Here is a 57671-nt window from a genome sequence, read left to right on the forward strand (position 1 = left end):
AAGACTCATAAGACTCATAAGACTCATAAGACTCATAAGACTCATAAGACTCATAAGACTCATAAGACTCATAAGACTCATAAGACTCATAAGACCCATAAGACCCATAAGACCCATAAGACCCATAAGACCCATTTCTTCCCCATCACTCCGGCAACGGCGGCGGTCCCTGCTGGAAAATCCCGGCCAGTTCCGGCACCTGTCCGGCGGCCACCCAACTGGCCATGCCCTGGGCCCAGACCAGCGTTTCCGCCGTTAGTGCGCCCTGCTGGGCCTGTTGCTTCAGCAGCGCGACGGCGAAAGGACCCGTCTGCTGGCCATTCACGGCCACAAAATAATTGGTCTGGCCCGGAATCGGCGGCGGTCCCGCGGGTGCGCCCTGTGGCTGCTGCTGTCCAAAGCTGTTCGCCATCTGGTTGGCCATGGCGAAGCCCATGCCCATCCCCATGCCACCGCTTGCGTCGCCTCCCGGATTCTTCGCTGCGGCTTCCATCGCGTTGGCCGCCTGGAATTGGGTGTATTGCTGCAAGTTGCCGATGACGCCCATGCTCGTGCGCTTGTCCAGCGCCGCTTCCACTTCCGGCGGTAGCGAGACATTTTCCACCAGCAAATTGGTCACGTCGAGGCCGTAGGCTTCAAAGTCGTCGTGGAGCCGCTCCGAGGCGAACTTGCCGAGTTCGTCGTAGTTCGACGCCAGGTCCAGCGCGGGGATCTTGCTCTCCGCCACCAAATCCGAAAAGCGCGCCACGATAATGTTGCGAAGCTGCTCGGTGATTTCTTCCTTGGTAAACTGGCCATCCGTGCCCACGATCTCTTTAACGAAGGCCACCGGATTGATGACGCGCATGCAATAGGTGCCAAACATCCGCAGGCGCATGGGTCCAAATTCGGCGTCGCGCAGCATGATGGGGTTCTTCGTGCCCCACTTCAGATCGGTGAAACGGCGCGTGCTGATGAAGTAAACCTCGGCCTTGAAGGGGCTCTCAAAGCCATGACGCCAGCTCTGGAGCGTGGAGATGATGGGGAGGTTCTGGGTGTTCAGCGTGTACATGCCGGGATTGAACACGTCCGCTATCTTGCCCTCGTTGATAAAGACCGCCACCTGGCCCTCGCGCACCGTCAGCTTTGCACCGTGCTTGATCTCGTTGCCGTGCCGCTCGAAGCGGTGGACCATGGTGTCGCTCGTCGGGTCCAGCCATTCGATGATGTCCACCAGCTCGCCGGTGATTTTATCCCAGATACCCATGGCAGCGTTCTCCCCAGGGTTTATACATGATAGGTCAATGCGCCCAGTCTACAAAAGTGTCCGGGGCGAAGTACAACGATAGGCCCGAGGTTATTCGGCGACAATCGGCGCACCCTCGGAATCGTGCCGACCGCCCCGCGCGGCATGACTGCGGGCGCTTACTCCGCGCTTCCGCCTCGCCGCAGGAGACCATAGCCTATCATCACGACTTGGACCAGCAGAATACCCAGAACGGTCGCGATCAAACCGTGATAAGTGGTCCGATCAAAGGTCCACGCCAGCGAAATCGCCGCGCCATAGCAGCCCAGCCGGATCAGCGCCCACTTGAAGGCGTACAACTCCAGCTTCTCCGCGCCCGGCGTCGTAAGCACGCTCATGTTCCGCGCCGTGATCCAGAAGCCGACCACGCCCGCGAAGCCCCCCAGCAGGAGGCCCTTGGCGATGTTCGGATCAACCGGCCATGCCGCCGCCGCCCCGGCAAAGGCCAGCAACAGGGTATAACGCGCCACCGCGGCGCGAAAGGCATTCAACGATTCCACGTTCGTCTCCCAGGCTCGATCTAAAGGCGAACTCTATCATCCAGCATGATTTTTCTGCAATAATAACGGCCCGATCCGCCACTTGATTCGTAATTCCCAATTCCCAATGCCTAATTCATAATTCTCCCCAGGAGCCAGCCTTGTCGAAAATAAACGTCCTTTTTGTCTGTCTCGGCAATATCTGCCGCTCGCCTACCGCCGAGGGTGTATTCCGCCAACTTGTCGAGCGGGAAGGGCTCGCCGACACCTTCTTCATCGACTCCGCGGGCACCAGCGGCTGGCACCAGGGCGAGCTGCCCGATGCCCGATCCATGAAGGAGGCCCTGCGCCATGGCGTCGACCTGAGCAACCAGCGCTCCCGCGCCGTGGTCGACGCCGACTTCACCCGCTTTCACTACATTCTCGCCATGGACTACGCCAACCTGAAAGAGTTGAAGAAGCGCTGCCCCGAAAAGCTTCAGGGCCGCCTCGCCCTCTTCACTTCCTTCGCGCCCCAGCTCGGCATCGCCGAAGTGCCCGATCCCTACTACGGCGGTGCCCAGGGCTTCGAAAACGTCTTTCGCATCGCCGAGGCCAGCGCGAAGGGACTCCTCCAGGCCATCCTCCGCGATCGGGCCCTCGCCTGAGCCATGGCCGACTTCCTCCACGAGATCGTCGTCCGTGAACTCGGTTCGGCCATCACCGCCGCGCGACCCCTCAGCGGCGGCTGCATCGGTGAAGTCTCCCGGCTCGAACTGGCCGACGGCAGGCGCGTCGTGGCCAAGGTGGATCGCGGCAAGGCGCCTCGGCTCGATATCGAAGGCTACATGCTGCGCTACCTCCGCGAACACAGCGCCCTGCCCGTGCCCGAGGTGCTCTGGAGCGAGCCCAAAGCCCTCGTCATGACCTTCGAGCCCGGCGACAGCCACTTCAGCGCACGGGGGCAGGTCCACGCCGCGGAATTGCTCGCCGCCCTCCACAGCGTTGCCGCGCCCGACTGCGGCCTGGAGCGCGACACCCTCATCGGCGGACTCCACCAGCCCAACCCCCTCACGTCGTCGTGGATTGAGTTCTTCCGCGAGCACCGCCTCCTCCACATGGCCCGCCTCGCCCACCGTGAAGGCCACCTGCCCGCACCGCTCCTTGCCCGCATCGAGCGCTTCGCCGCCGACCTCGAAAAGTTCATCGCCGAGCCGCCCCATCCGTCCTTGCTCCATGGCGACGTGTGGACCACCAACGTCCTCGCGGAAAATCATCGCATTACCGCATTTCTCGACCCCGCCGTGTACTATGGGCACCCCGAAGTAGAGCTCGCCTTCACCACCCTCTTCGGCACCTTCGGCCCCGCCTTCTTCGAGGCCTACAACGCCCTTCGACCCACAGAGCCCGGCTTCTTCGAAGTCCGGCGCGACCTCTACAATCTCTATCCCCTCCTTGTCCACGTGCGCCTCTTCGGCCCGAGCTATCTGAGCGGCGTCGCCGCCGCCATCGCCCGCCACGGCTACTGAGGCCCCGCCCACGGGTTTTGCGCGCCCTCGCGTCCCGTTTGGGTCTGGGCCGTCCCGCTGTGTACAATTGCGTCAGGGCGGGTCTCACCCAAGCTGCGCCCGAGGAAACCGCGACATGGTGAAAAGCGAACAACTGTCGTATCTGCTTCAACTGCTGGATGATCGATCCCCGGTTGTGCAGGAAGCCCTCGCCCGGGAATTTTCGGCCTACGGCCCCGCCCTCATGCACGACCTCGCCCGGCTCGCCGCCCCCCCGAATGAGGCCGCCCTCGACCAGATCCGTATGCTTATCGCCAGCCACGGCCGCCAGGTTCTCCGCGCCTCCTGGGACGCCTGGCTCGCCCAGACCGAAGGCGATCCCCTTGATCGCCTTGAGGCCGCCCTCGCCCTCATCGCCGAGTTTCAAAACGGGATCGGCTACGAACCCGCGCTGGGCCCCCTGCTCGACAGCCTCGCCGATGAATTCCGTCGCCGGGGCGGAACCATGGACGAAGAAACCCTCGCCCGCTTCCTCTTCAAGGAAAAGGGCCTGGAGGGGGATCGCTCCAATTACTACCACCCCCACAACAGCAACCTGATCTACGTCGTCGAGGCCCGGCGCGGTCTGCCCATCAGCCTTGCCTGCGTCTACATGCTCGTCGGGCGCCGCCTGGGCTTCCAGATCGGCGGCTGCAACTGGCCCACCCATTTCTACGCCCGTGTCATGCTCCGGCACCGCCTCATGCTTGTAGACTGCTTCAACGGCGGTCGCATGATGGACCGCGAGTCCTTCTTGAAAATGCAGGGCCCGTCGAAAGACGCCGCCGAGTCCATCGTGGACGAGACCGCCTCCGTCGAGGCCATCGTTATCCGCGTACTCGGCAACCTCGTCCGCGCCTACCAGCAAATCTCCCACGAGGCCAATTCCCGCCTCATGATGGAGCTACTCCGGGACATGGAGGGGCACTTCGGGGCCCGGCGTTGAAAAAGCACGCCCCGAAACACACACCGCCCGTTCTGGCAGGGCCACCCGACCCCCAAAGACCCGCTACCGGCCATCCAGCCCCGGTAATTGCTGGAGATCCAGGTCAGTATTCGCAGATTTATTGTAATATACCCTATGCGTCGAAGGTTTTCCTTGACTTATCGTATCGTATTGGTGTAGAAGGGTTAAGGTAAAAAATAGTACGATGGAAAATATTCTGTGTTAACCGGTATCTCTTGTCAGATGGCGAGACGATTCGGTGTCGATGCGTGGAGCGCGGGGAGACCACCCTGCCGGCCGGGCCGGGAGAGCCGACGGTTGCGGCAAGTGGCACGAAATGATGACCCGTTGCCGGGTGCAATGATTACAGGACCACCCCTGTATTCTGGAAGCTTTTAAAGGAGATTGTAGATATGCGAGGACTTAGGGCTGGAGCATTGACGGGATGTGCTGCTCCTGAGCCGAGTGGGCGGCGGCCTGCTTTGCGCGGTGTGGTTGCGGGGTGCTGTTCCCTCCTTTGGGTGGTGCTATCCGGCATGGGAACGGCGCAGGCCGAGCCGCTGGTCGTCGAAGAGGGCGCTGTTGGCGGCGTGCTCGAAGTTCTCGACGCGCCCAACGCCACCGAAGCACCGGTGGTCCACGAAACCGAGGAAGGCTTTATCCGATTCCTCGGCGCCCCTCCCGGAGGTCGCTTCATCGCGCGCGAAGACGGCAAAGCCGCCGGCGCGAAAGGTCTCGCCGAAACCTTCCTGCAGGACCATGGCAAGGCCTTCGGCGTTCTCAGCACCGCCACCACCTTCAAGTCCCGCACCGAACTCGGCCGGAGCACCTCCAGCTTCGTTCGGCTCGACCAGTTCTACGGCGACCTCCCCGTCTTCGGCGGCCAGGTGGTCGTCCAGGTCGGCCAGGACAACGGTATCCGCAATATAATGAGCGATATCATGCGCGACACCCGCGCGCTGGATGATGGCAGCATCAGCCTCGCGCCCACCGTTTCCAGCGGCCAGGCCCTCGCCAACGCGGCCAAGTATTTCTCCGATCAGACCACGGCCTTCAGCGCGGCCGATTTTCAGGGCCTGGGCGAAGCCACCCTGCAGATCTTCCGCCCCTCCGTACTCGGACTTGACGGCCAGACCCGCCTCGTCTGGAATCTACGCATCGTGGCCTCCGGCCCCGAAGCAGTGGACAATGTCGTCCTCGTCGATGCCCACACCGGCCAGGTCGCCTTCTACTACTCCAAGCTTGAGCATGCGCTCGACCGCCGTATCTTTGATGCCGATGGCTCCTTCATTCTGCCCGCCACGCCCGCGCGCGTCGAGGGCGACGGCGACACCGGAGTTCCCGCCGTCGACGATACCTACGACTACCTCGGCGACACCCACGAGTTCTACTTCGGCGAGCACAGCTACGACAGCTTCGACGGCAACGGTTCCCCCATTGTCGCCACCGTCAACGTGCCTTTCCTGAACGCGTGCTGGGGGTGCTCCCTGGCTCCCGGCAGCCTCGATGAAGGCACCGGCGATATCAACGAAATGCTCTTCGGCACCGGCTTCACCCTGGACGACGTGGTGGCCCACGAGCTCACCCACGGCGTGACCCAGTCCACCTCCGACCTGATTTACGCCGGCTACTCCGGCGCCATCAACGAGTCCTTCTCCGACATGTGGGGCGAGTGGGTCGACATCACCAACAACAGTCTCAATGACACCCCGGCCAACCGTTGGATCGTCGGCGAGGAACTCGACCCCTATATCCTTCTCCTCTTCGGGCTCGACCCCGTTATTCCCGGTCTTCGGAATATGAAAGACCCCACCATCAAAGGCCACCCGGACCGCCTCGGCAGCCCGCTGCTGGTGAACCCCAACAGCTTCTTCGACAACGGCGGCGTCCACATCAACAGCGGTATCGGCAACAAACTCTGCTACCTGCTCACGGATGGCGACACGTTCAACGGATACACGGTCGAGGGGCTGGGCGTTTCCCTCGCCGCCGACCTCTTCTTCGGCACACAGTTTCTCCTCACCCCGGCCGCGGACTACGACGACCTCTTCCTGGCCCTCGGCGCCTCCGCCGTGGAGCTCGGCCTGTCCTTCGAGGAGCGTCTCAATATCTCCAACGCGGGATACGCCGTAGAAATTGTTCCCGCCTTCCTCCAGGAAAGCGGCCTGCGCAACCTTCGCGCACAGTCCACCGAGGACACCTCCGGTAACCCCGTGATCGCCCTCAGTTGGAGCAACCCGGATTCCAGCCTGTTTACCGAAGTGGTCCTGGTGCGCAACCCCACCCACTTCCCCACGGACCTCAACGACGGCGAAGAATTGGCCCGCGGCACGCTCAGCCAGTATCTTGACCGCGCCGTCGTCGCCGGGGATACCTACTACTACAGCGTCATTGCCGACCTCTCCAGCGGCCTTCCACAGGTGGTCTCCACCCTCGCAACCGCCGGGGTTGCCGCGAGCGACGCCCTCACCGAGTCCTTCGGCAGCGACCTCGATTTCACCGGCCGCAACGCCGTTGATCTCTCATTCAGCCAGATCATCTTTACCCCCGTCGGGCGCCCGACCAACGGCCAGGGCAACTTCAACAACTACGAAGCCACCTACGTCCCCAACGCCTTCGCACTGCCCGTGGCGCGCGAAGACAGCGAGGGCCGCGCCCGCGACATCACGACCCCCCAGGACTCCGGCGTCCTCATCGGGCTCGGCGCACACCGGGTACCCTTCTTCGGACAGCCCTACTCCCAGATCTTTGCGGCGTCCAACGGTTATATCGCCTTCCAGGGCATCGGCCTCGACGATACCCTGAACTACCCGAGTCTCGAATCCCACTTCGCCATTCCGCGCCTGTCCTACTTCTTTGCCGGTTCGGGCATCTTCGGCGACCGCATCGCGTCCTACGCGGGCGGTTCCATGTGGTATCGACTCCTCGACGACCGCTTCGTACTGACCTACGAAAACGTGCCCCAGTTCAATTTCCTCTCCCCGAACTCCATCGGCTCCACCAGCACCGTCCAGGTGGAAATGTACTTCAGCGGTCTTATCCGCATCACGTACCTCGACGCCGTCGCCACCCGCGCAATCATCGGTCTCTCCGATGGCCGAGGCGTCCCCGTCGACCCGGCGGAGCTCTTCCCCGACATTATCAGTGTCGGCGGGCTCACCGACTTCACCGAGCTCCCCGCTGAAAACGAACTGCTCAGCATTGACCCCGTTCCCGCGGTCGTCGTCGACGCTGGCGAACTGGCCGTCTTCGATGTCGCCACCTCGGGGCCGGTCGGCGCCGCGACTCCGGCCCTCCTCTCCGCCACCTGGGACGGTCCCGGCGGCGTGCCCTTCGCGGACAACGGCGACGGCACCGGAAAGTTCTACTGGCAGACCGCGGTCGCCGACGAGGGAACCTACCTCGTCCGCGTGATTGCCGCCAACGGCGATCAGACCGCCTATCAGGATATCGTCGTGCAGGTGGGTTCCGTGGTCCTGCTGCCCCAGGCCGTCAATCTCCAGGTGATCACCGGCGAGCCCGGCGAAGATCCCGGTGAAGACCGCGCCGTGGCCGATGAAAGTTCGCTCCTCGCGGCCTATGAGTATACCCACGCCCAGCAGACCGACGTGGTCAGCCTCTTCGATGAAGGCAACTCCGTGATCTACTGGTACCGCAACGACCAGGTCGTGACCAGCCTGACCAACCGCATTCAGGTTTCTCCCCAGGCAACCCGCGGCGGCGACGTCTGGTACTTCGGCGTGGTCCCCGTGACCCTCTCCGGCATCTCCGGCAATATCACCTACTCGCCCCGCATGACGATCTCCGGCATCCCCGAGATTGTCTCCGTCACGCCTCCCGTGGGCGGCGTTTCCGGCGGTGAGCTCGTGCGTATTTCGGGTTCCCGGTTGTCCGCGCCTATCTCCGTCACCTTCGGCGGCGTACCCGCCACCAGTGTGCGGGCCCTCAGCGCGGGCGAGTTGGAAGTCACCACGCCGCTGCACGCGTCCGGTGCCGTCGACGTGGTGGTGAACACCATCGCGGGCCCCGGCATCCTGCACAACGGCTACACCTACCTCGGCGCCGATCAGTTGATCCAGGTGACCGATGTGAACGGCGACGGCAAGATCAACGCCCTCGACGTACAGATCGTGGTGAATGCCGTCTTGCGCATCCAGGAAAAAGCGGTCTCCGTCAACCCCGATGCCAACCGCGACGGCCAGGTGAACGCCTCCGACATCCAGGTGGTGGTAAACAAGGCGTTGCACCGATAGACCGCCGCTAAGTACACTATCCACGCAATCGCCGTGTGACTCAGGTCACACGGCGATTGCTTTTCAAGGCTCCGGCCGCACACCCCAAAGCCCCAACAAGGAACACGAGCTTGCCCCAGGTGGCCCCATGCAGTTAGTCGCCCTCTTCTGTGCCCTCGCGGGTACCCTGACCCAGACCCCTGAAGTCGCTTATGTCGATTGCGCCGCGGGAGAGGGCGGGGCCGTGTTTGTTGTGGCCGCCGATGGGGGAGAAGCACGCCAGGTCGGCCCCGGCACGCAGGATGGCCCCCCCCACTGGTCGCCCGATGGCGAGTGGCTCGCCTTTGAAACCGCCATCCCAGAAGGACGGGGCATTCACGTCGTGCGGGCCGACGGCTCCGGCGGACGCCTCGCAGGTTCCGGAGCCTGGCGTACTTCGCCCGCCTGGGCCACCGACAGCGCCCGACTGATCTACGGCAGCGCGCCGGCCCCCGGAACCCCGGGCCAGGTCCGCGTCCTCGATCTGAACAGCGGCGAAGACACCCCCTGGGGCAATGGCGCCGTCGGCATCGTCGCGCAGGTCTGGATGCCCTTCAATGACCTCATGCTCTTCCTGAGCCCCGAAACGCCCCTCAAAGTCGACGGCGTGGACGTTCCGCGCTTTCGCTCCGAGGCCCGCATGGAGGTGGAGCAGATCGAGGCCGAGATAACCCCGGAGGCCTTCCTGGCCATTCGCCTCCTGCCCGACAGCGCGGGCGATCGACCCGTTATCCGCACCGACCTCGTACTCGTGTCCCGAAGCGAAGTGCTGCCCTGGCTCGCCGTCGCGGACAAGGATCGCGCGGCCCGCGGCGCGACTGTCTGGGGGGTCACCCCCAACTGGCGCAAACAGACCCATGGCCCGGCGTCGGCCGACGCCCCGGAGTTCGGCGCCTTCCCCCTGGAGGAAGTCGGCCAGACCACCCGCATCGCTTTCGAATCCAACGAAGGCGGCGACCGCGAAATCATGGTACTCGTCGGCAAGCGAGGCATCGTAAACGTCTCCAACCATCGCGCCGCCGACTGGAACCCCGTTTGGTCCCCCGATGGAGACAATCTCGCCTTTGAGTCCTTTCGCGGCGGGACCCGGGGCATCTACAACGTCTATACCGATACCGCACACGTCACGCCCCTCGCGGTCGATCCCGTGGCCAACTGCTGGTCGCCCGCCTGGTCGACCGACAGTCGGGCCATCGCTTTTGTCTCGGATCGCGGCGGCCAGGCCGAGATCTATCGCGCGGGCGTCGCGGGAAATGAATGGAAACCGATTACAACGACAGGCGGGCCCAAAGCCGCGCCCGCATGGCGACCGGAACGCAAATGAAAGACAGATTCTCCACAATCGCGGTCTTTGCCATCGCGCTCCTCGCGGCCGCGGCAGGCGCGTCCGAGGCCATCGAGTGGCCCCGCCTCGGAAGGCCCGCCGTCACCGCACCCAAGGGCCTGCTAGAAGTCGGTGCGCGCGAAGAGGGCGCACTCAGCCTCGAACGGGAAGGCCGCCTCATACCACTCAATGCCAACTGGTTCAAGGCCCCCGGAGCCATCCATCGGGGCCGCGCCGCAATCCCCGAGGCGATCGCCCCCGGTCGCTATGGCCTCCAACTCGTCAGCCCCGGCGGAACCAGCATCCGAAAAGGCGCGGTGCACATCCTGGCCGATACGCCGGAAGAATACGACATCGCCGTTGTCCGGGGCGCATTGCCCGCTGAAGGCGCCGCCGGAGAATCTCCATTGCCCGGCGACCTGCCCGCGCGCCTGGCGGAAGCCCAGGTGGCGGCGGCCCTTATAATCGGGCCCCTGACCCCGCGGGGCGCCGGAGAAGACTACCAGGCGTTGGAGGCCCTGCTCGCCGGTATCGAAGCCCCGGTTTATCTCTGCCCCCATCAAAGCGATCTTCGCGGCGGGGCGTTCCGCGCGCAATTCGGCAGTCCGATCTACGGCGCACCCTTCGGGCGCGACGGATTTCTCTTTCTCGGCGCCGGACTGCCCGCGGAAGATCCACGGGCCGCGGAATTCCTGGGCGAGGCCCATCTACTGCGGCGCGCCCTGCGCGCGGCCCGCTGGAGTATCGGGGTTGCGGCTGAATTCGGGCTCGGTTGGGATCTCCATGCCCAGATGGCCCTCTTCGTGGACGATCCCCTCAACGCGCTCATCGCCGGCTCGGTCGCCCCGGGGCTGGGGGCCACCGTGCCCTGGGGGGGGACCGCCTTCGTGCTCCCCGCCGAAGGCCCGCGCGAAGCCATCACCGTCGTCAGCGTCACCCCCACCGGGATACGGCTGCGAAAAGAAGCGGCAACGGAACAGACGCCCCCGGCCCCTCAGGATGAAGCGCCCGTGGAGTGAAGGTGCTTGTTCAGCCGCTCTTGAAGGCTCGCCTTCGTTACCGGCTTGCACAGGATATCACTCGCCCCCGCCTTGATCGCCAGCGCAAGATGCTTCCGCTCCTGATCCGCCGTACAGACGATCACCGGAATATGGGCCGTCGCGGGATTGGACCGGATCCACTCGCACACTTCGAAACCCGACATCTGGGGCATCAGCAAATCGAGAACCACAAGGCTCGGCGGATCCTGCTTCATCGTCTTGATCGCGTTCGCGCCGTCCGGCGCATCCAGCACGTCATAGCCCAACGCGCGAACGATACCGGCGATCATCCGGCGCATGAACGCCGCATCGTCAACCACCAGTATGTAGCCGCTGTTTGCTGGCGCCATGGCCCGTAATCCTCCCGACCCATAGTGGACCTACCGGGGCCGCCCCGACAGGCAGGCCTGGCGCATCGGTCTCGCGTCAGGCTCCGGTCGAAGGACCGGATCACTCCAAGTATACCAGAGGTCCAGACCAAATGCAGGGGCCTCCCGCGATCGGCGGAGGCCACCCTGCGACGTTGTTCCAAGTCCCTGAGACTAAAGCTTTTCCCCGGAACTCGGGTGAACGTCCGATCCCTGTTAATGGCGGGCGCTCACGGCCCGGTAACCAGGAAGGATGGGAGGCCAGTCAATATGGGTCGATGGAATCAATGGTTTGGAATTCACCGGCGGCGCGTCGAGAAGCCCGCTCCGCAAGCACCAGCGGGTCTCTTTAAGACCGTCAGCCGATCGGCGGATCCGGGTGGATTGGGTGCGCACCTCGGCGGCTATCTCGGCTTGCCCGGCGAAACCCCCTTCGCCATGTTGCAAGTCTATCGATTTCTCCGCGACGCCATCCCCGATATTTCCGATGCGATCTGGACCTGGAAGCGCCTTTGCCAGACCGGATGGGACGTGGACTATCTTCACACCAGTTCGGAGGCCGCGCGCACCCGCGCGCAGCGACTCATCGCGGAACTCGACGCCCGCGTAAACAGCGGCGATCGCGGCATGGAGGGCCTGCTCGACATCTTCTACACCTCCCTCTTCACCTATGGTGCCGCCGCCGTGGAGATTGTACTCTCCCAGAGCCGCGAGTCCGTGTTCGACGTCGTACCCGTCGACGTCTGGACCCTCCGCTTCACCCGCGAAGGCGGAAGGCTTCAGGCATGGCAAGTCCTCGACGGGAAAGCCGTCAAGCTGCCCATGGACCGTTTCATCTATGTGGGCATGGACCGCGAAGGCACCAACCCCTATGGCCGCTCCATGCTGCGCTCCATTCCCTTCGTCGTTAAGATTCAGCAGCGCCTGATCGAGGATATGGCCAAGGCCACCCACAACGCGGGCTGGAGCAAGCTCCACGTGCAGTATGCCGGTGAAGACCGCGCGCGCGGCGAAAGCGTTGAAGCCTTCCAGGAACGCATGCGCGCCAACCTGAATTCCCTCCGCGACAAGCTCGCGGGCATCGAAGCCGACCAGAATCTCGTCACCTACGACAACGTGAAGATTTCCATGCTGCGCGGCGATCAGCATGCCCAGGTTTTCTATGACAACCACAAGGCCATCGAAGAACAGGTCATCACCGGCATGCATCTCATGCCCATCCTGCTGGGGCGCAACTACGGCACCACCGAAACCTACGGCACCGCCCAGTTCGAGATCATCAACAGGCAGGTCGAAGGCGTCAATCGCAGCGTCCAGAAACTTCTCGAGCGACTCTACAACTTCGAGCTCGCCCTCATGTGGGGCGAAGCCACCGCCAAAGTCAACATGCGCACCAACCGCACCGTGGACGTACTCAAAGAAGCCCAGGCCCGCGAAAAGGAAATCGGCAACGTGCTCCGCTTGAAAGAAGCAGGCCTGCTGGACGACGAGCAAGTAAGAGCGGCGTTGAGCAGGTAATCCGCCGAAGGCGGAACAGTTGACAGTTGACAGCTGCGCGCACCTCGCTAGTTCTCTCCGTCTATATTTTCGTTTACCTCCGATTCCATACGACCCATACGACCCATACGACCCATACGACCCATACGACCCATAAGACCCATAAGACCCATAAGACCCATCCGTCCCACAAGACCCACAACCCATCGCCACCAACCTGGAGCACCCCCATGTCCTCTTCCCCGCTGTCAACTGTCAACTGTTCCGCCTTCGGCGGATCAACTGCCCTCGAGCCCTTCATCTTCCGCCAGGCGGGCCGTCTAGTCGCCATCCGCGCGGCGCAGGCCGTCGAAAACTCCGACGACCGCGACGCCGCCGTCAACCGCTATGCGCTCCGCGCCCTCGCGCCGGAAGAATACGCGGCTTTCACCCTCGATCTCTGCAACAACCAGATCGACCGCCACTTCAGCCGCTTCCCCGAAGAAGAGCTGGAGCGCATCAATGAACTCGTGCCGGGACGACCCCTCATGGAGCGCCACGACCTCCGCGGCACCCTCCCGCGCGGGCGCTTCTTCCGCTCCTCGTTGCATCGTGAGGGCGAGGTCGTTTCCGTGCGCCCCGAGGTCTACGTGCTCCGCACCGCGGACAATCAGGACTTCATTCTGAACATCGAAGGCGGCGTCTACCGCGAGACTTCCATCGGCTTTTCTTTCCGCATGCCCGAGTGCTCGGTCTGCGGCAAAGACTTGCGCACCTGCGATCACGTGCCCGGTAGAACCTACGGCGACCAAGCCTGTCACTTCATCATGCACGGTGTGCTCGAAGTCGCCGAAGGCTCCGTCGTGTCCTCCGGTTCCCAGGGCACCGGCTTCGTCCGCGAAGGCCGCGATGCCCCGCTGGTCGAAGCGCTCGAAGCGGCGCGGGAAAGCTTTCACCAGCCCATCGAACTCGAAAGCAAAAAGCTTTGGGCGCAAGAGTAGCGCCGTCCCTTCGTAGCGCGCACGCTCTCGACTCGCCTCGGCGCATTTACTCCATCCACCCTGTCCACTACGTACATTCGCTGCGGCGAATCTATAAGGATCTTTCCCATGGAAAAACCAATCTGCGGATGCCCCTATGAGCCGCTGCACGCCGTACAAATGAGCAACGTGCGGGAAGACATCCGCGAAGTCAAAGAGCGCGTCGGCAGTCTGGAGACGACCCTCGCGCGGGGTGTGCTCCTGCTCGTGGCCAATCTCATCGGCGTAAGCATTACCCTCGCGCAACAATTGCTCGCGCGATAACAACAGAAAGGACCGCCATGCTGTATCGATTGACGAGTGAAACCATCGTGGAGAATCCCCTGCCGCCGGGAGAAGACGCGCGGCGCTTCGTGCTTCATCGACACCGCGACGGCGAAGGGGCCCACCTCGATCTGCGCCTGGAGCAGGAGGGTTACCTGATGGGCTTTCGCGTCGATGGCGTCACCCTCGGCCCCGAAAGCTGGGCCACCGTGAAAGCGCCCCACCCGCTCCACTGGCTCACGCAAAACGGCGAGGCCGTGCGCGAAGACGGCGGCACCTATTACTGGGAGCGGGGCGATGCTTCCAGCGGTGGCGTCCTCGTGCTCAGCGGCCAGCGCAAGTCGTTGCGCGTAACCGTAGAGCCCGTGGGTGGCGCAAGCGCCGGGGCCCTTGGGGCACTGCGGGCTGCGGCGGAAAAACTGAACGTGGCCCTGGGGGAACTGGCGGGCCTCGCCGAAGACGGGCGCGCCGCGCGGGATCGCGCCATCGCGCGCTACTGCGGTCTCGGCCGCGAGCTTGACGGCGGCAGCTTTGACGATGCCTGGTGGCGCGCCATGCTCGCGGGCCAGCGACTGCACGTGATCCAGCAGCACCTCCACGGACTGGAAGTGCGCTTCGACAAAAAATATCCGCCCTTGCCCGTTTCAGTGCCGGTGGCGCTCGAAGACGAAGGCGAACTCGCCGGGGTGGGCGGCGCCGAGCGCGCTATGGGGATTCTCTGGGGCTGAGATTCACCGAAATAGGACGGATAAGACCGATAGGACGGATTTGATCAAATCGGTCCTATCCGCCCCATCCGTCCTATCGGTCACACATTCCGGGGCAACTGCCCCAACCAAAACACACAACCCAAAAAGGAGGCAACATCATGGCATTTGGCGATACCGGCGGAGCCGTAACCGAACTCATCATCACCTGTCGCACCCCCGCGGTCGGCGGCGTGGCGATCGCAAAGGGCGACGCGGTGAAACTCACGGGGGCCTACACCATCACCAACGCGACCGACGCCGAAGACGCGGTCTTCGGCCAGGCGATGCAGGCGGCCACAGCGAACGACGTGGGCATCCCCATCAAGGTGCGGGGCATCTGCATCTTCAAGTACACCGGCACCGCGCCCACCGTGGACGGCGTCAAAGGCGTCACCGCTTCGGCCACCGACGGCTCCGTGAAAACGCCCGCCTCGGGCAACGGCAAAGGCATCAACGTGAAGGTGGACGCCACCGCGACGCAGGTCCACGTGCTGCTCTAGCAGGAATGGCGAACAGTGAATTGTGAAATGTGAATTGAAACCAGGGAGAAAATACACATGGCCTATCAGGACACCCAGATGAAAGAGCAGATCCGTTTCCTCGCCCAGGCGCCCGACGCGCTGCGCCAGGTGCGGGGTCAGGGGCTCTACGAAACCCTCAACAACCTGGGGCTCACGCACCAGCATTATTTCCGCGCGCTCGACACCAACGTGCAGGACTACTGCGCGCAGGAGTTCGGCATTGACGTCAATCGGATCACGGTGGACCGCTTCTTTCAGTCCGACCCGAACGCGAAGTGGCTCTTCCCCGATATCGTGCGCGAAGCGGTGATGACGGGCCTGCGCCGCAAGCCGGTGTACCCCGATCTCATCATGCACGACGAGCACATCGAAGGCACGGCCTACGACGTGCCCTATGTCACCGAAAGCGCGGAGAATGAAGAACTCCGCAGCGTGGCGGAGGGCGCGGTAATCCCGGAATCGTCGCTCACCTACGGCGATCGCATCGTGAAGCTCGACAAGAAAGGCCGGGGCGTCCTTGCGTCCTACGAGGCGGTGCGCCGCATGAGCGTGGACATGCTCCGCGTGCATCTCCAGCGCATCGGCGAGCGCCTGGGCCGCAGCCTCGACGCGCGCCTGGCCCACGTGCTGGCCAATGGCGACTCATCCGGCTCGGGCACGGCGCCCGTGTCCATGAACACGGCCACCGCCGACACGTGGACCTATGGCGATCTGATCGCCCTCTACATGAAGCTGAGCCAGGAGCATTACTTCACGCCGACCCACGTGCTCGCGGACACCGCCACGGCCCAGGCGATCCTGAAGTTCGCGGAGATTGCCGACAGCAATCTCTTCGACTTCGCCAAGACCGGCAAGCTGCCCACGCCCCTCGGTGTGCGCCTCGTGCCCCTGGCGGATCAGCCCGCGAACAAGATCACCATGCTCGACGCGGGCTTCGCCGTGCAGAAGCTCACCGAACAGGATCTCCTCGTGGAGTCAGACAAGCTTACCAGCCAGCAGTGGGACCGCACCTATCTCACCGTGGTGACGGACTTCGCCATCACCTATGAGAAGGCCCGCGTGGTGATGACCAGCGACTGGTAAGTCGCGAGCCGCGGGGAGGCAAGGTGCCTCTCCGCGGCGCAACTGAAAATCGGTCCTATCCGTCCTATCGGTCCCACCACAAGGAGCAAACAACCATGGCAAATTTCACAACCGAAGCAAAGGTGCGGCTTGCCGCACAAATCGACGACACGGCCATCGCCAGTACGGCCCTGATCGAAGCGAGCATCACCGAAGCCCACGAAGCGGTTCTGAGCGATTTGGACGATACCATCGATCCGGAGGGTCCGCCCGACGCCCTTGTGCAGGGCGAGACCCTTCTTGCCGTATCAATCCTCCTGCGCGCCCTCGCTTCGCGCGATGCGGTGGAGCAGGTCGAGCTGCAAATCGGAGGCCAGCGCATCGGCGCGGGGCAACGCTTCGCATCGCTGATGACGGTGGCGCGGCAATTCGAGAAAGAAGGAGCCCGTACTTTGGGCCCGTTCGCCGGGAAGCCCGCTGTCCTGCCGCCGGCCGACCTCACGGCAACCACGCCCGTGCTCGGCGTTTAGCGATAAATTCAAACGAAAGGGAGCAAGTCCTATGGCGATCAGCGTAGGAAGCCAGGTCTTCGACGCCGCGACGACCGTGGCGCGGGAGGAATACGAGATAGTCGGCGGAAAGCAGTCTCGGGCCATACGGATCACCGGGGTGGTGCGCGGTAGCTCCAGTCTGGCGGAGCTGATCGAGACCCTGGACTCGATAGCCCGGTCCGCCTCGGAAACGGTGCCAGCCGAGGTATCTCTGCGCGAAGGCCGACGGCTCTTCGCGCGACGGGAGGCGTTTTCCCGGGAGCTGAGTCTCCGTTCACGCGTGGGCTGCTTCGTGCTCGATCTCCGCGCGGACGATGCGTGGGAGGAGTCCGCGGTCCTCCACGAGTCATCTTGGGAAATCGGCTTCTCGGGCGCCACGGTCGATCTATCCAACAGCGGCAACGTCGCGACCATGCCGGTGGTCACGTTGACGGCGGAAAGTGATCTGGAGCTGCCGACGCTTGGCGATGGCACGCGAGCGCTGACCTATCAGGGCACGGTGCCCGGCGGCGCGAGCCTCCTGTTCGACGCCGCAACACGCCGCGTCCTGCTGGACGGTACGGACGTGACGCCCTACACCACCGGGGACTTTCCCCAGTTGGCGCCTGGAAACAACACGCTGGAATACACGGGCGATCCGAGTGGCGGCCACTTCGCCAGTGCGGTCGTTGCCTTTCGTGATCGGTGGTGGTGACGATGCGGTACAGCGTAGAGATTTTCGATCGCGCCGGGCTGCGCGTGGGTAGTTTTGACCAAGTCCCGCTCCTCGAAATCGAGCGCAACGGGCCGGACGGCGTGGACCGTATCGAAGGGCTGCTGCCCCTTTCCCTCGACCGCTTCGGCGTGGGCTACACGGTTCAGGTTTCACTGGATGGCGTGCTTGGGGTTTCGGCACGGGTCGTGGAGTCGCGCCCGGCCTGGGGCGACACCCGGCGGCTCATCCTGGATCGGTATGTGGATTTTCAGGAATTGCTGGCCTTCGTGGCCGAGCGGGATCGAAGCGAGGAAAACCGGCGCGTCGCCCGGAGTTACAAGAATCAGCGCGTGGACGTCATGGTGCGCGACGTGCTCAACAGCACACTGGGTCCAGTGCGCTATTCGGTGGCCCACGAGGGTTACCCCGATGGCGCGGAGCGTGAATATGGCAAGTTCGCCGCGCGCCGTGCCTGGACCGATGCGCTGGAGGTCGGCGGGATCACCACGGGTCAGTGGGTGGATGCCGGCCGCATCGATCTGACCGGTGCGGAAGCTAAGGATGGCGATACCATCTCCGGGCTGGTGGTCGACGGCGTGGCCTGGCCCGATCTCCGCCTGATGATGATCGACTGTGAAGAAACGAGCCTGAACAGTCACGCGATAAAGCGCCACCCGGAGATCGCGGCGTGGACCTCGGACCAGTACGACCGGAGCGCCTACAAGCGCCGTGCCGACGATGCGAAGGCGCGCCTGCAGAACCTGCTGGACACGCGAGGCATCGACTATATCGAACTCAATCCCCATCAGGATGCGAGCGGGGCCTTCGACGACCGCGTGGACGCTTACGGGCGCTACCTCGGGCTGGTTTATGGCGACGGACAGTGCTTCAACGCCGCGATGGTGGAAGAGGGCCATGCGGACGTGTATCTCTATGACGACGGCCGCTACCACGTTCCGGAAATGGCGCTGAAAGACTTCTACGCCTATGTCGGCCCCCATCAGGAATCGGTGGAGCCCTGCTCCACACTCGTGGGCGCCTTTGAGGCGCGGGGCGGCGCGCTCGAAGTATTGACGGCCCTCGCGGCGCTCGGTGGCGGTTATGTTTTTCGCCTGGATACGTTGGGCGTGGTCCACTTCCGGCGCGGCGATCGTGTGGACCAGGTGGTCACCCTCGATCCCGTGCGCACCGGCGTGGAGCTGGGTCATGATTTGCGCGGGCTGGTCAACCTCCTGCGCATTCAGGGCGACCCCATGCATGGCGGCGTGGATGGATACCACGCTGAGGACGACAGCATCGATGCGTTCGGTACGCATTTTCGTTACTTCGCTTACTTCGCTCTGAGCCAGGCGGATGACGCGGAACGACTGGCCGATGGGCTGCTGCGCGATCTCGCCTGGCCGGCGCGCGCGGGCAGGGCCGTCTTCCACCGGGGTGTGGCCGCGATTGATGTGGGTGCCTTGCTGGAATTTCGCGGTCCGGCCCTTGTGGAGCGGGACGCGCCCCTGACCGGTGTGTGGGGTGAAGCGCTGGGCGAGCGCCTCGTGGGCCGGGTGAACCGCGTGGTGCACCGGATTGCCGGAGAAAGCGTGGAGACCCGTCTCGATTTAACCTCACCCTTCCGCTCGGTGGCGAACCCGCTGAGCTTTATCACCCGCAGCCAGGACAGCCTATCGGCCTTCTTTCAGTTTCGCCTGGACGACGCGTCGATTGGCATGGACACGGGATTTCATCTCGACTAGCAAAGGAGTGGCACATGGCCATCAAAGGGCTTTCCTACAACAAGACGATCTGGGCTTTCGAAGAACGCCCGGTTTCCAGCGCGAAGCTCAATCAGTGGGACGACCGTATCGAAGGCGCGCTCGAGGCGGCCTTTCTTTTGCTTAACCATGCATGGGGCGGGGGGGATGGTGTGCTGCACGGCCTGGGCAGCGGGGAACTCGCTGTGACTGCGACCTCGCCGCTGAGCCTTCGGGTGAGCGTGGGCACGGGCTACGCATTTATCGACAGTAACCTTTTTCGATTGAAGGTAACGACCCAAACGCCCGATGTCGTGCCGCCCCTGAGCGACGGGCGTATCGACCTCGTGCAGGCCAATCTGGCCACGTGGAGCATTTCGGTCAAAACCGGCGCCGAAGCGGCCAGCCCCTTGGCTCCGACGGCCGACGACGGGGCGATCCCCCTGGCCCGGCTGATGCTGCGTCCGGGAATGACCTCGATCAAGGACACCGACGATGCCGTGAACGGCTACGTGGTGGATGTGCGGAGTTTTCTCTGAGTTGATCAGACCAATCAGACGGATCCGACCGATCTGAGAACGTCCGGATTGGTCCGAACAGACTGTTCTCGTAAACCCAAAAACCAAGGAGGCAAAAAATGGATATCGATCTGGGCATCACGCTGTTGGGCAGTGCGGTGGGCGCGGTGTGGGCGGGCTTCAAGTCGAGCGACGAGTATCAGCGCGTCCAGCGCCTGCGCTTTCGCAAGGCCCTGCTCGCGCTGGAAAGCGGCGTGGAGCGGACCTACCAGGCCTACGTGAAAGCGATCAAGGCCGGGCGCGCCGATGGCCGCCTGACGGAAGACGAAAAGGCGCGGGCACGATCCCTGGCGCGGACCCGGGCCATCGCCCTGGCGAAGGAGGCCGGGGTCGACTTGCTGCGCACCATCGGCGAAGACTACGTGGACGTGTGGATCGCGAAACTGGTGCAGAAGCGCAAGGGGTAGCCGCCAAGGGGACTGTCCTGCACGAATAGTGACTCGGGCTGCTTGGGGTTTAGGTTGGCGTGAGGTTGTCTTCTCCGAGGAAGCAATTCTGCGCGTGCGGGACCGTCCCCCGTTTTTAACGCGCGGGACGGTCCCGAACGCCCGGCGAGCTTTGTCGCACTGGGGTGCGGATCATGAACCCGAGTTGCTGTGCGTTGTTGCAATGCCCTTGCGTTCAGGACAGTCCCGTTAAAGCCTTGACGCGTTCCCTGTTCAGGGCGTAGGCTGAAGGTGTGTGCCGGTCTGGCGAGTTTAAGACTGGCCGTCTCAACGAAAGGAGGATAGTACCATGTTGGAAGAGAGCCCCTTGCTGCACAAGCGCGTCTTGATGTTCGTGGGCGATATCTACGAAGACCTGGAACTGTGGTACCCCAAGTTGCGGCTGGAAGAGGCCGGGGCCAAGGTGACCGTGGCGGGTCCCGAAGCCGGCGTGAAGTACGCGGGGAAGCACGGCTACCCGTGCGTGTCGGATGCACGGATCGACGACATGCTCGAAGCCGATTTTGACGGCCTGGTCGTGCCGGGCGGCTTCATGCCCGATGTGCTCCGGCGCGACCCGGCGGTGCTGAAGCTGGTGGCCGATTTTCACGCGTCCGACAAACTCATCGCAGCCATCTGTCACGGCGGGTGGATTCCCATTTCCGCCAAGGTGTACAAGGGCGTTCGCGTGACGGGATCACCCGGCATCAAAGACGACCTGGAGAATGCGGGGGCAATCTTTGAGAACGCTTCCGTGGTGGTGGATCGGCACTTTGTGTCGAGCCGGCGCCCCGGCGACCTGCCCGACTTCTGCAAGGCGATCATTGCGGTGCTGGCATTGCAGGGGAAATAGTTTATCGGCAGGGCGCGCGTCAGCGCGCCCTGCCTTTTTTTACTTCACATCCTTGCGGATTGCGCCGATGATGCGCTCCATGTGGTTGAGGTAGTCCTTCAATACTTTCTTGCCCTCGCGCGTGATGGTGTACTCCGTCCGGGGCACACGGCCTTCGAAGCCTTTGGTGCAGGCGATATAGCCCGCTTCTTCCAGCTTGCGCGCGTGCACGCTGAGGTTGCCGTCGGTCGTATCGAGGAGTTTCTTCAGCTCGGTGAAGGTGAGCCGGTCGTTCACGGCGAGGGCGCTGACCAGGGCCAGGCGGGTGCGCTCGTGGATGAGGCGGTTCAAGTTGACGGTCGTCTCCGTCTCCGCGGCGGAGACGGCCTTGGGCGCGCTTTTTGCCGTGCCCGTCTTGCGGGCGGTATTGCCTGCCATGGTGATGTTTCCTTTCTGATTGGACGCCTTTATGCGATGAATCGGTATGAAAGGGAAGTGATGCTCAGCCGCCGTAGCGGCGCCAGACGATCACTCCGGTTACGATATGCATTCCGCCGAAGCCTATGGCGAGGGCGGCTTCCCCCACAACATCGGGATAGGTAAAGGGATTTGGTCCCCACAGGGCCCAGAAAAACGCAACGGCGCCGAGGGCCATCATGGTCGCGCCCATGATGGGCAGCACGCGCACCGAGAGCGCACCGCCCGCGACCACACCGGCGCCGTAGAGCAGCAGCCACATGCCGGGCAGGAAAGCGTTCAGCGCGAGTTCGTAGAACATTTCTGTGAGAAACACACCGGCGAGCACGGCGGGGGCCAGATTCAGGGCGAAGCGCCGCGCGGCCCGGGTCACGCTGGGCTGGTCGAGGGCGCGCATCTTCCACACCATCGTCGCCAGGCCCGATAGACAGCCCGCCAGGGCCCAGGCCAGCCAGCAGTACATCCACCATTCTCGCGACGGGTAAAGGCGGGCGACATGACCGCCGCCGAGGGCTATGAGTCCCATGACGATCATGCCCTTGCCCGAGATCCCGGTAAAAGGCGTGGAGCGCTCCATGGCCTCGCGAATGAAGGAGAGATTCTCCATGGCGCGCTCATGGAGGGCGATGGGGGCTTCATCTTCAAACTCTTCCACGGCGCATCCTTCCTGTAATTCGACACCCATAGTTTAACTTGAAAGTTCTTGCTGCCGCAAAGAGTTGACCGTGCCAGCGTTATTGACGTTGTTGTCTTTCGTCCGGGATGTAGCGCTGCTACGAATTGGCCATAGACTGCATGACGTCTCGAAGGGCGACAGCGCCGTGGGGTGTGAGGAACCAGGCGAGTACACCGATATTCGCGAAGACGGTAAGCCAGAATACAAGCTGGAAGGACGTCTTGCTGGACTTGTGGCGAAAAACCTGTTGGGCAATCAGCGCGCCCGGCCAACCTCCGACAATGCCCAGGAGGTGCAGGGTTCTCTCCGCAGTTCGCCACTGATTCTTCCTCGCGGCGGCTTTGTCCTGCCAATATGCGAGAAACGTGATACCACTGGCGATCAGGTAGACATCCAGTATGACCAGCGGGAGCTGGCCTGCCACGGTCAACAGCCCGACGATGGTCAGCGCGATGGCGGCGAGCAGCAGAAGCGGGGCAGAAATCGAGGCGGCGGGAGTCTGGACAGCAAATCGCTCGCGACGTACACGCGTTGCCCGTGGCCTGCCACGGTCGTCTTCGCCCAGCTCAAAGGGCACAGGGTCGCCGGGCCGCGGTCGAATCAGGCTGTCGGGGAATGCCTTGATATGGACGAAGATTTGGGGCCCGCCGTTGTCGGGCGTGATAAAGCCGTAGCCCTGGTCGTCCTTCCAGGTGGTGATGGTGCCTTCGAGTCGCATGTGGGATTCCTGTGGAGAATGTCGAGATGGGGCTATGCAAGGGCGTCATGCGTTGTCAGGTTCTACTCCGCGGGATTGAGGATGGGGTCGAGACGCCTGACGACGGATCGGATTGCAAAGTAAAAGAGCAGGGCGAATACACAAAGAACGGCGAGGCCCGCAAGGGCCTTGATCCACTGTTTTATTTCTTGCGCAGCATAGGCTTTCCGGTATTGGGCGAGCTTCTCATCAAGACCCGCCGTGTCGTGGTATCCGTACTCTCTTGAAAGCTTCAGAAGTTCGATCGCGGGGCCGGGCGATTTGGTGTTCGCCTCCAATGCGGCGAAACTGTAAAGCAGATCGGCAACCACCGGATCCTCCGGCTTGACGAAAAGCATGCGCTCACCCAACTGAAAGTGCAGGGCCTTCATCCAACTTTGGGCCAATTCCATCGTGGGCCAGACCGTGTGGTCGTCATTCACGGGCAAAATTGGACTGGCTTTGAGATAGTCGGGGTTGCTTTCCATCGCAATCCTGGCTTCCAGGATCTTCTTGTGGAGCCACTCCGTACCTTGGTGGGAGTCTTTGTTGCGCTTGACGCCCTCTGAAATCCATCGGAGTGCATTCTTGTTGTCGCCCGCAAGCTCGTAGGCCGTTCCGAGATTGGCGGCGGTGCCGTAGTGGCCTGGGTGGGTGGTTTCGATGGCCTGGAGCTTTTCGATCGCGGCGTTGTAGTTTCCAGAATAGATGTCGCGCACGGCTTCGTGCTGGGAGGCAACGAACGCCGCGTCCAAGTCGGCAGAATAAACTTGACCGTTTTTCGGACCTACAAGTTTGTCTGAAGGCTGGGCGTCCATCTGATCGCGGAGAAACTCCACGGGTGATTGGCCGGTGTCCAATTGGTATTCCTCCTCGAAGGAATAGCTTTCATTGATGCAGGCGATGGCGGGAATGGCCACGAAAAGGAGAATGGTGAAAGTGATCTTTCTCATGGGGTGCCCCTTAAGTGCGTTGGCAGGTGAATTGTCTTGACCTCTTGAGCCGGAGGATCTGTCGAATTGATGTCCCAATATCGCAGGAAGGTCCATGTATCGGCCCCAGTTCATCCTGCGAGGTCTGCTCCGTAAAGCGGAACGGTTCGCATTCCCACGGAGACCGTGGGACCGAGCGACGGATATATTCGAAGCAGGCACTTGAGATTGATACAGGCGTCGACCTGAGTGGCGGAAAGGATGATGACCACCAGTAGAAGCGTCAACAAGACTGTTTTCACGGGATGCCCCCAATGTGTGCTAGTAAATAGGTTGCCTTGCGCTATTGAGCGTACAGGATTCGGTTGGAAAGATTCATCCTGCGTGTTGTAGCGTACCCGTGCGGGCGTTGGGAGTCGCCAAACTCCATGTCTCACTGGCGCAGGTCCCTTATTCCAGGAAGGCGCGCCAACGTGGGTTGGGCTTCCAGCCTGACCATGGTTTTAATTTTTCCCTGGTTGACCTTGCGCTTTTCGTTGGGCTCTGGTTCATGAAACAGTGGAAGGGGCTACTGCAATTCAAGGAGAGTTTTTGGTCAGGCTGGAAGCCTAACCCACGTTGGTGCGCGATCAAATTGGAAGTCGTGATGCAAGGCCGTGGGACGCTGTATTGGTCGGGGGAGCTGCGGAAGCCGGGCTTTTCGTGGTGGGTGTGTTGGAGGAGTTCGCCCATGTCCTTCGCCGGGCGCTCGGGATAGGTGAAGTGCGAGGCTTGGCCTGGGCATGTTTCGATTTTCGACGGCGCGTCAACGTCGGTTGGGCTTCCAGCCTGACCGGAGGTCGTACTGTTCGCTGGTCGACCCTGCGCTTTTGCGTTGGACTATAGTTCATGAAACAGTGGAAGGGGTTGTTTTCAATTCACGGCCGGCTTCTGGTCAGGCTGGAAGCCCAACCCACGTTGGTGCGCGATGCTATTGGAAGTCGCGCTGCACGGCCGTGAGGGAGTCGGAAGAGTCGGGCTTTCCAGTCTTCTTGAATCCGGAAGCGCCCGCGATGCTACGAGGTTCTCAGTTTCAGGAAGATACCAAGGGCGATGATCAGGAGGAGGGCTCCCAGGACGAGGGGGCGGATGTTGAACTTGTCCGAGGGGTGTGCGGGCATGGCTTTGGCGATGTCTTCGCTGTTGGCACTGTATTCGCGTGCGAGGGCGCGGAAGGCGCTGGCGGCTTCGGGGTGGCTGACGGTTTCTTCGAGGCGGGCGAAGCTGTGGAGGAGGTCGGCGACGACGGGGTCCTCGGGCTTGACGAAGAGCATCTGCTCGGCGAGTTGATGGTAGAGGGCGTCCATGAGGTCGTCGGCACTCTGGGAGTGTGCGCAGGGGAAGTAGGCATTTCCGCCAAGGGGCTGGCCCGCCTCGGAGAGGGGGACGATGGGGCTGTGGGTCAGGCGATCGGGATCGGTGTTGAGGGCCGTGCGGGCTTGCAGGATGCGGGCATGGAGCCATTCGGTGCCGGCGCGGGCCTCGGGATCGCGGTCGATGGCGGTGTTGATCCAGCGCAGGGCGCTTTCGTAATCCCCGGCACGTTCGTAGGCCGTGCCCAGGGCGCCCGCCGTGGCGTGCCGGCCGGGCTGGATTCCTTCGAGGGCCAATAGCTTCCGGATGGCGGCGTCGTAGTTGCCGTTCAGCACATCGCGCATGGCATCGTGCTCTTCGATGAGCCGGGCCTGTTCACTGGTGGACGCACCCTCGCTGCGCTGGCGATACCAGGTGTCGTACTCCGCCAGGCGATCGGCGGGCCGGGCGGCCTTGCGGCTGCGGAGTAGTCTCACTTCCGCGGGCTCCCGGTAGCCTGTGCCGCCGCCGGTACCGCGATCCGGGGTGAAACCGGGGCCTTCCGGCATGCAGGCGAAAGCGGCATGGGCGGAAAGGAGTGCGGCGAGGAGCATGTGACGGCAAGGTACTCTCATGAAGGGCCCCAATAGATCGAATGGTTTTTTCGGTGTCGTCTGAAGTGTACAGGAGGCGGGATTGGCTGTCATCTTTTTTTGGGGTGGTGCGGAGAATGGGAATGTGCCGCATGGTCCGGGCGGGCCGTGTCAGGTCCGTTGCTTGTCGCGACGGGCACACGAATCCGCCTGCGGCGGAATCGCGTGGCACGATCTGGGTTGTCCTTTGGTGATTGGCGTGGCCTGTGCCGGGGCATGCCCCTTCACCCACAAGCTGTTGGCCGCCTGAGGCGGCCCGCGTGTGGGTGGCACACGTGGTTCACTTTGTTGGTGCCGGGTTGCGGATGGTCGTGCTAGTATTTGGGTTCCTTTCATCACCCCTTTTGGTTTCAGGAGACCTTGTCATGAAGTGGCCTACTTTGTTTGTCGTTCTCGTTGCCGCATTGGTTCTGCTTGGAAACGCCGTGGCGGCGTCTGCGGCGGTAATGTCGGCGGAAGACCTGGCCGCGCTTCGTCTACCGGATGTGCGGATTGAGTCGGCGGTGCATGAGGCGGGATCGCCGGAGCCGGGCAAGGTGCGGGTGGGGCATGTGAAGGTGGACGGCGTGATTGGTAAGGCGATCCGCTTCGAGGTGCTGCTGCCCGATGCCTGGAACGGGCGCTTCGCGATGGGTGGCGGCGGCGGGCTGGTGGGATCGGTGCAGAATTCGGTTCGCGGCTCGGTGAACGACGGCTACGCGACGGCGGGCACGGACACGGGGCATCAGGCGGGCGGCACGGATGGAAGCTGGGCCCTGAACGACCTGGAGGCCTTTGTGAATTTTGGCCACGCGGCGATTCACCGAACCGCGGAGGTGTCGAAGGCGATTATCCGGGCGTATTACGGGCAGGACATCAACAAGTCCTACTTTGTGGGCTGTTCGCGCGGGGGCGGGCAGGCGCTGATGGAGGCGCAGCGCTATCCGGAGGATTTCGACGGGATTGTGTCGGGCGCGCCGGCCTTCAACTGGACGGGCTTCGCGGCGATGGGTATCAATCTGGCCCAGACTTTTTATCCCGATCCGAAGAAACTGACGGAGACGGTGCTGACGCAGGCCGATCTGGATCGCCTCGCGAAGGAGGTGCTGCAGCAGACCGACGCGCAGGACGGACTGAAGGATGGGATTATCGACAATCCGGCGGCGGCGAAATTCGATCTGGCGCAGGTGCCGAATCTTACGGATGCGCAGCGCAAAGCGATTTCGGTGGTGTATGAGGGCGTGAAGAATCAGGACGGCCCGATTTATCCGGGATTTCCGATTGGGGCGGAAGGCGGTCCCGGAGGCTGGTTCAACTGGCTTGTGGGGCCGACGGAGAATGGCGTTAATCTGAGTTTCGCCTTCAGCACGAATATCTACAAATATTTCTTCTTTCACAATGCGGACTGGGACTACTCCACCTACGACTTCGCCACGTGGAAGAAGGATACCCACCTGGGCGGGACCGTGTTGAACGCGCTGGATCCCGATCTCGGCCCGATGAACGCACGGGGCGGCAAGCTGATCATCTGGCATGGCTGGTCGGATGCGGCCCTGCCCGCGGGGGAGACGGTCAAGTACTACGAGTCGGTGCTCGCGAAGGACCCGAATGCGGCAAATTATGCGCGGCTGTTCATGGTGCCGGGCTGTTACCATTGCGGCGGCGGGCCGGGAATCTCGGGTGTGGACTGGCTGGGCGAGATTGTGAAGTGGGTCGAGGAGGGCATCGCGCCGGATGTGATCATCGCGACGAAGTCGGGCGACGGGATCGATCCGGCGAAGTCGCGTCCCCTGTTTCCCTATCCCGCGTGGGCGAAATACGATGGCGAGGGGGATGGGAATCTGGCGGAGAACTTTGTGGCCGTTGACAAGTGATCCGCCACAGGCGGAACAGTTGACAGCGGGCGCGGTTGACGCTTTGATTGCGACCGAAATGTGTGATTCGAATAGTTGACATCGTCATTCTATCGTTTCAGTCGGCCAACGATAACACGAGGCACTTGTCATGGCTTATATGACAACGACACATGACTATCGCGGTTACGTGTTTATAATCACATGCGCGCCAGAAGACCCGGCCTATGTCGTGGACTTCAGCGACATTCCCGACATAATAACCAGCGGTCAAACGCTACCTGAAGCTTTTCACCACGCTTGCGAGGCCCTCGATCTTCATCTGGAGAGCCTTCAGAAACTGGGTATACCATTTCCGTCGCGGAAGCATCGGGTATTTGTTGAATCCGCTTTTTGAGGTGAGAGCTCATGGGTCAGCATAGGGACTGACGCGGACCGGTTTACCACGGTAGCGGAAGGTGCTGATGAATTGAAGAGTCCCGTATCCGAGCGATATTGGACACGAAGTCCGTGGCTGTCCCGTCGTGGCCCGAGCGCGCTGGGTCAATCACAAACGCCCGTATTCAGGGGCAGTGTCTCGGAGCGCGCGCCTCTTGATGTTTTCCGTGTGCCTCCCTGACGACGGGACAGCCACGCGCGTTGACGTGGTTGCCGTTTTCGGCGATCAAGATTAGGGGCGAGTATCCGGCGCTCGCCGAGCGTGCACTTGCGCGCGTCAGTCCCTCTCCGGCGTCGAATTTTTTTTCATAGTGGATTGTGCTGGAACATCACCGACGCGTAGCACTGCACGGGGCTCAGCGTGACCGAAACGCGATTGTTGTCGAGGGGCGTGATGGTTGCCGTTACTTCCGGTTCCGGAGAGATGATCCGATGGGTCAGGGGCATGTTGCGCAGCGGCTCGGGGAGCGTAATCTCGAAGGTGACGGGCTCGGTGGGAGTCACCGTGTCGGTATCGAGATCGATGTTGAGGTTGTTGATGTCGATGAAGAGCGCCTTCGTTTCGGGGTTGTAGTGGGGTGTGATGCCGGTGGTGGCCGGTATACCCGCAGCGGTGATCATGGGGATGGCTTCGGGCCCGCGGGCCGCGCGCAGGTGCTCGGCCAACGCGGGCAGACGCGTGGCGCGCTCTTCGTGTTTCAGATAGTAATCCATGCCGGGATTTCCTTCGGCAGCCACCACGTGATCGCAGGCGAGCTGGGCCTGCAGCGGGCCGCGATGGTGTCGCGCGAAGTTGCCGGACTCGCCGTCGCGGATGCCGCTTTCGCCCGTGATCAGCATGCGCCCGCCCGCGTCGAGCCACGGCTTCAACGTGGCGATGGCAGATTCATCGATGACGGAGGCATTGGGCACGATGAGAAGGTCGAGGCCGGCGAGGGTTTCGGCATTGAGTTGCCATTCGGGCACGGGGACATAAGGCTCGTGGATATCATGCAGCGCGGTCGCCCAGCCGTAGTAGCCGAACTGGTGGGGGCGCGCGTTGAAATCGATGAAGCCGCCGGGGGCCATGAAGGCGAGGAGGGACGACGACGAGTAATAGAGGCCCGTGCGCGCGATGGGTCGACGCTGGCCGAAGTGCTTGCGGGCCTCGCCGACGAAGGCGAAGAAGTCGGCATAGGCCTGGGGATCGCCGAGGACGCGGGGCAGGCTGGGGTAGGCCATGGGCAGGGCGTTGGCCGCGAGCATTTCATAGGCCATGACGCGCGTGAGGTTTGGGTTGCGCCCGTACGGGTCGTATTTGCCTTCGAGGTAGGGCCAGACGTTAACCGTGTTGCTGCGTGCGTGGACGGCGGCGAGGCGATAGCGCACGGCGTGGCGGCCGAGGGGCGGAAGCATGAGGCCGCGGGTTCCGGCATCCAGGGCGTGGCCTGCGGAAGATTCCGTGCTCACCATGTCGAGTTCGCCGCGCACCCAGCCCAGGCTAAGCGCGGGGATATCGTTGCCCGCGAGGAGGAACTCGGGCTTGCCGAAGGCTTTCGCGGCGGCGTGGACCCGCTGATCGTAGGCTTCCAGCGCGCGGGTGCCTTGCTGGCGCTTGAAGATGACATAGGCGTGCCACAGATCGTGATCGAGCCAGCGCGGGTCGATCCATTTCGGGTCGTGGAGGTTCGTGGGATCGCCGCTCCAGGCCTGAAGCTGATCGCGAAGCGCCTTGCGGACGTCGAAGGTGGCGAGATCGGTCACGCCCATGCGCGCGAGGGCCTCGGCGTCGAAATGCCCCTTCAGGTAATCGCGAAAGAGTGCCACGGACCACTCGCCAAAGCCGCGCTCCACCGGGCGAATGCCGAAGCTGTCCCAGGGGCTGAAGTTGTCGCTCCACATGCCGTCCGCGCCGTTCTTCGCGGCATACCGCACGGCGGCTTCGTCCAGATCGAGCCAGTGGGGACAGGCGCTGTCCTTGTGCATGTAGAAGAGACTTACATATTGATCCTTGAGCTTGATGAGGCCGGTGTGGGGGCCCTTTTTCTGAACTTCCTTGGAGGCGGGCTCTATCTCAAAGGAGAGTTCGCCGAGAATGTTCTTCGAACAGCCCGCGTCGAAGGCGCGGTGATTCAGGGGGTTGGCGGGGTCACCGTTGTAGCCCGTGGCGATGGCGCCATCGGGGTAGCGCATGGGCGGCCCGCCGAATTCCGGGTGGGTGCGCGTCCAGGGGCGCGCTTCGGGCAGATCATCAAACCAGCAGTGGGCTCCGGCCCAATAGATGGGATCGCCCTTGTAATTTGCCCAGGACCAGTGGCTCGACGAGGCGCGGGGGAATTCCTTGTTCAGCTCCGAATCGGGTATGGACACGATTACACAATAGGACTGTCCGAAGGTCTCGAAATAGGTGATGGCCCGTCCGCCCAGATCGGCGATCTCGGTTATGGTGTGGGGATGGCCGAAGAGCTTCGTGCCCCAGAGTCCCCACGAAGGAGAATTAAGCCCGCCGTTGAAGACCACATCGGCATTGTAGGGCTTGAGGTCGGCGGGTTGGCCTTGGGCAATGCGGGGGAAGGAGGCCCACCAGGGGAGATCTTCGGCGAGAGCGAAAGGCGCGAGGGCGAGGAGGAGTGGGAGGGTGACGCGGGGGTACTGCATGGGTAGGGGTAATCCTTGAGGTAGGCAAACTACAACGGGGAAGAGTGTAGCAGGCCGTGGATGGGCGGAGGTAGGGGGGGGCTGGGACTGCCGACTTCCTGCACCGCCAGCGCCGGGGGCCTTGGCCGCGCGCACTCTTCCGTGAAGTCGAGTCTTCCGAAGAACCCATCTCCCATGCGATTCGCTAATCAAAACGTCGAGCGCGGCTAAATTGCGCCACACACTTCAAGTTACGAGGTGCATCGAAGTAGGCGTCTTCTTCTGTCCAGATGATCGGGTTGTCGTCCCGCCGCAAGCAGGGATGGCGGTGGAGTTCGCCTCCGGTGAATCTCCGACGGGTATTCGATCGAGGGCGCGCCGGGCTACCATTCCATCGCGCGCCGTTGTTCATCCGTGTCATGCTTGTTGCGAGCATGGTGCCACCACGCCGGGGTTAATCGGGCGTACCCCGGCGTGGTGTTGGTGATTATTCGACCTTTACGAGGGGCGGATTGGTCCAGGCGCCGGTGAGGGCTTCTTCTTTGGGCCAGTAGAGGCGCATGACGACGAGGAAGGGGCCTTGCGGTGCGGGGAGCCAGTTGTTCTCTTTTTCGGCCCCGGGGGAGTCGTGCTGCACGTACAGGGTGATTCCGCCGTCGCTGTCTTTGGTGAACTGGGGCAGCATGGGGGAGTTGAGGAGGTAGCGGTTGAGGGGGTTTGCGGAGAGGAGGCTTTCCGGCATGGTGTACAGGGTGAGGGACCAGAAGGCCTGGACGGGCGGTAGCTGGCCGGGGGCGAAGTGAAGGGTGTAGCGGTGGGCGCCGTCCAGTTTGGCGCCGTCGGCGTCGACCGCATATATGGGGTACATGGCCTCCTGCCTGGAGTTGCCGTAGATGCCGAGCACGGCGGCGGCCATGCGGTACAGGTAGTTGTTCTTCAGGAATTCCCGTGTGCCGAACATGTCGCCGGAGGTGACTTCTCTGGCGTCGATCTTTTTCTGTAAAGCGGCGAGTTCGGCCCAGGCGTCGGCCATGCCCTGCTCCAGGGCGGTTTTGATTTCGGGGGCGAGCTTTTCCACGTCGATGGATTTTCCGGCGCCGACGCCGATCCGGGCGAAGCGCTTCATGAGGTCCTTTTCCGAATCGACGGTGGGGCAGAACTTGAGGACAAAGTTGAGAATGTTGAAGACCTCGACGGAGGTCTTCTGGGTATCGGGGGTAAGCGGCTGGATGAAATCAATCGCCGGCGCCGCTTTGGGCGCGGGTTTACCCAGAAACTCGGAGAGGGGCTGAATCTTGTAGCCCGCCTGAACTTTTTTTACGTTTTCGATGTCGTCGGGCCGGAAGAGCTGGGTGCGGTAAGCGGCGAGGAGCAGTTCGGTTTCGGAGCGGATAACTTTAGTAATGCCTTCCGGGGTCTTGTCTTTCCAGCCTGGCCCCGCGACGAGAAAGTTGCCGCCGTCGTTTCCGGTGGTGCGGCTGCCGATGTAGTCGAAGTTGTGGGTGTAGGCGTCGATGAGCTGTATGCTGAAATACCGTTCCTTCTCGACGGGCGGCACCGTCAGCACGACGGGTTCAGCGCGAAGGTCCATTCCCAGGAAGGAGTAGGGCGTGTCGGAATTCGGAGTCTGCACGGCTTTGTCTTCGGGAGTGAAGACGCGGGCGAAACTTCGGATGGTGTTCCAGTCGGCTTTGAATTCGGGGTTGTTCTTGTCGATGAAGTAGGCATGTTGTATGCGGTAGCTGTCCACCATAGGGTAGCCATAGATATAGGCTTCTTTCGCAATTTCGCGGACCTCTTCCGGGCCTGGGCCGGCGGCGCGTGCGGGCAGCAGGGCGGCTCCGGTTGCGAACACAAGAAGTCCACGAATGACCAATTGCAACGCCGTGCTTTTCATATTATTTTCCTCTCTTTCTGCTCGTCGCGAGGGCAGGATGCCGACGGCGATGCGGCCGTGTGTGGGCCGAATTGCCCGAGGTTACCCCCCTCATATCCACCGACAGTGTTGGAAAACGGTAACGAACCAGTCCCCCGTGGGCTGTGTCACCTTTGAAGAGAATATCCCGGGACTATCCATAATGCAAGTGGGTCGGACTGCTACACCGGTGCATCCGGTCGTGCACCGGGTGGGCGAGGCCGGTGCGTGCTGTTTTCGTGTTTTCGCGCGATCCGGTTCGGCTATGATGGAGCGACCGGCGCGGAACGAGCCGCCGGGTTACATTTGGAGTTAGTCCATGATAAACCGTAGAGAATTCATGAAGGCGGGAGCGATGGCGGGTGCGCTGTCGTTGCTTGCGAGCGAGGACGCGATGGCCGCACGGAGTGTTGAGGAGTTCAGGGCCTATCAGGCGGAGCGGCGGGCCGAGTTGTGGTCGCTGCTGGGTGAATTGCCGGAGAAGAAGGCGCCGGTGGCGACGTTGAAGAAGGTGGAGCAGCATCCGGGCTTTACGCTGGAGCATCTGGATCTGGAGTTGAACGGCATCCAAACGGTGCCGGCATTGCTCTTGATTCCGGACAAGCGGGCCGAGAAAGCGCCGGGGCTGATGTATCACCATTGGCACGGCGGCGATTACTTTGTGGGCAAGCAGGAGCTGCTGACGGGCACGCGTGCGATGCAGGCTTATGCGCCGGTGTATGCGGAGAAGGGTATCGTGACGCTGGCGATCGACAGTTGGTGTTTTGGCGAGCGCGCGCCCTATCCGGAAAATGGCGGCAATGGGGAGTGCGACACCTTCAAGGAAATGCTGTGGAAGGGACGGGTGCTCTACGGGATGATGATGTTCGATGAGTGGCAGGCCTTGAACTATCTGTGCACGCGGCCCGAGGTGGACACGTCGCGGATTGGCTCTTTCGGGATTTCGATGGGTTCCACGAAGTCGTGGTGGCTGGCCGCGCTGGACGAGCGGATCACGTGCTGCATGGATCTTTGCTGTCTGACGGACTATGAGGCGTTGATCGCGAACAAGGGCCTGGCGCGGCACGGAATTTACTACTATGTGCCATCGCTCTTGAAACACTTTCAGACGGCGGAGATCAATGAATTGATCGTGCCGCGTCGCCGCTTGAGCTTGAACGGGCGCTATGATGGGTTGACGCCGCCGGAGGGTGTGGAGAAGGTGCGGGATTATCTTGCGCCGCTCTACGCGCAGTACGGCAAGGCGGAGGACTGTCGGATCGAGCTGTTTGAGTGCAAGCACGAGGAGTTGCCGGAGATGCGTGCGATCATTTTGGAATGGGTTGATCAATTGACAATGGACAATTGACAATTGACAACGAACAACTAACAACGAACAACGGGGCGTGGGTTTTGGGGTGCTTGTTTGACAGATAGGACGGATTCGACCGATAGGACCGATGGGATACAACAGTTGCATTTGAGTGATCGGCATTCGTTGTCCATTGTCCATTGTCAATTGTCAACTGCCAAGGGTGATGGGGTAGAATTGTCTTGGGAGGTCTTGCAGGCAAGCCTCCTTATTGAAGCGCGTTTTTGCGCGTACGATTCTGACCAACCGCACTTCCGTGAGCAGCCGCAGCGTCCTTCATTTTCGCGCGCCTCGGGAAGCGCCGTTGTTCGTATAGCATCATCACGGATTTCTCTCCATGAAACGAGACCATAACCTCCTTTTCGGAGTATTCGCGGTTCAGCTCAACAAGGTCTCGCCGGCCCAGTTGATGGACGCGGCGGGTGCGTGGGCCACGGATCCGAGCCGGGACATTCCCACGCGTCTTGTGGAGTCGAACGCGCTGGAGAGCAAGGACCGCGAGCTGCTGGAGCGGCTGGTGAGCGAGGCGGTGGCGGCGCACAACGGGGACAGCGCGGCGGCGCTGGAGTCTTTCGGGGGCGAGGACAGCATCCGTGATTCCTTTCTTGGCACCATTCGCCTGACCGATTCCGGCACGGTGGAGCTTTCGTCGGCTCCCGAGGTGACTATCCCCCTGAAGCACGAGAAGCCGGACGAGGTTCCGGGGGTGATCGAGAACTCGGGGCGTTATACGCACCAGAGCGAGCACGCGCGGGGCGGCATGGGGCGCATCCTGATGGTGCACGACGAATACCTGGGCCGGGACATTGCGCTGAAGGAGCTGCTGCCCCACATGGGCTCTTCGGGCGGGGGCGAGTCGGCGGAACCGGGCACGGCGGCCGTGCCGAGTGCGCCGAGTCCGGTGCGTTTTTCGGGCGCGGTGATCGCGCGCTTTCTGCAGGAGGCGCGGATCACGGGGCAATTGGAGCACCCTTCGATTGTGCCGGTGTATGAGCTGGGCCACCGCAAAGACGGCGCGCTGTATTACACGATGAAGCTGGTGCGTGGGAAGAGTCTTTCGAAGGCGATCCGCGAGGCCGGTTCCCTGCGCGAGCGGCTGATGCTGCTGCCGCACTTCATCGACTTGTGCAACGCTATCGCCTATGCCCACAGCCGGCATGTGGTGCATCGCGACATCAAGCCGGCGAACGTGATGGTGGGCGAGTTCGGCGAAACGGTGGTGCTGGACTGGGGTCTGGCGAAGGCGCGCCGGGGTCACGACGCCCACGCGGATGTAATCGAGAAATCGATCATGTCGATGAACCTCGGTTCCGCGGCGAGTTCGGCGAAAACGAACTATGGCCAGTTGATCGGGACGCCGGCGTACATGCCGCCGGAGCAGGCGCTTGGGCACACGGATCAGATCGACGAGCGGTCGGACATCTACAGTCTTGGCGTGGTGCTGTACGAGATTCTCACGGGCCGGCTGCCCTTCAAGAAGAAAACGATCAAGGAACTGATCAGTTCGGTAATTTATGAAGAGCCGATGGGGATCCTGAAGGTGGAGCCCCGGGTGCCGCTGGAGCTGGCGGCGATTTGCGAGCGGGCAATGCGCAAGAGCCCGAACGAGCGCTATAACACGGCGAAGGAGCTGGCGGACGACGTGACGCGCTTCCAGTCGGGCGCGCTGGTGGACGCCTACGTCTATTCGGTGAAGGATATTTTTTCGCGCTTTCTCCAGCGCTACCGGTCCGCCATCTTTGTGGCGGCGGGGGCCTTTGTGCTGTTGCTGGCACTTTCGGGCGTGTATATCTATCAGATCACTCACGCGCGCAACGAAGCCATCGAGGAGCGGCGCGCGGCGAATGAAGAGCGTGACCACGCGCGCAAGGCGGAGGCGGAGGCGCAGAAGCAGCGAGAGGCGGTGGAGCAGGAGCGGAACGAGGCGGAGCGTCAGCGGCGCATCGCGGAAATTCAGTCGTACTATTCGAGCATTCAGCTCGCGAGCAGTAAGATCACGCAGAAGCAATATCCCCTGGCGCGGAAGATTCTGTGGGCGTCGAGCGAAGAGCACCGGAACTGGGAGTGGGGCTATTTCCTGGCGCAGTGCTACCAGTCGCTGGGCACGCTGGAGGGGCACGAAGATCGGCTTCTGGGCGCGGCTTTCAGTCCGGACGGCACGCGTATCGTGACGATCGCGGGCGACAACGCGCGCATCTGGAACGTGGCGAACGGCACGTTGCAGTTCACGCTGGAAGGGCACAAGGAGAAGGTCTGGGGCGTTTCCTTCAGCAAGGACGGCAAGCGCCTGCTGACGCTGTCGTGGGACTTGACGGCGAAGGTGTGGAGCGTGGCGAAGGGCACGGTCATCTCCACGCTGGAGGGCGAGGCGGACCTTACGAGCGCGTCGTTCAGCCCCGATGGCACCAAGGTGGTGACCGCGGCGGACAATCGCGCGCGGGTGTGGGACGCGGATACGGGCGAAGTTCTCTTTTCACTCGAAGGCCACGGCGAAACGGTGGAGAACGCGTCCTTCAGCGCGGATGGCAGCCGGATTGTGACGTCGTCCTGGGACCGCACGGCGAAAGTGTGGGACGGGTCGACGGGCGCGTTGCAGTTGACCTTGACGGGGCACGAATACGGCGTGATGAACGCGGCGTTCAGCCCGGACGGGTCGTTGATAGCGACGGCTTCGAAGGACAATACGGTGAAGGTGTGGGATGCCTACGACGGGCGGCTGGTGGAGACCCTGATCGGCCATTCCGACGAGGTGTGGAGCGTGGCCTTCAGCCCCGAGGGTACGCGCCTGGTGACGGTGTCGTGGGACAAGTCGGCGCGGGTGTGGGACATGATCGACTACAGCCTGCTGGCGACGCTGGACGGCCACGAGCTTTCCATAGAGAGCGCGCAGTTCAGCCCGAACGGCATGATGGTGGTCACGGCCTCGCGGGACCGAACCGCCAAAGTGTGGGATGCGCAGACGGGCAAGCTGCTGGTGACGCTGACGGGCCACGCGGGGGAAGTGTGGAGCGCGTCTTTCAGTCCGGACAGCGCCAGCGTGGTGACGGCGTCGGAGGACAAGACCGCGCGAATCTGGAGCGTGCCGCTGATGGCGGAGAAGACGGAGGTGGAGGAGAACGTGGCGGGGACGGCGGAGGGGGTGACGAGCGCGTCGTTCTCACCGGACAGCCAGCGCTTTGCCACGACCTCGCGCGACCAGACGGTGAAGGTGTGGGAGGTTTCCGATGGATCGCTGAAGACGACGCTGGTGGGGCACAGCGGCGAGGTAAACAGCGCGTCTTTCAGTCCGGACGGTCGGCGTATCGTGACCGGGTCGAGCGACAACACGGCGAAAGTGTGGGACGCGATGAACGGCGCGATCATCGCGACGCTCAAAGGTCATACGGACGACATCGACAACGCTTCCTTCAGTCCCGATGGGAAGTTGGTGGTGACGTCCTCGCGGGACAAGACCGTGTGCATCTGGGACTCGGCGACGGGCGCGCTGCTGAACACGTTGAAGGGCCATATAGACGGGGTGATCAGCACGGGCTTCAGTCCGGATGGCAAGCAGGTGGTGACGGCCTCGTGGGACGGGACGGCCAAGTTGTGGCGTATCGAGGACGGCGCCCTGCTGTTCACGTTTGAGGGGCACACGGACGCGGTGACCAACGCGACCTTCAGCCCGGATGGCGCGCGGGTGGCCACGGTTTCGAAGGACGAAACGGCACGGGTGTGGAGCACGCAGACGGGCGCTTTGCTGGCGAGCCTGGAGGGGCACGCGAGCGAGATTGTGAGCGCGTCTTTCAGTCCGGACGGGAAGCGGATTGTCACGGCCTCCGCGGACAAGACGGCGAACGTGTGGAACACGGACGACGGGTCCCTGCTGGTTTCGCTGGAAGATCCGGCGGGGGGAATTCTGAGTGCGACATTCGACGAAGACGGATCGAGCATCAAGACCGCCTCGGGCGACAAGAGCACGAAGTCGTGGGACAGCGTGCCCTATCGCCTGAAGGATCTGCCGGGGGACGACAAGATGAAGTGGGAAGAGCGCTTCAATCTTTGGCGACTGCACCGGTATCAGGAGTGGTTGCTGGCGCACTCGGCGCGGTGAGGGTCGGCAAAGGTCACCGGTAAAACGGCGCGTCCGCCCGGTTCCGAATATGCGCGGATCACGGTCGATTCAAATCACCGCACCCCCGTCCACCGTGAGGATTGCGCCGGTGGTGAAGCTGGCCGCGTCGGAGAGCAGATAAACCGCCGCGCCCGCCATTTCTTCGGGCTGGGCGTGGCGCGCGAGGGGTGTCTTACCCACCTGGGCCTCGCGAATTTCGGGCGTGTCGATGAGCACTTTCGCGAATTTGGTTTCGGTGAGACCGGGGCAGATGCAATTGCAGCGGACGCCCGCACCACCCATTTCTTTGGCAATGGTTTTGGTCATCATGATGACGGCGGCCTTGCTCATGGAGTAGATGGCCATCATTGGGGAGGGGCTGATGCCTTCGATGGAGGCAATGTTCACGATGGAGCCGCCGCCACACTTGACCATGAGGCGACAGGCGCGCTGGGCCATCATGAAATAGCCCTTCACGTTGACCTCGAAGGTCTTGTCGAAGGCGGATTCGGGCGCTTCGATGAAGGGGCCGAAGTAGGGGTTGGTGGCGGCATTGTTCACCAGTCCGTCGAGGCGGCCGAATTCCGCTTCGACCCATTCGAAGAGGGCGTCGATCTGTGCGGGGTCGCCCGTGTGGCAGGCTTTCCCTGCGGCTTTTCCGCCTTCGGCCTTGATGGCTTCGACGACGGCGTCCACGCCGTCCTGCTTGCGCGAGGTTACGATGACGGTTGCGCCGCGCCGCGCGAATTCCCGGGCGAAGGCCTCGCCGATACCGCGGCTGCCGCCGTTGACGAGGATGACTTTGTTGGTGAGCTGGAAGGAGGTCATGGGGGGTTCCTGGTGGTTGTGGGTCTTATGGGTCTTATGGGTCTTATGGGTCTTATGGGTCTTATGGGTCTTATGGGTCTTATGGGTCTTATGGGTCTTTTGGGTCTTTTGGGTCTTTGGGTCTTTTGGGTCTTATGGGTCTTTTGGTCTTTTGGTCTTTTGGTCTTTTGGTCTTTGGGGCTGTGGGGCTTTGGGGCTGTGGGGCTGTGGGGCTGTGGCGTCTCTTTTTGTGGGGCTTATGCGCCCTTCATCAAGCTTGCCCGTACCGCATCCGGAGTTGCTGGCATTGCTCCAGGAGGTCATTGGCGAAGCGTTTGTTGGTGAAGGTCAGCAGGCCGATGGTGGTGATGAGGAAATCCGCGCCGGTCTTGTCATCGGCCTCCAGGCGCGACTTGAGCCGTCGCAGGGCGGCGGCGTGAAAGGCCTCGGGGCTGGCGTGCGCCTGGATGTTGGGGGCGACGCCGAACTGCTGCTCGACCATGAAGTCGATGTAGCGGTCGAGGGTGACCCGGTGGTCGGGTTTAAACTGGAGCGCGGTGGCGTAGTGTCCGATGGCGCCGGGGAGGTCTCCCTCCGCCTCGGCCAGCAGGCCGAGGTGGTAGGCGCTTGCGTAGCTTCCCGTGCCGGCGACGTCCTCGCGGACCGGGCCGCGGCGCATGGACTCGGTGTAGGCGGCCTTTGCCCGCTCGATATCCCCGAGCATGAGGGCGACGTAGCCGCAGGCGTGGTAGAAATCGGCCCAGTGGGTGCCGTGGTGGTTGAGGGCTATGTGATCCGTAAGCAGGTTTTCGGCGTCGTTCAGGCGCCCGGAATTGGCGAGGGCGTAGGTCAGGCTGGTGAGGAGCGTGGTGAGGGTCTCGCGGCCGACGGGCGCGCCATTTCGGTATGCGGGCGCGGTCTGCGCGAAATCGATGTCGCGCAGGGCCGCTTCGAATGCCGCAATGGCTTCGGGGTAGCGCTTTAACGTGAAGAGAGTGCGTCCAAGCTGATAGGGGTAATAGGCGTCGCCCGGGTGGGTGGTGGCGGCCTGCCGGAGCAGGGGCAGATTGCGGAGCCCTTTATGGTCGGGGTCTTCTTCGCGATGCTCATAACCCGAGTGGGCCACCACGACGCCGGTGGAGGCGACGGGGCCGCGCGGTCCGTTGATTGCCACGAGTTGCTCGTGGATGATGCCGCTGAATCGATAGGCCGCTTTTTCGAAGAAGCGTTCCACGGTGCCCGTAACAATGGTCTGGTTCGCGCCGGTGCCGGTGGGGCTGCGGTGCTGGATCGTGCCGGTCGCGCCGGCCGGTTGGTGGTGGATGAATTCTTCCAGGAGGTCGCGCGCGCGTTCGGGATCCGCCACGACTTCATCCGCGTCGATGGAGAGGATCCAGGGCCCTTTTGCGAAGGCGATGGCGCGATTGCGCGCCGCGGCGAAGTCGTTTTCCCAGGGGATTTCATGGCAGTGGGGCGTGAACTGGCGGGCGAGCGCCAGGGTGTCGTCGGAAGAGCCTGTGTCGGCCACGATGATCTCATCGGCCAGGTTGCGAAGGGCCTCCAGGCACGAAGCGAGTCGGGGCGCTTCGTTTTTTACGATAAGCACGGCACTGATTTGGGGCATGGAAAGTCCAGTCTGGAGGGGGGGGGCTGGCGTCTGGAGTTCAGATCGGCCCGATCAGAGGGATCGGACCGATCCGAGGGGATGAATTGGAGCGCCAATGACGCGAAACCATTCTCCTTCGGACTCCAGACGCCAGACTATTCTACAAGGTGTCGGGGTCGATCTCGAAGGTGAAGCTTTGCTCACCCTGGGGGTTGCAGCGCACGAGCCACTCGCCTTCGGGCGAAACGACGCCGCTGGGCGAGTTGATGGGGCCGTTCAAGCTGGCCGCGTTCACCGTGATGATGTGGCGCGCGCTTTCCCGCGCGCGAAGCTTCAAGTTGGCCATGTGGAATTCGGTGTAGAAGGGGTCGCACCCGGAATTGACGCTGTGGAAAATAACCTGGGCGCCCTTCTGGCGCAACTGATGGGACAGGCGGTGATCGGGGTAGGTCCCCAGGCCGGGCGTGACCCAGAGGTCATTGCAGATGAGGCAGCCGAAGTCCAGGTCGCGGTAATTGAAGACCCGGAGTTCCTCGCCGGGACGGCACCAGGCGCGGTCTTTTTCGGTGGGAATCAGCTTCTCCTGGGTGCCGAGGAGTTCGCCGTGGTCCGTATAGATTCGCGACTGGATGTAGGTGTGTCCATCCGCGCGGGCGCCGGTGCCGATGATGGCCGCCACATAGGACTGGCGGCACGCGGTGGCGATCTGCTGCCAGGCCTCCAGCGTCTTCGTGTCGCTGAAGTCGTTGTTGTACCCCGTGAGACTCATTTCGGGGAAAACGATGATGTCGCAGTCGCTGTTTTTGATGTGCTCCAGTATTTTGGGCAGATTCTCTCCTTTGGTCGCGCCCACCGCCATCTGAATACCTGTAACCCGAATTGATGCCATTTGCCCATCCTCCTGTTACTGCACAATTGACCCACTGCCCCCGGCAACGCGCCCAAGGCGTTTCAGGTCGAAGCTCATTCGATACTAACATACATTCACCGGATTGGCCATGGCAATTCGGCGGGCGGGAATAAAGGATACGACCCGAGGGGGAGGGGCGCTCGGAGGCTCTGTCGTTCGCGCCCCCGGCGCGTGATATACTTCCGCCATGAAGATTCTCCTCGTTGAAGATGAAAAACAGATTGCCGATTTCGCGAAGAAAGGCCTGACCGAGCAGGGCTTTCTGGTGGAGCATTGCGCACATGGCGATGAGGCCCTGGGGCTCATGCTTTCCCAGCCCTACGATGCGGTTGTGCTGGATATCATGCTCCCGGGCCGCGATGGTCTGAGCATTCTGAAGCAGTTCCGGAAGAAGGGGCACGGCACGCCCGTGATCCTGTTGACGGCCCGTTCCGAGCTGGACGAGCGCATCGAAGGGCTCAATACCGGTGCGGACGACTACCTGACGAAGCCTTTCTATGTGGAGGAGCTGGCGGCGCGGCTGCACGCCGTGAGGCGCCGCGCGTCGGACGAAGGCGTGAGTTTGCTCCGTTCGGGGGAGGTGACCATCAATCTGATTACGCGGGAGGTGAAATCCGCCGGAGTGGTGGTCAAGCTCACGGCCCGGGAATTCAGCCTGTTGGAATACCTCATGCGCAGCCCCGGCCGCGTGTACACGCGCACCCAGATGATCGAGCATGTCTGGGGCTACGATTTTGATCCGAACACGAATCTGGTGGATGTGCACATTCAGCGCCTCCGGAAGAAGCTCGGCGGCGACGGCGCGTTCATCGAGACCATACGGGGTGTGGGCTATCGGGTGCGGAAGGAAGGGGAATGAAGCTGGCTTTCGCGCCCCGGTCCTTCCGGATGCGCATCATGCTCCTTTCCGTGTCCATCTCGGGGGCGATCCTGCTCGGGTTTGGCTGGCGAACGTGGCACTTGCTGCACGGTCTCACCGGTCTGGAGCGGCTGGATGGGGAGATGAAAGCCCTGGCGCGCAATCAACTCGCATCGCCCCGACGCGATGGCGGCTGGGGCGCTTTTGAGGATTCACTCCAGTATCTTTCAAGCCTGGACCCATCCCGTGCCTTTGCGTTTGTGGTTGTCGGCCGGGACGGGGAAGAGCGTCGCCGCAGCGCGACCTGGCCCGCAGCGCTGGCTTCCGGCACGATACTCGACGCCGTAGCGCTGGATGCGGTGCCTCCGATGGAGCCGGATTTTTTTCGTTCACCCGATTTCAGGGGGCCGCCCGGGCCGCTCGACGGTCCACCCGATTTCAACGGCTTCGGCCCGCCGGATGGTCCGCCGGAGTTTATGCGACCGGAGCGGGGCGAGCCGCCAGCAGGGGGGAATCCGCCCCGCGCGCCTGAGGCTTCGGTACCGGCTCCGGTTCCGGGATTCGGTCTGGGCGACGGCCCGGAGCGCGCTTCGGGATACCGGCAGGGTCAGGGGCCCCGCTCCTGGCCATCGGAGCGATTTCCGGTCAAGGAGTTGCTTTTTCAGACGCGCACCGCGGGCGACCGGTCCTGGCGGGTGGCGGTGCTGGCCTCGCCGCGCGACATTCTGGTAATTGCGGCGGATCTGGAGCCTTTTTTTGCGGAAACCGGGGCGCTCCGCGACACCTTTCTCGCTATTTTTGCTCTGGCCATGGTGGCTATCGGCGCGGGGGGCTGGTTTCTTGCGCAACGCGCCCTGAAGCCGGTCAATGCGCTTATCGCTGCGGCGGAATCCATCACGGCGCAGGAATTGGAGCGGCGGCTTCCGGAGCAGGGCTCCTCGGAGGAGTTTGATCGGTTGAACCGCGTTTTCAACAGCATGCTTGAGCGCCTTGATCGCAGTTTCAAGCAGGCCACGCGCTTCAGCGCGGATGCGGCCCACGAATTGAAGACGCCATTGACCATTCTTCAGGGCCAGCTCAACCAGGCCTTGCAGGAGGCCCCGCCCGGTTCCCCGTTGCAGCAGAAGCTGGGGCAGTTGCTGGAGGAAGTGCAGCGGCTCACGGTCATAATTCGCCGCCTGTTGCTCCTGTCTCTGGCCGATGCGGGGCGACTCAAGGTCACCCTGGCTCCGGTGGCGCTGGATAGTTTCGTGGAGTCGATAATCGAGGATGTGGAGATTCTGGCGCCCGAGTTGGAGGTGAAGAGCGAGCTGAGCCCGGGAATTGTGGTCGAGGCCGATGCGGCCCTGTTGCAGCAGGCGGTTCAGAATCTGGTGAATAACGCCATCAAGTACAATGTGCCCCAGGGCAAGATTCATTTCAGCCTCTTTCGCCAGGCGGGCAAGGTGCGCCTTACGGTGGCCAACACGAGCCGGGGGATTGCGGCGGAAGACCGGAAGCGCGTGTTTCACCGTTTCTATCGCGGCGACCCGGCCCACTCGCGCGAGGTGGATGGTCTGGGGCTGGGGTTGAGCCTGGCGCGGGAGATAGTGCGATCGCACCATGGCAAACTCTGGCTGGCGGATGCTCCGGAGGGATGGGTACTATTCGTACTCGAATTGCCCGAGGCGCGGGTATAGTTCCGCGGCGGGCTCGAAGGCGAACCGGGCGTGGGAGGCGCGGTGGGGCATGGACGAGCGCGACGTGCATACGTGGCTCGCAAGCTCGTTGGCCCGCTCGCTGATTTCCCCGAGCGGCCAGCCCTGAAGCAGCCCCATGACGAGCGTGGCGGTGAAGGCGTCGCTCGCGCCCAGGGTATTCTCTACGGCCTCCGCGCGTACGCCGTGGTGGACTTCGAGGTGGTCCGGCGTCATGAGGACGCTGCCGCGCGCGCCTCGGGTGACGGCGACGGCGCCGAGGGCAAACTTGTCCATCAACGATTCCATGCGTTCTTTGGTGGAGCCGCCGATGTTCAGGAGGGACGAAACGACGGGCAATTCATCCTCGTTCAGCTTGAGTACTTCCGCGTGTTCGAGCAGGTCCTGTATCAGGGTGCGTGAGTAGACCTTCTGCCGGAGGTTGACGTCGAGCACCCGCAGGCAACCGGGCATGACGGATTCGAGAAACTGAAGGATGCAGCCCCGGCTGTCGGGATTGCGTGATGCGAGGGTACCGAAGCAGATGGCGTCGGCCTTGCGGGCCAGTTTCACGCACTCCGTGCGGAAGGGCAGGTTGTCCCAGGCGGCGAGATCGGGCACCTCGTAGGTCGGTGTGCCGTGGCTGTCCAGTTCAATCCTCACCTCGGCGGTGGGTCGGGCCGCATCCAGATGGACCACGCCGATGGACAATCCGGCCTGGGACATGGCGTCGAGCAATTCGCGACCGGCGCTGTCCTGTCCCACACTGGACGCGATGACACCCTTTGCGCCGAGGGCCTGTGCATGATATACGACGTTGGCGGGTGCCCCGCCCAGTTGCCGGCCATCCGGCAATACATCCCACTGCACTTCTCCCAGCCCGACAACAAACAAAGGTTGCGTTTCCGCCATCTCTCCAACCCCTCTACGAATCTCTCGCCTGCGGTTTTCAAATCGCACCTGTACGAAGGGGGCCGCTTCGCACGCGGTCCCTCTCGTTTGAACACCCGCACGCTGCCCGGGTGTCCGCTGGCCTAAGAATGACGATTTGATCGCGCAAATTCAAGCCCAAACCGGGACTGTTCTATTTTGGTAAACAGACCAAGTCCGAGCTAATCCGCCGGCTCAGCCGGTGAGAATCCATCAGGTTCCGCCTCTACATTGTTTGGGGCGTAAGCCCCGGGTTGACGATTCGCCATTCGTTTGAATCCGCGAAGCGGATGGTGGCGCAAGAAGGCGCTAATCTGCCATCCGCTTCGCGGATTCATCGGTACGTTGCCAAGGTTCCTGGGGCTTACGCTCCAGGCGATTGACTGTCATCCGCTTCGCGGATTAGCAAGGCCGGGGTCCGGAGAAGTGGTCCGGAAATCTCGACCCGCGCTTCACCTGGATGAGCCCCATAGGACTTGGCGAACAGAACGTTTACCTGGACTGACCGGCCGCTTTCAGGGGCCTTCCTCATACCACTGGTTCTACCGGTGGTTACTAAATCCCTTCGCTCTCTGGCACGGAATATTGGGCGCGGAGCACCGCCAGTTTCTCGGTGAGTGCTTTAATCGTCTCCGCGTATTCGGGGTTGCCGTACTGGTTTTGCATCTCGGCGGGGTCGGTTTTCAGGTCGTAGAACTCCCACTCGTTCAAGGTGTGGAAGTGGATCAGCTTGAAGCGCTCGGTGCGCACGCCGTAGTGGCGGTAGACGTTGTGCACCTTTCCCTCACCCTCGTAGTAATGATAGTAGAGGGCGTCGCGCCATGCGGCGGGTTGCTCTCCTTGAAGGAGGGGGGCCAGGCTGGCCCCCTGCATGTCGCCGGGATCGGGGGTGCCCGTCAGGGCGAGAAAGGTCTGGGCCATGTCGAGGTTTTGCACCATGGCGTCGCAGGTGGAGCCGGGCGCGATGCCGGGGCCCATGGCGAGGAGCGGCGTGCGCAGGGATTCTTCGTACATGAAGCGTTTGTCGAACCAGCCGTGCTCGCCCAGGTAGAAGCTCTGGTCTGAGGAATAAAACACAATGGTATTCCGGTCCAGGCCCTTTTCCTTGAGATAATCCAGCACGCGGCCCACGTTGTCGTCCACGGCGCGCACGCAGCGCAGGTAGTCCTTCATATACTGCTGATACTTCCAGCGCACGAGATCCTTGCCCGACAGGTTGGCCTCGCGGAAGGCTTTGTTTCGGGGTCCATAGACGGCGTCCCACGCGGCGCGCTGCTCGGGGTTCATGCGGCCGATGGCGTTATTCCAGCGGCCCTTCAATTTCGGGTCGGACTCCGCATTGTCGGGCCAGACCTTCAAATCCGAATCGAGGGTCATGGTCTTCTCGATGGACATGTCCTGCAACTTCGCGGCGGAGCCCCGGTTTTCATAGGTGTCAAAGAGGTTGTCCGGCTCGGGGAATTCCACGTCTTCGAAGAGGCTAAGGTGCTTCGGGCCGGGCTCCCATTCGCGGTGTGGCGCCTTGTGCTGAATCATCAGCATGAAGGGCTTGCTTTGGTCGCGCTCCGCCTCCAGCCAGTTCAACGCCTTGTCGGTCGTGATGTCGGTGACGTAGCCCGGTTCCCGGATTTTGCCCGACGGGGTGATGAAATCGGGATTGTAGTAGTGGCCCTGGCCGGGAAGCACCTCCCAGGCGTCGAAGCCGGTGGGCTCGGATACCAGGTGCCACTTGCCAAAGAGGGCGGTTTGATAGCCGTTCTGTTGCAGCAGCTTCGGGAAGGTCTGCTGCGCGCCATCGAAGGTGCTTGCGTTGTCGCGGAAGCCATTGAGGTGACTGTGTTTGCCGGTGAGGATCACGGCGCGGCATGGCCCGCAGATGGAATTGGTGACGAAGCTGTTGTTGAAGCGCACGCCGCCGCCGGCGATGCGGTCGATGTTCGGTGTCGGCGCGATCTCGGCGAGGCGTCCGCCATAGGCGCTTACGGCGGCCTGGGCGTGGTCGTCGCTATAGATCCAGACAATGTTGGGGCGCTGCGCGGGGGCGTCCTGGGCGCGGGCCGCGGTGAGGCCTGCGAGGGCCAGGGTACCGAGGGTGGTGTGGCGCAGGAAGGCGCGGCGGCTGTGGTTTGGATTCATGGCGATGGGCCTCCATGGGGTCTTATGGGTCTTATGGGTCTTATGGGTCTTATGGGTCTTATGGGTCTTATGGGTCTTATGGGTCTTATGGGTCTTATGGGTCTTATGGGTCTTATGGGTCTTATGGGTCTTATGGGTCTTATGGGTCTTATGGGTCTTATGGGTCTTATGGGTCTTATGGGTCTTATGGGTCTTATGGGTCTTGTGGGTCTTATGGGTCTTATGGGTCTTATGGGTCTTATGGGTCTTATGGGTCTTATGGGTCTTATGGGTCTTATGGGTCTTTTGGGTCTTGTGGGTCTTTTGGGTCTTGTGGGTCTTGTGGGTCTTGTGGGTCTTGTGGGTCTTGTGGGTCTTGTGGGTCTTGTAGGTCTGGCGCGATCAGTATACCGTTTCCGCCCCGAAGGGGCAGTGCAGCTTTCAGTTCGCCGCGGCGAACTGGAAGCCGCATTGGCCTTTCAGGTCGAATAAAACCGCGTCGCGACCCTCATGGGTAAACAACAGGTTGTTCCATGCATGTCTATAGCACGAGTGCAAAAATACTCGTCCCACGTTGATTGGAACTAGTTCAATGGTCCCATCAAATTGCGACTCTCGCCCGCTTCTTCGCCATAAATCGTTTGAAGAATTCGTCGGCAATCACGCCGGCGAGGAGGACTGCGCCGATGATGGCGAACTCCAACTCCGAGGGGAAGCCCAGGATGGTGATGGCGTTCTGGAGGACGCGGAGCACGGCGGTGCCGATGATGACGCCGAGGATCGCGCCTTCGCCGCCGCGGAGGCTGAAGCCGCCGAGGACGGCGGCGGCGATGGCGTAGAGCTCGTAGAACTCGCCCATGCCGGCGGGTTGCACGGTGTTGAGATCGAGGGCGAAGACGATGCCGCTGAAGCCCGCGCAGAGGGAGCAGAAGACATAGGCGGCGACCGTGACTCTGGCAGTGTTAATCCCGCTGTAGCGCGCGGCTTCTTCATTGCGGCCGAGGGCGAAGAGGTAGCGTCCGTAGATGGTGTATTGGAGGAGGAACCCGGCGGCGAGTGCGACGAAGATCATGTTGATGAAGGGTACGGGGAGGGAGAATGTGCCGGTGATGGGCAGCGCGCCGTCGGATAGAAATCGGAGCCCTTTGAAATCGGAGCCGAAGCCCACGCTCTGGTCGCCGGTCATGTAGCGTGCGATGCCGCGACAGAAGAGCAGGCTGCACAGCGTGACCACGAAGGGCTGGAGCCTTACCTTGGTGATCAGGAGTCCGTGTACGAGTCCGATGCCGGCGGAGCCGATGAGGATCATGGGGATAACGAGCCAGGGGGAGAGCCCTTTGGTCGTGAGCAGGAATGCGAGGAGTGAACCGGAGAGGCCGACGACGGAGCCGATGGAAAGATCGATGCCGCCGGTCACAATGACGAGTGACACGCCCACGCCGATAATGCCGAAGAGGCCGATCCAGCGGAAGGTGTTCTGCATGTTGTAGGCGGAGAGAAAGTTGGGGCTGTTGGCCGCCGTGAACAGGCAGACGACAATCAAGAGGCCGAGGATGCCCAGTGTTTTTTTCATGTGTACTCCGGAGTCGTAATATATGTGCTAATTACGCGCGCCATTGGGCCGCAACCAAAGAACCGAACTGCAAATTTGCGCAGATTCTCGCAAATTGATGAAGAAATAAGACACAAGAGATTTAAACCGCGAATGAACGCGAATATCCAGTTGCGGTTAATCTTTACGAACGAGGCCTTCCTGCAGAGTATGGAACATGATCGTTTCCGTGAATATCCGTGCTCTTCCGTGGTCAACAGCCACGGATTGACCACGGAACTGCACGGAATTTCACGGAGAACTCTCCCTGGAAATATTTAACCCCATAGGACGCAATTTGAACGATAACAGGTTGGCCTCTGCGTCTCCTGGGTTCTTTGAGACTAAACACTTTTTCTGTTTGCTGGAGGCCAAGGTGCGAGCCTTCCAAAATATCGATTCTATGGGTCGGGCCCCAGTTTCTTATTCGTGTGAATTCAGGTTCATTCGTGGTTCAGTTGTTCTCTTGTTTTTGAACGGCGCCGCGGAATCTCACGGTGCGGTATCACGCGACTTTCGGGCTTCCCGTGGCCAGGTGCATTACGGCTTCTTCGTTCAATTCGCCGTGGGCGAGTTCGCCGGTGAGGGCGCCTTCGTGCATGATCAGGGCGCGGTCCGGCAGGTGGAGGATTTCCTCCATCTCGCTGGAGACAAAAATAATCGCCACGCCCTCTTCGGCGAGACGTTCCATGAGTTGATAAATTTCCCGCTTCGCGCCCACGTCGATACCGCGCGTCGGCTCGTCCAGCAACAGGATACGGGGCTTCATGGCGAGCCACTTGCCGAGTACGACTTTCTGCTGGTTGCCGCCGGAGAGCAATTGCACGATCTGGCGGTCGCTCGGCGTCTTGATGCGCAGGGCCTCGACCATTTCGCGACTGATGGCGCACTCTTTCGCACGGTTGAGCAGACCTTTGCGTTGATCGCGCTTGAGGCTGGCCAGACTGCAATTGGCGCGCACGGCCATCTCCAGGATGAGCCCCTGCTGCTTGCGGTCTTCCGGGACCAGGGCCATGCCCTCGCGTATGGCGTCGATGGGGCTGTTCAGACTTACGGGCTTGCCCGCCACGGTTACCTGGCCCGCCAGAGGCGGCGTGACGCCGAAGAGGGTCTGGAGCAACTCCGAGCGGCCCGCGCCCACGAGTCCGCCGACGCCCACAATTTCGCCCGCGCGGACGGAGAAGGACACGCGGCGCGCGGGATAGGCCGGCGTGGCGAGATCGCCAACGCGGAGGACTTCTTCGCCCAGCGCGCGGGTCTTGTATTCGCGGTCGGTAGAGAATTCGCGCCCGACCATGAGCTTGACCATGCGGTCGTGGCCGATCTCTTCTTTCGCCAGGGCGCCGGCGTTCCTGCCGTCTCGCAGGACCTCCACGCGGTCGGCGAGTTCCGTTACTTCGCCCAGGCGGTGGGAGATATAGATGATGCTGGCTCCCTGTGCGCGCAGATCGCGGATGACCTTGTAGAGGTGGTCTGTTTCGTGCTGCGACAGGCTGGAGGTGGGCTCGTCCATGATGAGAATGCGGCTCTGGACGGAGAGGGCCTTGGCGATTTCCACCATCTGTTGCTGGCCGACGGAAAGTCGGCTTACCAGGGTGCGCGGCGAGCAGTTCAGGCCTACACGCCGCAGGTACTCCGCCGCGTCGCGATGTATGGCGGCGCGCCGGACAACGCCCCAGCGATGGGGCTCGCGGCCGAGGAAAATGTTGGAACCGACGTCGAGATTGTCGGCCAGGTTCAACTCCTGATGAATCAGGGAAATGCCCAGCGCGGTGGCGTCCCGGATGGAATCAATCTGCACGGGCTTTCCGTCCATATGGATTGCGCCGCTGTCGGGCCGCTGGATGCCGGCGAGGATCTTCATAAGCGTGCTCTTGCCCGCGCCATTCTCGCCGATTACGGCGAGGACTTCGCCGGGATAGAGGTCGAGGGAGACGCCGTCGAGCGCCTTGACGCCGGGAAAGTGTTTGCACAGATTGGAAACGCGAAGCAGGGGCCCGGGATCGGTCATGTGTGTTTGCCTTCCGGGCCCCGGGCGCCGCGATAGCGTTCGAGCAGGCGCGTGTAGTTCATGGCCTCCAGCCGGGGCCGCACGACGGCAAAGAGCCGGTCGGCTTCGGTACCCCGCCCGAGTCTGGCGAGGGCGATGGCGCGGTAGGTGCGGGCCATATCGACGAGAAAGCGTACGAGGGCCGAGCCCTTCGCCATGGGGCGCAGGTTGCCTTCGGCTTCCTTCAGCCGGTTGGATGCCTCGCTGTCGCGCCCCGAGTTTAAAGCGGCCATACCGTGGAGCATTGGCAGCACCATGACGAGCAAGTCGGCCTTGGGCTGATTTTCGATCTCGCCGATGAGCCGTATGGCCAGTTCGGTTTCCCGTTCCTGTTTGAGCAGGGCCAGGGCGTAATCCAGTACGACGGTGGGATTATCCGGCGCGTCTTCCCAGGCGTCGCGATGGCATTGCAGGGCCTCGTCATAGCGCTGTGCGAGGTCGTAGAGCTCCGACATGCGCCCGAGATACATCCACAGGGGCATGGCGGGGTCGTTTCCGTGGGCGCGGACCAGCGCCATGCCTTCGTCGAAGCGGCCCAGGCCCACGAGGGCGCAGGCGCAGCGCATGTCGAGTTCGAAGTCGGGCACGGCGCCACGAAGCGCGGGGACGCGATCGAGCACTTCCTGCCAGCGTCCCCAGCACATGGCTTCCAGCATGGCGTCGTATTTTCGGGCGGGGCCGAAAAAGGCGAACCAGGCCGCGACGGCGGGCGGGAGAAGCAACACGGCACTTGCGAGCCACCCCACCCAGGTCATGGGCGTTCCACGCCATGCGCCGTAGGCCAGCCAGGCCAGCGCGGGAGCCTGGGCCCACCAGAGGAAGTTCCAGGATTTTCCGTAGAGCATCCAGAAGAATCCCAGGCTGGACAGGGACCGCAATTCGACCAGATCCGAAGGTTTCATCACCTCGTCATCCACGGCGGGCATGGTGGCGACGGCGACGGCGGCGGCGTCATCCGTGTGCAGGGTGATGTCCGTATAGCCGCGCGAGGCGCACTTCTCGACGGCCTCGCGGGAGGAAGTCGCCTGAATGCGAATGGTTTCCCGTTTGCCTTCGGCGTCGGTGCATGTCACGAGGAACTCCAGCATGCTTCTTGGTCACTCCAACGTGGTGGCGGGTAGATCGCCTCGGTTCAGGCGCCCTGGGCCTTCATTTCTTCCAGCTTGGTCTTGAAATCTTCCACGTTGTCCTTGCGCACGACCACCGTGGGCACTTCGAGCACACCGTTCTCCGGGAGCACGGTGCGGTCGCCCCGGGCCAGGGCCGCGAGGATGCGTACAGACTCGTAGCCGTATTTGAAGGGCTGCTGGCTCACGGTACCGTGGACGGTGCCGGCGGCGATGCCCGCCAGCGTGTCGTCGGCCTCGTCAAAGCTCACGAGCTTGATCTGGCCGAGTTTTCCGGCGCCTTCGACGGCCTTCAGGCAATTGGGGATGTTGTAGGCGAAGAGGCCCACCATGCAGGCCAGATCGGCGTTGGCGGCGATGGTGTCTTCCGCGTTCGATTTTGCCTTGGCATAGTCGAAGTTGTCGGTCAGCGTGCCGATGATGGTGTATTTGCCGCCGGTGATGACCTCCGCCGCCGGGCTGACATTGAGATTCGCGCCGTCCTGCATGGGGGCGTCCAGCAGTTCATCGATGATGCCCTGGCGGCGCTGCTGGGAGTTCAACTGCTCCAGGCGGCCCACAAAAATCATGATCTTGCCGCCGTCGGGAATGACTTCCTTGATCAGTTTGCCCGCTTCGCGTCCCGCCTTGTAATTGTCCATCCCCACGAAGCAGAGTCGCTTGGATTCGGGGGCGTCGGAATCCTGGGTGATGACATTGGTGGCGCCGCAGATCTGGTCGATGAAGCCCACCTGGTTGGCCGCGTCGATGGGGCTGATGGCCACGCCGTCGATGCCGTTTGAAACGGCGGTCTCAATCATGCGTTTCTGGTCGACGATGCCCTTGGGGGGCATGAGTACTTCCGCGCTTACGTTGAAGTCTTTGGCGGCCGCTTTGACGCCCGCCGCGGCGATGGTCCAGAAGGGATCGATGCCGTTGGTGACGTAGGCGACTTTAATTTCTTCGGCGGGTGCTTCGGGCGCGGCATTTTCGGCGGCGGGTGCTTCTGGCGCGGCGGCGTCCGGTGCCTGGTTGTCGCCACCGTCTGCCCCGCAACCGGTCATCAGCGCCATGATCATCAGCGCTGCGGCCGTGCTCTTGCCCATGGCCAACCCGAGGCGCACGAATACGTTACAGTTGTTCAGCCTGCTCATAGAAAAGTCCCTCTCCATTTCAGCGGACGACGGCGGTCCGCGATTAACCCGTCTCCAGCCGGTCTGCGGCCACGAGCAGCCCATTGCAAAACTCGAACGCGGGCTGCCAGGTCGTGCCGGCAACATAAACACTACCTGCTCATCCACCCAGTCTACTGAATTGGCGCTCGTGACTCAAACCCGCCCAAGATTACGAACTTGTAATGTGGCCGTGGCGAGAATTGTTATGTTTCGGCGCTACAGTTGGGCCAGACGAAGGACGGATGAGTCGCCCGAATGGGGCAGCCCCCCCGGAATCGAAACCCAGGACGCCGACAGGGCGCGCCTGACAGTCAGGAGGATAGCGAGATGAGCAGCAAAGGATTCTTTGAGAAGAGCGGTATCCGGACGGCGGTGTTTCTTGCCTGCGGTCTCGGCGCGCTTGGCCTGGTCGGTCTGGGCGGCGTGGTGGGAGCCCAGGAGGGGCCCGGCCCGGACGCGGCCCCAGATCCGCGCCCGGAAGTGCGGCGGGATGGGGAGCGCCCCGGCGGTGGCTATGGTCACGCGGAGTTCGCCCGACCCGAAGAGCGCGGACCGGAAGGTCGTGAGCATGGTGATCGCCAGGGGCCGCCGCCCCGTGGCTCGCTCCAGGGCGACCGCGAAGGCTACGGCCCGCCCCGTGGCCCCGAAGGGGGCGAGGGTGGGTATCGTCAGGGTCCGCCACCCCGCGGTGAGTTCCGTGGCGACCGCGAAGGATATGGTCCTCCCCGTGGCCCCGAAGGCGGCGAGGGTGGGTATCGTCAGGGTCCGCCGCCCCGCGGTGAATTTGATGGTGGCCCCGACGGTCGGGCCATGAAGCGCGGACCGCAGGGCGACGAAGACTTCCGTCAGGGTCCGCCACCCCGTGGTGAGTTCCGCGGCGACCGCGAAGGTTATGGTCCTCCCCGTGGCCCCGAAGGCGGCGAGGGTGGGTATCGTCAGGGTCCGCCGCCTCGCGGTGAATTTGACGGTGGCCCCGAAGGTCGGGGCATGAAGCGCGGCCCGCAGGGCGACGGTGGTGATTTCCGTCAGGGTCCGCCGCCCCGTGGCGATTTCGGCCCCGGTCCCGAAGGCATGGAAGGACCCCGTGGTCCCCGTGGCGCGGGCGGCCCTCCGGCGTTCAAGGATTTCGACGCGGATGGCGACGGAAGCATAACGGAAGCCGAGTTTAATGCCTTCCACGAGAAGCGCTTTGCAAATCGTCCGCCCCGGGGTCCCGAAGGTCCTGGCGCGCCCGCCGGGCCTCCGCTGCCTGAAAATGCCCCGGTAGACGCGCCCCCGGCTCCGCCGGTCGTTGCCCCCGAGGCGCCGCCGGTTGCACCGCCGGCCCCCCCGGCCCCGGTTCAGTAAGTTTTGCCCATCCAGCGCCGGCTGAGTGACACCAGTCGGCATTGACCGGAGCAGCTTCCCCCTGGCTGCTCCGGTCGCCCTTTTTGGGGATTGCGCAGTTTCGTTCCGCGCAGAAACGAGAACGCGGGACGGTCCCGAATGGCACTAAGTTAAGGGTTTCCGAGCAGAAAAAGGATTCCAAGGGTGCCACCCACACGCGGGCCGCCTCAGGCGGCCATCAGCTTGTGGGTGATGGGACATCGGCTTTGCCTGGCCACTCATGAATACCAGCGTGGCGGCTGCTTTTTCGTTGCCTCGCGACGAACTTGGCTCGCTTGTAGGCGCCGCACCCATAAACTCCGTCGCAAGCTCCTCCGTGTATGGGTGGCACCCGCCGTTGGCCTCGATTGTTCAAGGTCAATCCCGTGAAGTTAGTGCCATTCGGGACGGTCCCGTCGCCGCAACTTGATTGTGTATTTGCTGCTCCCTGATAATACAGGCCTTACGCAGCGGGTGTTATTTTGCGGCGATTCCCGCCCGGCCAGTCCCTTCGGGCTGCCTGCCCGCACCCCGGATAGATACCGTAGTCCCAATTTCCATGAAAGTGCCCCGATGACGTCGCCCCAGACCCCGGAACCCAGTGAAGAGCGCAAAGTCTCCAATTTCATTCGCAATATCATCGAAGAAGATATCGCGACGGGAAAAAATGGAGGCCAGGTGGTCACCCGCTTCCCTCCGGAGCCCAATGGTTACCTGCATATCGGCCACGCCAAGTCGATCTGTCTGAATTTTGGCCTGGCCGAGCGCTATCAGGGGCGCTGCCACCTTCGCTTTGACGACACGAACCCCTCGAAGGAAGAGGACGAATACGTGCAGTCCATCAAAGAGGACGTGCGCTGGCTGGGCTTTGACTGGGGCGAACACGAATACTACGCGTCGGACTATTTCGACAAGCTTCACGCCTGGGCCATCCAGCTTATTGAAGAAGGCAAGGCCTATGTGTGCGATCTGACCTTCGAGGAGATGAAGGAGTATCGCGGCACGCTGACGGAGCCGGGGAAGAACAGCCCCTACCGTGATCGCAGCGTGGAGGAGAATCTGGACCTTTTCGCGCGTATGGGCGCGGGTGAGTTTGACGAGGGCACCCGTGTGCTCCGTGCGAAGATTGATATGGCGGCGGCGAACCTGAACCTGCGCGATCCGGTCATGTATCGTATCTTGAAGGCGGAGCACCACCGCACGGGCAGCAAGTGGAAGATCTATCCGATGTACGACTACACCCACGGGCAGTCGGACTCGCTGGAGGGGATCACTCACTCGATCTGCACGCTGGAATTTGAAGATCATCGCCCGCTCTACGACTGGTATATCCACGCGCTGGGTATTCACCATCCCCAGCAGATCGAGTTTGCACGCCTGAACCTGAGCTTCACCATGATGAGCAAGCGCAATCTGCTCACGCTGGTGCAGGACAAGCACGTGGAGGGCTGGGACGACCCCCGCATGCCCACCATCTCCGGCATGCGCCGCCGGGGCTATCCGCCGCAGGCGATTCGCGCCTTCTGCGAGGCCGTGGGTGTGGCGAAGGCGGACAGCACGGTGGATTTTGCGTGGCTGGAGCATTTTGTTCGTGATGAATTGAACAAGACCGCGCCGCGCTTCATGGCGGTGGTGAAGCCGCTGAAGGTCATCATCGAGAATTATCCCGAGGAGCAGGAAGAAGAATTGGAGGCGGTGAACAACCCGGAAGATCCTTCAGCCGGGTCGCGTGTCGTGCCCTTTTCACGGGTGCTCTATATCGAGCGGGAGGACTTCATGGAGAATCCTCCCAAGCAGTTCTTCCGCCTGGCGCCGGGCCGGGAAGTGCGCCTGCGTTATGCCTATTTCATTACCTGCACGGGAGTGGACAAAGATCCGGCGACGGGCGAGATCACGGCGTTGCGTTGCACGTATGATCCGGCGACCCGGGGCGGCGACGCGCCCGACGGTCGCAAGGTGAAGTCCACGCTGCACTGGGTTTCGGCCATACACGCCAAGCCCGCCGAGGTGCGCAACTACAACCTGCTCTTCACCAAGGAAAACCCGAATCGCGGGAAGAAGGGCGCGCACTGGACGACGAACATCAATCCGGACAGCCTGGAGATCGCGAAGGATTGCCTGGTGGAACCCGCACTCGCGCAGGTGAAGGCGGGCGAGCGCGTGCAGTTTGAGCGGCTGGGCTATTATTGCGCCGACAGTAAAGAGCACAAGCACAGCGCGCCGGTGTTTAATCGCACGGTGACCCTGAAAGACGCCTGGGCGAAGGAACAGCAGAAGGGGGCGTAGGGGTTGCGCTGACGGCTGGGATTGGCGAACGGTCGAAATTCCACTGCCCACTCGTTACCACGGTCCCCCGTGGTAATGCATACCGTGCCGCTCCTGCGGTACATGGCGTGGGAGATTGGCCTGGATGATTTCCATCGCATAAGGGCGGGCTGATGCCTTGCCCGTCAACGGTGATATTGACCCAAGTGTCGGCGCTGCAGTTTGTTCCGCGAAGCGGAACGGTATGCATTCCCACGGAGGACCGTGGGAACGAGATAAAGCGTGGGGGTGATTACCCTCCACTTGGCCTCCTGGGGCGCGTCAGTCCCTACTGGGCATTGGCTTCCTGCAACCTGCGGCTCAGGGTCAGGATGATGTTCACCAGCAACTGCACGGACACGTCGCGGGGCATGATGTTGTTGATGATGTCCATCTTCAGCCCCAGCAGGCTCACGTCGTTCAGGGCAACGGCGTCGGCGCTGCGCTTGCCCTGGCTGATGAGGGCCATCTCGCCGAACATGTCGCCCTGTTTGAGCGTGGCGATTTCGCGGCCATCGTCGGCGATAGTGACGTTGCCGTTCAGGATGAGATAGAGGGATTCGCCCTCCTGTCCTTTCTTGAAAATGACTTCGCCCGCCTCGTATTCCACGGTGAGGCCCCGGGCGAAGATCTTGGCGATCATCTCGGCCTCCAGGCCCCGGAAGAGGTCCATGCGGCGCGCGAGGATTTCGTAGGTATCCCGCATGCTGTCCATCATGGCGTTGGTCACTTCTTTGAGGATCTTGTCCGGCGATTCCGCGTCACCGTCGTCGGTGCTTTCGTCCGTGGCGGGCGCGGCGTGGAAGACACCTTCAAAAACCGACTGGGTGTCGGGCAGGTCTTCCTGGCCGCCCTCTTCCGCGAAGCGCACCCGGTGGTGGGTGCTGTCGGTCATCTTTTTTTCCGCGAAGTCCATGGGGGAGTCGACGGGTGCGGCGGCGGGTATTTCTTCCGCG

General features: G+C 62.4%; 46 protein-coding genes and 1 pseudogene (1 of these 47 running past the window's edge). 25 read left to right on the forward strand and 22 right to left on the reverse strand.

Annotated features, from left to right (window positions below):
- Nucleotides 1-145: 145 nt before the first annotated feature.
- Nucleotides 146-1246, reverse strand: coding sequence for an SPFH domain-containing protein (locus JNK74_08865; GenBank protein MBL7646283.1), 1101 nt, complete (start codon nt 1244-1246; stop codon nt 146-148).
- A gap of 158 nt (nt 1247-1404) precedes the next feature.
- Nucleotides 1405-1785, reverse strand: coding sequence for an ATP synthase subunit I (locus tag JNK74_08870; GenBank protein MBL7646284.1), 381 nt, complete (start codon nt 1783-1785; stop codon nt 1405-1407).
- A 140-nt stretch (nt 1786-1925) separates the two neighbouring features.
- On the opposite strand from JNK74_08870, the gene JNK74_08875 reads away from it, so the two are divergent.
- The 6 genes from JNK74_08875 to JNK74_08900 all read left to right on the forward strand — a co-directional run bounded on the left by JNK74_08875 (nt 1926) and on the right by JNK74_08900 (nt 10850).
- A complete protein-coding gene (locus JNK74_08875; GenBank protein ID MBL7646285.1) occupies nt 1926-2411 on the forward strand; it encodes a low molecular weight phosphotyrosine protein phosphatase in 486 nt (161 codons plus the stop codon).
- 3 nt (nt 2412-2414) lie between these two features.
- Nucleotides 2415-3272: a fructosamine kinase family protein gene (locus JNK74_08880; GenBank protein ID MBL7646286.1), complete on the forward strand. Its 858-nt coding sequence runs from the start codon at nt 2415-2417 to the stop codon at nt 3270-3272.
- Between the two features lie 115 nt (nt 3273-3387).
- Nucleotides 3388-4236, forward strand: a complete 849-nt coding sequence (locus JNK74_08885) for a transglutaminase family protein (protein MBL7646287.1) — start codon at nt 3388-3390, stop codon at nt 4234-4236.
- Between the two features lie 536 nt (nt 4237-4772).
- Nucleotides 4773-8489, forward strand: coding sequence for a M4 family metallopeptidase (locus JNK74_08890; protein MBL7646288.1), 3717 nt, complete (start codon nt 4773-4775; stop codon nt 8487-8489).
- A 127-nt stretch (nt 8490-8616) separates the two neighbouring features.
- Nucleotides 8617-9831: a PD40 domain-containing protein gene (locus JNK74_08895; GenBank protein ID MBL7646289.1), complete on the forward strand. Its 1215-nt coding sequence runs from the start codon at nt 8617-8619 to the stop codon at nt 9829-9831.
- Nucleotides 9828-10850, forward strand: a complete 1023-nt coding sequence (locus JNK74_08900; GenBank protein ID MBL7646290.1) for a hypothetical protein — start codon at nt 9828-9830, stop codon at nt 10848-10850. Before JNK74_08895 ends, JNK74_08900 begins: the two co-directional genes overlap by 4 nt.
- Here JNK74_08900 and JNK74_08905 read toward each other — a convergent pair.
- Complete coding sequence (locus JNK74_08905; protein MBL7646291.1) at nt 10826-11221, reverse strand: response regulator; 396 nt, start codon at nt 11219-11221, stop codon at nt 10826-10828. The two genes, JNK74_08900 and JNK74_08905, sit on opposite strands and share 25 nt — an antisense overlap.
- Before the next feature lie 288 nt (nt 11222-11509).
- On the opposite strand from JNK74_08905, the gene JNK74_08910 reads away from it, so the two are divergent.
- The 12 genes from JNK74_08910 (at nt 11510) to JNK74_08965 (ending at nt 21191) form a co-directional block, all read left to right on the forward strand.
- Nucleotides 11510-12757: a hypothetical protein gene (locus tag JNK74_08910; GenBank protein ID MBL7646292.1), complete on the forward strand. Its 1248-nt coding sequence runs from the start codon at nt 11510-11512 to the stop codon at nt 12755-12757.
- A 209-nt stretch (nt 12758-12966) separates the two neighbouring features.
- Entirely contained in the window at nt 12967-13716 is a 750-nt protein-coding gene (locus JNK74_08915; protein MBL7646293.1) for a hypothetical protein, read from the forward strand.
- A 108-nt stretch (nt 13717-13824) separates the two neighbouring features.
- A complete protein-coding gene (locus JNK74_08920; protein ID MBL7646294.1) occupies nt 13825-14019 on the forward strand; it encodes a hypothetical protein in 195 nt (64 codons plus the stop codon).
- 17 nt (nt 14020-14036) lie between these two features.
- Nucleotides 14037-14747, forward strand: coding sequence for a hypothetical protein (locus JNK74_08925; GenBank protein MBL7646295.1), 711 nt, complete (start codon nt 14037-14039; stop codon nt 14745-14747).
- 140 nt (nt 14748-14887) lie between these two features.
- Entirely contained in the window at nt 14888-15268 is a 381-nt protein-coding gene (locus JNK74_08930) for a hypothetical protein (protein ID MBL7646296.1), read from the forward strand.
- 57 nt (nt 15269-15325) lie between these two features.
- Entirely contained in the window at nt 15326-16372 is a 1047-nt protein-coding gene (locus JNK74_08935; protein ID MBL7646297.1) for a hypothetical protein, read from the forward strand.
- A gap of 95 nt (nt 16373-16467) precedes the next feature.
- Nucleotides 16468-16881 carry a hypothetical protein gene (locus tag JNK74_08940; protein ID MBL7646298.1) on the forward strand — a complete coding sequence of 138 codons (414 nt, stop codon included), beginning with the start codon at nt 16468-16470 and terminating at the stop codon, nt 16879-16881.
- Nucleotides 16882-16912: 31 nt separating this feature from the next.
- Nucleotides 16913-17596 (forward strand): phage tail family protein, encoded by a 684-nt coding sequence (locus JNK74_08945; GenBank protein ID MBL7646299.1) that lies wholly within the window; start codon nt 16913-16915, stop codon nt 17594-17596.
- Nucleotides 17597-17598: 2 nt separating this feature from the next.
- A complete protein-coding gene (locus tag JNK74_08950; GenBank protein MBL7646300.1) occupies nt 17599-19338 on the forward strand; it encodes a thermonuclease family protein in 1740 nt (579 codons plus the stop codon).
- Between the two features lie 14 nt (nt 19339-19352).
- A complete protein-coding gene (locus JNK74_08955) occupies nt 19353-19874 on the forward strand; it encodes a hypothetical protein (GenBank protein ID MBL7646301.1) in 522 nt (173 codons plus the stop codon).
- Nucleotides 19875-19972: 98 nt separating this feature from the next.
- Nucleotides 19973-20320 carry a hypothetical protein gene (locus JNK74_08960; GenBank protein MBL7646302.1) on the forward strand — a complete coding sequence of 116 codons (348 nt, stop codon included), beginning with the start codon at nt 19973-19975 and terminating at the stop codon, nt 20318-20320.
- A gap of 328 nt (nt 20321-20648) precedes the next feature.
- Nucleotides 20649-21191, forward strand: a complete 543-nt coding sequence (locus JNK74_08965; protein MBL7646303.1) for a type 1 glutamine amidotransferase — start codon at nt 20649-20651, stop codon at nt 21189-21191.
- A 39-nt stretch (nt 21192-21230) separates the two neighbouring features.
- Here JNK74_08965 and JNK74_08970 read toward each other — a convergent pair whose 3' ends face one another.
- The 5 genes from JNK74_08970 to JNK74_08990 form a co-directional block, all read right to left on the reverse strand.
- The gene (locus tag JNK74_08970; GenBank protein MBL7646304.1) at nt 21231-21608 is read right to left on the reverse strand and encodes a transcriptional regulator; all 378 of its coding nucleotides are present in this window, start codon (nt 21606-21608) and stop codon (nt 21231-21233) included.
- Between the two features lie 64 nt (nt 21609-21672).
- Nucleotides 21673-22302, reverse strand: coding sequence for a hypothetical protein (locus JNK74_08975; protein MBL7646305.1), 630 nt, complete (start codon nt 22300-22302; stop codon nt 21673-21675).
- A gap of 118 nt (nt 22303-22420) precedes the next feature.
- The gene (locus tag JNK74_08980; GenBank protein ID MBL7646306.1) at nt 22421-23041 is read right to left on the reverse strand and encodes a cold shock and DUF1294 domain-containing protein; all 621 of its coding nucleotides are present in this window, start codon (nt 23039-23041) and stop codon (nt 22421-22423) included.
- A 62-nt stretch (nt 23042-23103) separates the two neighbouring features.
- Nucleotides 23104-24012 (reverse strand): hypothetical protein, encoded by a 909-nt coding sequence (locus JNK74_08985; GenBank protein MBL7646307.1) that lies wholly within the window; start codon nt 24010-24012, stop codon nt 23104-23106.
- A 1034-nt stretch (nt 24013-25046) separates the two neighbouring features.
- The gene (locus JNK74_08990; protein MBL7646308.1) at nt 25047-25958 is read right to left on the reverse strand and encodes a hypothetical protein; all 912 of its coding nucleotides are present in this window, start codon (nt 25956-25958) and stop codon (nt 25047-25049) included.
- Between the two features lie 383 nt (nt 25959-26341).
- Between JNK74_08990 and JNK74_08995 the strand changes: the two genes are divergently transcribed.
- The gene (locus JNK74_08995; GenBank protein MBL7646309.1) at nt 26342-27829 is read left to right on the forward strand and encodes a tannase/feruloyl esterase family alpha/beta hydrolase; all 1488 of its coding nucleotides are present in this window, start codon (nt 26342-26344) and stop codon (nt 27827-27829) included.
- Nucleotides 27830-27959: 130 nt separating this feature from the next.
- The gene (locus JNK74_09000; protein MBL7646310.1) at nt 27960-28205 is read left to right on the forward strand and encodes a type II toxin-antitoxin system HicB family antitoxin; all 246 of its coding nucleotides are present in this window, start codon (nt 27960-27962) and stop codon (nt 28203-28205) included.
- A 347-nt stretch (nt 28206-28552) separates the two neighbouring features.
- Here the strand turns inward: JNK74_09000 and JNK74_09005 are convergent, their stop codons facing one another.
- The gene (locus tag JNK74_09005) at nt 28553-30883 is read right to left on the reverse strand and encodes a hypothetical protein (GenBank protein ID MBL7646311.1); all 2331 of its coding nucleotides are present in this window, start codon (nt 30881-30883) and stop codon (nt 28553-28555) included.
- 466 nt (nt 30884-31349) lie between these two features.
- Entirely contained in the window at nt 31350-32759 is a 1410-nt protein-coding gene (locus JNK74_09010; GenBank protein MBL7646312.1) for a DUF1254 domain-containing protein, read from the reverse strand.
- A 337-nt stretch (nt 32760-33096) separates the two neighbouring features.
- Here JNK74_09010 and JNK74_09015 point away from each other — a divergent pair, with 337 nt between their 5' ends.
- Both JNK74_09015 and JNK74_09020 read left to right on the forward strand, forming a co-directional pair.
- The gene (locus JNK74_09015; GenBank protein MBL7646313.1) at nt 33097-34125 is read left to right on the forward strand and encodes a twin-arginine translocation signal domain-containing protein; all 1029 of its coding nucleotides are present in this window, start codon (nt 33097-33099) and stop codon (nt 34123-34125) included.
- Nucleotides 34126-34465: 340 nt separating this feature from the next.
- Nucleotides 34466-38221, forward strand: coding sequence for a protein kinase (locus tag JNK74_09020; protein MBL7646314.1), 3756 nt, complete (start codon nt 34466-34468; stop codon nt 38219-38221).
- A gap of 69 nt (nt 38222-38290) precedes the next feature.
- Here the strand turns inward: JNK74_09020 and JNK74_09025 are convergent, their stop codons facing one another.
- The 3 genes from JNK74_09025 to JNK74_09035 form a co-directional block, all read right to left on the reverse strand.
- Nucleotides 38291-39049, reverse strand: a complete 759-nt coding sequence (locus JNK74_09025; GenBank protein MBL7646315.1) for a glucose 1-dehydrogenase — start codon at nt 39047-39049, stop codon at nt 38291-38293.
- 250 nt (nt 39050-39299) lie between these two features.
- Entirely contained in the window at nt 39300-40652 is a 1353-nt protein-coding gene (locus JNK74_09030) for a glycosyltransferase (GenBank protein MBL7646316.1), read from the reverse strand.
- A 142-nt stretch (nt 40653-40794) separates the two neighbouring features.
- On the reverse strand, nt 40795-41523 hold the full coding sequence (locus JNK74_09035) for a carbon-nitrogen hydrolase family protein (GenBank protein ID MBL7646317.1): 729 nt from the start codon (nt 41521-41523) through the stop codon (nt 40795-40797).
- Nucleotides 41524-41731: 208 nt separating this feature from the next.
- Between JNK74_09035 and JNK74_09040 the strand changes: the two genes are divergently transcribed.
- Nucleotides 41732-42403, forward strand: coding sequence for a response regulator transcription factor (locus tag JNK74_09040; protein MBL7646318.1), 672 nt, complete (start codon nt 41732-41734; stop codon nt 42401-42403).
- The gene (locus JNK74_09045; GenBank protein ID MBL7646319.1) at nt 42400-44082 is read left to right on the forward strand and encodes a HAMP domain-containing protein; all 1683 of its coding nucleotides are present in this window, start codon (nt 42400-42402) and stop codon (nt 44080-44082) included. Before JNK74_09040 ends, JNK74_09045 begins: the two co-directional genes overlap by 4 nt.
- On the opposite strand, the gene JNK74_09050 is transcribed toward JNK74_09045, so the two are convergent.
- From JNK74_09050 to JNK74_09085, 8 genes and pseudogenes are all read right to left on the reverse strand, one after another.
- The gene (locus tag JNK74_09050; GenBank protein ID MBL7646320.1) at nt 44047-44991 is read right to left on the reverse strand and encodes a carbohydrate kinase; all 945 of its coding nucleotides are present in this window, start codon (nt 44989-44991) and stop codon (nt 44047-44049) included. The two genes, JNK74_09045 and JNK74_09050, sit on opposite strands and share 36 nt — an antisense overlap.
- 573 nt (nt 44992-45564) lie before the next feature.
- Nucleotides 45565-47145, reverse strand: coding sequence for a sulfatase (locus JNK74_09055; protein ID MBL7646321.1), 1581 nt, complete (start codon nt 47143-47145; stop codon nt 45565-45567).
- Nucleotides 47142-47531 (reverse strand): annotated as a pseudogene (locus tag JNK74_09060) (DUF4573 domain-containing protein). Before JNK74_09060 ends, JNK74_09055 begins: the two are co-directional and overlap by 4 nt.
- Nucleotides 47532-47725: 194 nt before the next feature.
- The gene (locus JNK74_09065; protein ID MBL7646322.1) at nt 47726-48697 is read right to left on the reverse strand and encodes an ABC transporter permease; all 972 of its coding nucleotides are present in this window, start codon (nt 48695-48697) and stop codon (nt 47726-47728) included.
- 523 nt (nt 48698-49220) lie between these two features.
- The gene (locus tag JNK74_09070) at nt 49221-50726 is read right to left on the reverse strand and encodes a sugar ABC transporter ATP-binding protein (GenBank protein ID MBL7646323.1); all 1506 of its coding nucleotides are present in this window, start codon (nt 50724-50726) and stop codon (nt 49221-49223) included.
- Nucleotides 50723-51853: a hypothetical protein gene (locus JNK74_09075; GenBank protein ID MBL7646324.1), complete on the reverse strand. Its 1131-nt coding sequence runs from the start codon at nt 51851-51853 to the stop codon at nt 50723-50725. Before JNK74_09075 ends, JNK74_09070 begins: the two co-directional genes overlap by 4 nt.
- A gap of 44 nt (nt 51854-51897) precedes the next feature.
- Complete coding sequence (locus JNK74_09080; GenBank protein ID MBL7646325.1) at nt 51898-53025, reverse strand: substrate-binding domain-containing protein; 1128 nt, start codon at nt 53023-53025, stop codon at nt 51898-51900.
- A gap of 237 nt (nt 53026-53262) precedes the next feature.
- The gene (locus tag JNK74_09085) at nt 53263-54225 is read right to left on the reverse strand and encodes a hypothetical protein (protein MBL7646326.1); all 963 of its coding nucleotides are present in this window, start codon (nt 54223-54225) and stop codon (nt 53263-53265) included.
- Between the two features lie 759 nt (nt 54226-54984).
- Between JNK74_09085 and JNK74_09090 the strand changes: the two genes are divergently transcribed.
- Nucleotides 54985-56697 carry a glutamine--tRNA ligase/YqeY domain fusion protein gene (locus tag JNK74_09090; protein MBL7646327.1) on the forward strand — a complete coding sequence of 571 codons (1713 nt, stop codon included), beginning with the start codon at nt 54985-54987 and terminating at the stop codon, nt 56695-56697.
- A gap of 307 nt (nt 56698-57004) precedes the next feature.
- On the opposite strand, the gene JNK74_09095 is transcribed toward JNK74_09090, so the two are convergent.
- Nucleotides 57005-57671, reverse strand: partial view of a cyclic nucleotide-binding domain-containing protein gene (locus JNK74_09095; GenBank protein ID MBL7646328.1) — the 3' end only. Its footprint extends 671 nt past the window's final position; the window shows 667 of its 1338 coding nt (coding positions 672-1338); its start codon lies beyond the right edge, outside the window; its stop codon occupies nt 57005-57007.

It is taken from the genome of Candidatus Hydrogenedentota bacterium (assembly GCA_016791475.1).
Taxonomy (GTDB): Bacteria; Hydrogenedentota; Hydrogenedentia; order Hydrogenedentales; family JAEUWI01; genus JAEUWI01.

Coding starts and splice junctions, on each gene's coding strand:
- JNK74_08905 (MBL7646291.1), bottom strand. CDS start 11,221: ATGGCGCCAGCAAACAGCGGCTACATACTGGTGGTTGACGATGCGGCG.
- JNK74_09005 (MBL7646311.1), bottom strand. CDS start 30,883: ATGCAGTACCCCCGCGTCACCCTCCCACTCCTCCTCGCCCTCGCGCCT.
- JNK74_08890 (MBL7646288.1), top strand. CDS start 4,773: ATGGGAACGGCGCAGGCCGAGCCGCTGGTCGTCGAAGAGGGCGCTGTT.
- JNK74_08910 (MBL7646292.1), top strand. CDS start 11,510: ATGGGTCGATGGAATCAATGGTTTGGAATTCACCGGCGGCGCGTCGAG.
- JNK74_08925 (MBL7646295.1), top strand. CDS start 14,037: ATGCTGTATCGATTGACGAGTGAAACCATCGTGGAGAATCCCCTGCCG.
- JNK74_09040 (MBL7646318.1), top strand. CDS start 41,732: ATGAAGATTCTCCTCGTTGAAGATGAAAAACAGATTGCCGATTTCGCG.
- JNK74_08900 (MBL7646290.1), top strand. CDS start 9,828: ATGAAAGACAGATTCTCCACAATCGCGGTCTTTGCCATCGCGCTCCTC.
- JNK74_09075 (MBL7646324.1), bottom strand. CDS start 51,853: ATGCTGGAGTTCCTCGTGACATGCACCGACGCCGAAGGCAAACGGGAA.
- JNK74_08945 (MBL7646299.1), top strand. CDS start 16,913: ATGGCGATCAGCGTAGGAAGCCAGGTCTTCGACGCCGCGACGACCGTG.
- JNK74_09020 (MBL7646314.1), top strand. CDS start 34,466: ATGAAACGAGACCATAACCTCCTTTTCGGAGTATTCGCGGTTCAGCTC.
- JNK74_08935 (MBL7646297.1), top strand. CDS start 15,326: ATGGCCTATCAGGACACCCAGATGAAAGAGCAGATCCGTTTCCTCGCC.
- JNK74_09030 (MBL7646316.1), bottom strand. CDS start 40,652: ATGCCCCAAATCAGTGCCGTGCTTATCGTAAAAAACGAAGCGCCCCGA.
- JNK74_09010 (MBL7646312.1), bottom strand. CDS start 32,759: ATGAAAAGCACGGCGTTGCAATTGGTCATTCGTGGACTTCTTGTGTTC.
- JNK74_08885 (MBL7646287.1), top strand. CDS start 3,388: ATGGTGAAAAGCGAACAACTGTCGTATCTGCTTCAACTGCTGGATGAT.
- JNK74_08915 (MBL7646293.1), top strand. CDS start 12,967: ATGTCCTCTTCCCCGCTGTCAACTGTCAACTGTTCCGCCTTCGGCGGA.
- JNK74_09090 (MBL7646327.1), top strand. CDS start 54,985: ATGACGTCGCCCCAGACCCCGGAACCCAGTGAAGAGCGCAAAGTCTCC.
- JNK74_08980 (MBL7646306.1), bottom strand. CDS start 23,041: ATGCGACTCGAAGGCACCATCACCACCTGGAAGGACGACCAGGGCTAC.
- JNK74_09015 (MBL7646313.1), top strand. CDS start 33,097: ATGATAAACCGTAGAGAATTCATGAAGGCGGGAGCGATGGCGGGTGCG.
- JNK74_09050 (MBL7646320.1), bottom strand. CDS start 44,991: ATGGCGGAAACGCAACCTTTGTTTGTTGTCGGGCTGGGAGAAGTGCAG.
- JNK74_08930 (MBL7646296.1), top strand. CDS start 14,888: ATGGCATTTGGCGATACCGGCGGAGCCGTAACCGAACTCATCATCACC.
- JNK74_09080 (MBL7646325.1), bottom strand. CDS start 53,025: ATGAGCAGGCTGAACAACTGTAACGTATTCGTGCGCCTCGGGTTGGCC.
- JNK74_09025 (MBL7646315.1), bottom strand. CDS start 39,049: ATGACCTCCTTCCAGCTCACCAACAAAGTCATCCTCGTCAACGGCGGC.
- JNK74_09000 (MBL7646310.1), top strand. CDS start 27,960: ATGGCTTATATGACAACGACACATGACTATCGCGGTTACGTGTTTATA.
- JNK74_08895 (MBL7646289.1), top strand. CDS start 8,617: ATGCAGTTAGTCGCCCTCTTCTGTGCCCTCGCGGGTACCCTGACCCAG.
- JNK74_09065 (MBL7646322.1), bottom strand. CDS start 48,697: ATGAAAAAAACACTGGGCATCCTCGGCCTCTTGATTGTCGTCTGCCTG.
- JNK74_08990 (MBL7646308.1), bottom strand. CDS start 25,958: ATGAGAGTACCTTGCCGTCACATGCTCCTCGCCGCACTCCTTTCCGCC.
- JNK74_08950 (MBL7646300.1), top strand. CDS start 17,599: ATGCGGTACAGCGTAGAGATTTTCGATCGCGCCGGGCTGCGCGTGGGT.
- JNK74_08865 (MBL7646283.1), bottom strand. CDS start 1,246: ATGGGTATCTGGGATAAAATCACCGGCGAGCTGGTGGACATCATCGAA.
- JNK74_08965 (MBL7646303.1), top strand. CDS start 20,649: ATGTTGGAAGAGAGCCCCTTGCTGCACAAGCGCGTCTTGATGTTCGTG.
- JNK74_09045 (MBL7646319.1), top strand. CDS start 42,400: ATGAAGCTGGCTTTCGCGCCCCGGTCCTTCCGGATGCGCATCATGCTC.
- JNK74_08880 (MBL7646286.1), top strand. CDS start 2,415: ATGGCCGACTTCCTCCACGAGATCGTCGTCCGTGAACTCGGTTCGGCC.
- JNK74_08920 (MBL7646294.1), top strand. CDS start 13,825: ATGGAAAAACCAATCTGCGGATGCCCCTATGAGCCGCTGCACGCCGTA.
- JNK74_08995 (MBL7646309.1), top strand. CDS start 26,342: ATGAAGTGGCCTACTTTGTTTGTCGTTCTCGTTGCCGCATTGGTTCTG.
- JNK74_09070 (MBL7646323.1), bottom strand. CDS start 50,726: ATGACCGATCCCGGGCCCCTGCTTCGCGTTTCCAATCTGTGCAAACAC.
- JNK74_08960 (MBL7646302.1), top strand. CDS start 19,973: ATGGATATCGATCTGGGCATCACGCTGTTGGGCAGTGCGGTGGGCGCG.
- JNK74_08940 (MBL7646298.1), top strand. CDS start 16,468: ATGGCAAATTTCACAACCGAAGCAAAGGTGCGGCTTGCCGCACAAATC.
- JNK74_08985 (MBL7646307.1), bottom strand. CDS start 24,012: ATGAGAAAGATCACTTTCACCATTCTCCTTTTCGTGGCCATTCCCGCC.
- JNK74_08970 (MBL7646304.1), bottom strand. CDS start 21,608: ATGGCAGGCAATACCGCCCGCAAGACGGGCACGGCAAAAAGCGCGCCC.
- JNK74_09055 (MBL7646321.1), bottom strand. CDS start 47,145: ATGAATCCAAACCACAGCCGCCGCGCCTTCCTGCGCCACACCACCCTC.
- JNK74_08955 (MBL7646301.1), top strand. CDS start 19,353: ATGGCCATCAAAGGGCTTTCCTACAACAAGACGATCTGGGCTTTCGAA.
- JNK74_09035 (MBL7646317.1), bottom strand. CDS start 41,523: ATGGCATCAATTCGGGTTACAGGTATTCAGATGGCGGTGGGCGCGACC.